Source organism: Microbacterium sp. Root180 (genome assembly GCF_001428485.1).
In the GTDB taxonomy this organism is placed as follows: domain Bacteria; phylum Actinomycetota; class Actinomycetes; order Actinomycetales; family Microbacteriaceae; genus Microbacterium.
Genome location: NZ_LMHS01000002.1, coordinates 1 through 55,055, shown reverse-complemented (window position 1 = coordinate 55,055; position 55,055 = coordinate 1). Strand labels below are relative to the sequence as shown.

Annotated in this window: 59 protein-coding genes, 1 tRNA gene and 1 rRNA gene; 19 read left to right on the top strand and 42 right to left on the bottom strand. The window is 69.2% G+C overall.

Going from position 1 to position 55,055, the window contains the following annotated elements:
• Positions 1–25 precede the first annotated feature (25 nt).
• Positions 26–835, top strand: a complete 810-nt coding sequence (locus ASD93_RS04555; protein ID WP_056119365.1) for a ParA family protein — start codon at positions 26–28, stop codon at positions 833–835.
• Between the two features lie 9 nt (positions 836–844).
• On the opposite strand, the gene ASD93_RS04550 is transcribed toward ASD93_RS04555, so the two are convergent.
• Positions 845–1,342 (bottom strand): Lrp/AsnC family transcriptional regulator, encoded by a 498-nt coding sequence (locus ASD93_RS04550; protein WP_056119361.1) that lies wholly within the window; start codon positions 1,340–1,342, stop codon positions 845–847.
• A 102-nt stretch (positions 1,343–1,444) separates the two neighbouring features.
• On the opposite strand from ASD93_RS04550, the gene ASD93_RS04545 reads away from it, so the two are divergent.
• Positions 1,445–2,659, top strand: coding sequence for a trans-sulfuration enzyme family protein (locus tag ASD93_RS04545; protein ID WP_056119359.1), 1,215 nt, complete (start codon positions 1,445–1,447; stop codon positions 2,657–2,659).
• 70 nt (positions 2,660–2,729) lie between these two features.
• Here ASD93_RS04545 and ASD93_RS04540 read toward each other — a convergent pair whose 3' ends face one another.
• The 3 genes from ASD93_RS04540 to ASD93_RS04530 form a co-directional block, all read right to left on the bottom strand.
• The gene (locus tag ASD93_RS04540) at positions 2,730–3,275 is read right to left on the bottom strand and encodes a MerR family transcriptional regulator (RefSeq protein ID WP_056119357.1); all 546 of its coding nucleotides are present in this window, start codon (positions 3,273–3,275) and stop codon (positions 2,730–2,732) included.
• A 109-nt stretch (positions 3,276–3,384) separates the two neighbouring features.
• Positions 3,385–4,077 carry a MerR family transcriptional regulator gene (locus tag ASD93_RS04535; RefSeq protein WP_056119356.1) on the bottom strand — a complete coding sequence of 231 codons (693 nt, stop codon included), beginning with the start codon at positions 4,075–4,077 and terminating at the stop codon, positions 3,385–3,387.
• Positions 4,077–4,586 (bottom strand): FHA domain-containing protein, encoded by a 510-nt coding sequence (locus tag ASD93_RS04530; RefSeq protein ID WP_056119354.1) that lies wholly within the window; start codon positions 4,584–4,586, stop codon positions 4,077–4,079. The genes ASD93_RS04535 and ASD93_RS04530 overlap by 1 nt, the downstream gene beginning before the upstream one ends.
• 168 nt (positions 4,587–4,754) lie before the next feature.
• On the opposite strand from ASD93_RS04530, the gene ASD93_RS04525 reads away from it, so the two are divergent.
• Positions 4,755–5,105 carry a hypothetical protein gene (locus tag ASD93_RS04525; protein WP_056119352.1) on the top strand — a complete coding sequence of 117 codons (351 nt, stop codon included), beginning with the start codon at positions 4,755–4,757 and terminating at the stop codon, positions 5,103–5,105.
• A gap of 21 nt (positions 5,106–5,126) precedes the next feature.
• On the opposite strand, the gene ASD93_RS04520 is transcribed toward ASD93_RS04525, so the two are convergent.
• Positions 5,127–5,528: a hypothetical protein gene (locus ASD93_RS04520; RefSeq protein WP_056119350.1), complete on the bottom strand. Its 402-nt coding sequence runs from the start codon at positions 5,526–5,528 to the stop codon at positions 5,127–5,129.
• Positions 5,529–5,637: 109 nt separating this feature from the next.
• Between ASD93_RS04520 and ASD93_RS16245 the strand changes: the two genes are divergently transcribed.
• A complete protein-coding gene (locus tag ASD93_RS16245) occupies positions 5,638–6,315 on the top strand; it encodes a copper resistance protein CopC (protein WP_056120871.1) in 678 nt (225 codons plus the stop codon).
• Positions 6,316–6,324: 9 nt separating this feature from the next.
• Entirely contained in the window at positions 6,325–7,722 is a 1,398-nt protein-coding gene (gene lpdA, locus ASD93_RS04510; protein ID WP_056119349.1) for a dihydrolipoyl dehydrogenase, read from the top strand.
• Between the two features lie 57 nt (positions 7,723–7,779).
• Here the strand turns inward: lpdA and ASD93_RS04505 are convergent, their stop codons facing one another.
• Together ASD93_RS04505 and ASD93_RS04500 are read right to left on the bottom strand one after the other, a co-directional pair.
• Positions 7,780–8,421, bottom strand: coding sequence for a CYTH domain-containing protein (locus ASD93_RS04505; RefSeq protein WP_056119346.1), 642 nt, complete (start codon positions 8,419–8,421; stop codon positions 7,780–7,782).
• Complete coding sequence (locus ASD93_RS04500; RefSeq protein WP_056119344.1) at positions 8,408–8,641, bottom strand: hypothetical protein; 234 nt, start codon at positions 8,639–8,641, stop codon at positions 8,408–8,410. Before ASD93_RS04500 ends, ASD93_RS04505 begins: the two co-directional genes overlap by 14 nt.
• Before the next feature lie 145 nt (positions 8,642–8,786).
• On the opposite strand from ASD93_RS04500, the gene glgP reads away from it, so the two are divergent.
• Both glgP and ASD93_RS04490 read left to right on the top strand, forming a co-directional pair.
• On the top strand, positions 8,787–11,345 hold the full coding sequence (gene glgP / locus ASD93_RS04495) for an alpha-glucan family phosphorylase (RefSeq protein ID WP_056119342.1): 2,559 nt from the start codon (positions 8,787–8,789) through the stop codon (positions 11,343–11,345).
• A 46-nt stretch (positions 11,346–11,391) separates the two neighbouring features.
• Entirely contained in the window at positions 11,392–12,123 is a 732-nt protein-coding gene (locus ASD93_RS04490) for a glutamine amidotransferase (protein WP_056119339.1), read from the top strand.
• Between the two features lie 10 nt (positions 12,124–12,133).
• On the opposite strand, the gene ASD93_RS04485 is transcribed toward ASD93_RS04490, so the two are convergent.
• Entirely contained in the window at positions 12,134–13,141 is a 1,008-nt protein-coding gene (locus ASD93_RS04485) for a YihY/virulence factor BrkB family protein (RefSeq protein ID WP_056119335.1), read from the bottom strand.
• A 79-nt stretch (positions 13,142–13,220) separates the two neighbouring features.
• Here ASD93_RS04485 and ASD93_RS04480 point away from each other — a divergent pair, with 79 nt between their 5' ends.
• The gene (locus tag ASD93_RS04480; RefSeq protein ID WP_056119334.1) at positions 13,221–14,933 is read left to right on the top strand and encodes a GspE/PulE family protein; all 1,713 of its coding nucleotides are present in this window, start codon (positions 13,221–13,223) and stop codon (positions 14,931–14,933) included.
• Between the two features lie 21 nt (positions 14,934–14,954).
• On the opposite strand, the gene ASD93_RS04475 is transcribed toward ASD93_RS04480, so the two are convergent.
• The 10 genes from ASD93_RS04475 to ASD93_RS16240 all read right to left on the bottom strand — a co-directional run bounded on the left by ASD93_RS04475 (position 14,955) and on the right by ASD93_RS16240 (position 23,759).
• Entirely contained in the window at positions 14,955–16,199 is a 1,245-nt protein-coding gene (locus ASD93_RS04475; RefSeq protein ID WP_056119332.1) for a type II secretion system F family protein, read from the bottom strand.
• Positions 16,199–17,341: a type IV pilus twitching motility protein PilT gene (locus tag ASD93_RS04470; RefSeq protein ID WP_082569180.1), complete on the bottom strand. Its 1,143-nt coding sequence runs from the start codon at positions 17,339–17,341 to the stop codon at positions 16,199–16,201. Before ASD93_RS04470 ends, ASD93_RS04475 begins: the two co-directional genes overlap by 1 nt.
• A gap of 1 nt (position 17,342) precedes the next feature.
• Positions 17,343–18,023, bottom strand: a complete 681-nt coding sequence (locus tag ASD93_RS04465; protein ID WP_056119330.1) for a hypothetical protein — start codon at positions 18,021–18,023, stop codon at positions 17,343–17,345.
• Positions 18,020–18,664, bottom strand: coding sequence for a hypothetical protein (locus ASD93_RS04460; RefSeq protein ID WP_235566882.1), 645 nt, complete (start codon positions 18,662–18,664; stop codon positions 18,020–18,022). The genes ASD93_RS04465 and ASD93_RS04460 overlap by 4 nt, the downstream gene beginning before the upstream one ends.
• Entirely contained in the window at positions 18,661–19,716 is a 1,056-nt protein-coding gene (gene pilM, locus ASD93_RS04455; RefSeq protein ID WP_056119327.1) for a pilus assembly protein PilM, read from the bottom strand. The genes ASD93_RS04460 and pilM overlap by 4 nt, the downstream gene beginning before the upstream one ends.
• Before the next feature lie 26 nt (positions 19,717–19,742).
• Positions 19,743–20,570: a prepilin peptidase gene (locus tag ASD93_RS16125; protein ID WP_235566881.1), complete on the bottom strand. Its 828-nt coding sequence runs from the start codon at positions 20,568–20,570 to the stop codon at positions 19,743–19,745.
• Positions 20,567–22,123: a hypothetical protein gene (locus ASD93_RS16120; RefSeq protein ID WP_235566880.1), complete on the bottom strand. Its 1,557-nt coding sequence runs from the start codon at positions 22,121–22,123 to the stop codon at positions 20,567–20,569. The genes ASD93_RS16125 and ASD93_RS16120 overlap by 4 nt, the downstream gene beginning before the upstream one ends.
• Before the next feature lie 2 nt (positions 22,124–22,125).
• A complete protein-coding gene (locus ASD93_RS04440; protein WP_056119322.1) occupies positions 22,126–22,743 on the bottom strand; it encodes a hypothetical protein in 618 nt (205 codons plus the stop codon).
• Positions 22,740–23,153: a prepilin-type N-terminal cleavage/methylation domain-containing protein gene (locus ASD93_RS04435; RefSeq protein WP_056119320.1), complete on the bottom strand. Its 414-nt coding sequence runs from the start codon at positions 23,151–23,153 to the stop codon at positions 22,740–22,742. The genes ASD93_RS04440 and ASD93_RS04435 overlap by 4 nt, the downstream gene beginning before the upstream one ends.
• 234 nt (positions 23,154–23,387) lie before the next feature.
• Complete coding sequence (locus ASD93_RS16240) at positions 23,388–23,759, bottom strand: type IV pilin protein (protein ID WP_056119317.1); 372 nt, start codon at positions 23,757–23,759, stop codon at positions 23,388–23,390.
• A 304-nt stretch (positions 23,760–24,063) separates the two neighbouring features.
• Between ASD93_RS16240 and ASD93_RS04425 the strand changes: the two genes are divergently transcribed.
• Complete coding sequence (locus ASD93_RS04425; protein WP_056119313.1) at positions 24,064–24,924, top strand: DUF3800 domain-containing protein; 861 nt, start codon at positions 24,064–24,066, stop codon at positions 24,922–24,924.
• 3 nt (positions 24,925–24,927) lie between these two features.
• Here the strand turns inward: ASD93_RS04425 and ASD93_RS04420 are convergent, their stop codons facing one another.
• Genes ASD93_RS04420 through ASD93_RS04410 form a run of 3 tightly spaced genes read right to left on the bottom strand, consistent with a single transcriptional unit; the run spans position 24,928 to position 26,557 of the window.
• Entirely contained in the window at positions 24,928–25,221 is a 294-nt protein-coding gene (locus ASD93_RS04420) for a DUF1905 domain-containing protein (protein WP_056119310.1), read from the bottom strand.
• Positions 25,222–25,268: 47 nt separating this feature from the next.
• A complete protein-coding gene (locus tag ASD93_RS04415) occupies positions 25,269–25,694 on the bottom strand; it encodes an SRPBCC family protein (RefSeq protein ID WP_056119308.1) in 426 nt (141 codons plus the stop codon).
• A 56-nt stretch (positions 25,695–25,750) separates the two neighbouring features.
• Positions 25,751–26,557, bottom strand: a complete 807-nt coding sequence (locus ASD93_RS04410) for a glycosyltransferase (RefSeq protein WP_056119306.1) — start codon at positions 26,555–26,557, stop codon at positions 25,751–25,753.
• 82 nt (positions 26,558–26,639) lie between these two features.
• Between ASD93_RS04410 and ASD93_RS04405 the strand changes: the two genes are divergently transcribed.
• The 4 genes from ASD93_RS04405 to ASD93_RS04390 all read left to right on the top strand — a co-directional run bounded on the left by ASD93_RS04405 (position 26,640) and on the right by ASD93_RS04390 (position 30,429).
• Positions 26,640–27,242: a GNAT family N-acetyltransferase gene (locus ASD93_RS04405; protein WP_056119302.1), complete on the top strand. Its 603-nt coding sequence runs from the start codon at positions 26,640–26,642 to the stop codon at positions 27,240–27,242.
• A 105-nt stretch (positions 27,243–27,347) separates the two neighbouring features.
• Entirely contained in the window at positions 27,348–27,749 is a 402-nt protein-coding gene (locus ASD93_RS04400) for a hypothetical protein (RefSeq protein ID WP_056119298.1), read from the top strand.
• 227 nt (positions 27,750–27,976) lie between these two features.
• Positions 27,977–29,851, top strand: coding sequence for a hypothetical protein (locus ASD93_RS04395; protein WP_056119295.1), 1,875 nt, complete (start codon positions 27,977–27,979; stop codon positions 29,849–29,851).
• A 98-nt stretch (positions 29,852–29,949) separates the two neighbouring features.
• Positions 29,950–30,429: a DUF1294 domain-containing protein gene (locus tag ASD93_RS04390; RefSeq protein WP_056119291.1), complete on the top strand. Its 480-nt coding sequence runs from the start codon at positions 29,950–29,952 to the stop codon at positions 30,427–30,429.
• A 48-nt stretch (positions 30,430–30,477) separates the two neighbouring features.
• Here the strand turns inward: ASD93_RS04390 and ASD93_RS04385 are convergent, their stop codons facing one another.
• Complete coding sequence (locus ASD93_RS04385) at positions 30,478–31,470, bottom strand: aldo/keto reductase (RefSeq protein WP_056119288.1); 993 nt, start codon at positions 31,468–31,470, stop codon at positions 30,478–30,480.
• Between the two features lie 697 nt (positions 31,471–32,167).
• Between ASD93_RS04385 and ASD93_RS04380 the strand changes: the two genes are divergently transcribed.
• From ASD93_RS04380 to ASD93_RS04375, 3 genes are all read left to right on the top strand, one after another.
• Entirely contained in the window at positions 32,168–33,046 is an 879-nt protein-coding gene (locus ASD93_RS04380; protein WP_157536871.1) for a hypothetical protein, read from the top strand.
• 67 nt (positions 33,047–33,113) lie between these two features.
• Entirely contained in the window at positions 33,114–33,701 is a 588-nt protein-coding gene (locus ASD93_RS15865) for a hypothetical protein (RefSeq protein ID WP_157536870.1), read from the top strand.
• A gap of 160 nt (positions 33,702–33,861) precedes the next feature.
• On the top strand, positions 33,862–34,257 hold the full coding sequence (locus ASD93_RS04375; protein WP_056119284.1) for a tautomerase family protein: 396 nt from the start codon (positions 33,862–33,864) through the stop codon (positions 34,255–34,257).
• Between the two features lie 16 nt (positions 34,258–34,273).
• On the opposite strand, the gene ASD93_RS04370 is transcribed toward ASD93_RS04375, so the two are convergent.
• Complete coding sequence (locus ASD93_RS04370) at positions 34,274–34,945, bottom strand: GAP family protein (protein ID WP_056120868.1); 672 nt, start codon at positions 34,943–34,945, stop codon at positions 34,274–34,276.
• A 79-nt stretch (positions 34,946–35,024) separates the two neighbouring features.
• Positions 35,025–35,098: transfer RNA gene (locus ASD93_RS04365), tRNA-Pro, on the bottom strand.
• 110 nt (positions 35,099–35,208) lie between these two features.
• On the opposite strand from ASD93_RS04365, the gene ASD93_RS04360 reads away from it, so the two are divergent.
• The 3 genes from ASD93_RS04360 to ASD93_RS04350 all read left to right on the top strand — a co-directional run bounded on the left by ASD93_RS04360 (position 35,209) and on the right by ASD93_RS04350 (position 36,993).
• Complete coding sequence (locus ASD93_RS04360) at positions 35,209–35,793, top strand: GNAT family N-acetyltransferase (RefSeq protein WP_056119282.1); 585 nt, start codon at positions 35,209–35,211, stop codon at positions 35,791–35,793.
• Positions 35,794–35,878: 85 nt separating this feature from the next.
• A complete protein-coding gene (locus ASD93_RS04355; protein ID WP_056119280.1) occupies positions 35,879–36,568 on the top strand; it encodes a lysoplasmalogenase in 690 nt (229 codons plus the stop codon).
• 56 nt (positions 36,569–36,624) lie between these two features.
• On the top strand, positions 36,625–36,993 hold the full coding sequence (locus ASD93_RS04350; RefSeq protein WP_056119278.1) for an RNA-binding S4 domain-containing protein: 369 nt from the start codon (positions 36,625–36,627) through the stop codon (positions 36,991–36,993).
• Positions 36,994–37,025: 32 nt separating this feature from the next.
• Here the strand turns inward: ASD93_RS04350 and ASD93_RS04345 are convergent, their stop codons facing one another.
• The 18 genes from ASD93_RS04345 to rrf all read right to left on the bottom strand — a co-directional run.
• Positions 37,026–37,925, bottom strand: a complete 900-nt coding sequence (locus tag ASD93_RS04345; protein WP_056119273.1) for an NUDIX domain-containing protein — start codon at positions 37,923–37,925, stop codon at positions 37,026–37,028.
• 86 nt (positions 37,926–38,011) lie between these two features.
• Positions 38,012–39,556 carry a ribosome biogenesis GTPase Der gene (der, locus tag ASD93_RS04340; protein ID WP_056119270.1) on the bottom strand — a complete coding sequence of 515 codons (1,545 nt, stop codon included), beginning with the start codon at positions 39,554–39,556 and terminating at the stop codon, positions 38,012–38,014.
• Positions 39,546–40,265: a (d)CMP kinase gene (gene cmk, locus ASD93_RS04335; RefSeq protein WP_056119268.1), complete on the bottom strand. Its 720-nt coding sequence runs from the start codon at positions 40,263–40,265 to the stop codon at positions 39,546–39,548. The genes der and cmk overlap by 11 nt, the downstream gene beginning before the upstream one ends.
• Entirely contained in the window at positions 40,258–41,382 is a 1,125-nt protein-coding gene (locus ASD93_RS04330) for a prephenate dehydrogenase (protein WP_056119265.1), read from the bottom strand. Before ASD93_RS04330 ends, cmk begins: the two co-directional genes overlap by 8 nt.
• The gene (locus ASD93_RS04325; protein WP_056119262.1) at positions 41,379–42,200 is read right to left on the bottom strand and encodes a pseudouridine synthase; all 822 of its coding nucleotides are present in this window, start codon (positions 42,198–42,200) and stop codon (positions 41,379–41,381) included. The genes ASD93_RS04330 and ASD93_RS04325 overlap by 4 nt, the downstream gene beginning before the upstream one ends.
• Positions 42,197–42,817, bottom strand: a complete 621-nt coding sequence (gene scpB, locus ASD93_RS04320) for an SMC-Scp complex subunit ScpB (protein ID WP_056119259.1) — start codon at positions 42,815–42,817, stop codon at positions 42,197–42,199. Before scpB ends, ASD93_RS04325 begins: the two co-directional genes overlap by 4 nt.
• Entirely contained in the window at positions 42,807–43,634 is an 828-nt protein-coding gene (locus tag ASD93_RS04315) for a segregation and condensation protein A (protein WP_056119257.1), read from the bottom strand. The genes scpB and ASD93_RS04315 overlap by 11 nt, the downstream gene beginning before the upstream one ends.
• Positions 43,618–44,523 (bottom strand): ParA family protein, encoded by a 906-nt coding sequence (locus tag ASD93_RS04310; RefSeq protein ID WP_200950588.1) that lies wholly within the window; start codon positions 44,521–44,523, stop codon positions 43,618–43,620. The genes ASD93_RS04315 and ASD93_RS04310 overlap by 17 nt, the downstream gene beginning before the upstream one ends.
• Positions 44,524–44,570: 47 nt before the next feature.
• On the bottom strand, positions 44,571–45,515 hold the full coding sequence (gene xerD / locus ASD93_RS04305) for a site-specific tyrosine recombinase XerD (RefSeq protein WP_056119251.1): 945 nt from the start codon (positions 45,513–45,515) through the stop codon (positions 44,571–44,573).
• A gap of 1 nt (position 45,516) precedes the next feature.
• Positions 45,517–46,134 (bottom strand): NUDIX domain-containing protein, encoded by a 618-nt coding sequence (locus ASD93_RS04300; protein ID WP_056119248.1) that lies wholly within the window; start codon positions 46,132–46,134, stop codon positions 45,517–45,519.
• On the bottom strand, positions 46,127–47,824 hold the full coding sequence (locus ASD93_RS04295; protein ID WP_056120867.1) for a CTP synthase: 1,698 nt from the start codon (positions 47,822–47,824) through the stop codon (positions 46,127–46,129). The genes ASD93_RS04300 and ASD93_RS04295 overlap by 8 nt, the downstream gene beginning before the upstream one ends.
• A 95-nt stretch (positions 47,825–47,919) precedes the next feature.
• Positions 47,920–49,608, bottom strand: coding sequence for a DNA repair protein RecN (gene recN, locus ASD93_RS04290; RefSeq protein ID WP_056119246.1), 1,689 nt, complete (start codon positions 49,606–49,608; stop codon positions 47,920–47,922).
• Complete coding sequence (locus tag ASD93_RS04285) at positions 49,605–50,549, bottom strand: NAD kinase (RefSeq protein ID WP_056119244.1); 945 nt, start codon at positions 50,547–50,549, stop codon at positions 49,605–49,607. The genes recN and ASD93_RS04285 overlap by 4 nt, the downstream gene beginning before the upstream one ends.
• Entirely contained in the window at positions 50,549–51,346 is a 798-nt protein-coding gene (locus ASD93_RS04280) for a TlyA family RNA methyltransferase (RefSeq protein WP_056119241.1), read from the bottom strand. The genes ASD93_RS04285 and ASD93_RS04280 overlap by 1 nt, the downstream gene beginning before the upstream one ends.
• Positions 51,343–51,519, bottom strand: a complete 177-nt coding sequence (locus ASD93_RS16025) for a hypothetical protein (RefSeq protein WP_200950587.1) — start codon at positions 51,517–51,519, stop codon at positions 51,343–51,345. The genes ASD93_RS04280 and ASD93_RS16025 overlap by 4 nt, the downstream gene beginning before the upstream one ends.
• A gap of 40 nt (positions 51,520–51,559) precedes the next feature.
• Positions 51,560–52,597, bottom strand: coding sequence for an HAD-IIA family hydrolase (locus tag ASD93_RS04275; RefSeq protein ID WP_056119238.1), 1,038 nt, complete (start codon positions 52,595–52,597; stop codon positions 51,560–51,562).
• Complete coding sequence (locus tag ASD93_RS16110) at positions 52,597–54,852, bottom strand: primosomal protein (RefSeq protein WP_235566878.1); 2,256 nt, start codon at positions 54,850–54,852, stop codon at positions 52,597–52,599. Before ASD93_RS16110 ends, ASD93_RS04275 begins: the two co-directional genes overlap by 1 nt.
• A gap of 89 nt (positions 54,853–54,941) precedes the next feature.
• Positions 54,942–55,055, bottom strand: a 5S ribosomal RNA gene (gene rrf / locus ASD93_RS04265); the annotation flags it as partial.

Below are 55,055 nucleotides of genomic sequence, written 5' to 3'. Positions count from 1 at the left end.
CTAGGGGACGGTAACGTGGTGAATTGTGCACGTGCTTTCCGTCAGCTCGCTCAAGGGTGGTGTCGGCAAGACGACCGTGACTCTCGGACTCGCTTCCGCGGCTTTCGCCCGCGGTGTCCGCACGCTCGTCGTCGACCTCGACCCGCAGTCCGACGTCTCGACGGGCATGGACATTCAGGTGGCCGGCCGCCTGAATGTCGCAGATGTCCTCGCGAACCCCAAGGAGAAGACGGTCCGCCAGGCCATCACCTCCAGCGGCTGGGCGAAGGTGCACCCCGGCACCATCGACGTCATGATCGGCAGCCCTTCGGCGATCAACTTCGACGGACCCCACCCGAGCGTGCGCGATGTGTGGAAGCTCGAAGAAGCTCTTGCAACGATCGAGGCCGACTACGACCTCGTCCTCATCGACTGCGCTCCCTCCCTCAACGCCCTCACCCGCACGGCGTGGGCCGCGAGCGACCGCGTCATCGTCATCACCGAGCCGGGCCTCTTCTCCGTCGCCGCGGCCGACCGCGCTCTCCGCGCGATCGAGGAGATCCGTCGCGGTCTCTCGCCGCGACTTCAGCCGCTCGGCATCGTCGTCAACCGCGTGCGACCGCAGTCCATCGAGCACCAGTTCCGCATCAAGGAGCTCCGGGACATGTTCGGCCCGCTCGTCCTCTCCCCGCAGCTCCCCGAGCGCACATCGCTCCAGCAGGCGCAGGGTGCCGCGAAGCCGCTCCACATCTGGCCGGGAGACTCGGCTCAGGAGCTCGCGGCGGATTTCGACTCGCTGCTCGATCGCGTCATGCGCACCGGTCGCATCCCGGTTCCCGGCGAAGCGCGCGCCTGACCCACGGGCTCACAGGGGTCCGAGCACGCCGCGCCCGCGTCGAGCCTCGAAGATCAGCTGCGTCTCCGTCTTCGTGACGGCCGGGTGACTCGTGATGTGCTCGAGGATGAGGTCGCGCAGCCGCTCGGGACTGGCGACCGCGACGTGCACGTGGAAGTCGTTGTCGCCCGAGACGTGAACGACCGACAGTGCCCCGGGAATTGCGGCGAGCCGATCGAAGAGCGCGTCGATGTGGGTGCGACTGTGGCTCGCGAGCTGCACCTGGATCACGGCCTGGATCGGTCGTCCGACGGCGGCGAGATCCACCCGCGCCGTGATGTCGGTGATGACCCCCGACTCGCGCAGCGCGCGGACGCGATAAGCGCAGGTCGACTCCGCGAGTCCGACGCGGGCTGCCAGCGCCGCGTTCGTCATCCGTCCGTCGTCCATGAGGGCCGCGAGGAGGGCGCGGTCGGTCGCATCGAGAGCCGTCGACACGACCTGCGGATTCTTCGGCGGGTGCGGCATCCGAGCTCCTCTGTTTGTGGAATCTGCAATACATGCTGTGTACTCACGACGGGTTCGTCAAGTCCGCTTGCCGATTCCTGCGCAATCACCGACGATCTCGATATGGCACCGAAGACGCTGCATCCTGACAGCCTTGCCGTCCACGCCGGCCGCGACGACCTCGCCGAGCTCGGTGTGCACGCTCTCCCCCTCGACCTCTCCTCCACGAATCCCCTCCCCGGGATCGATGTCGGCGGGCTCTCCTACGAAGTCCTCGCGACCGGCGGGCACCCGTTCGAGGGCGGCTCCCACGTGTACGCGCGGCTGTGGAATCCCACGGTCGCCCGGTTCGAAGACGCGCTGGCCCGCCTCGAGCATGCCGAGGAGGCCGTCGCCTTCTCCTCCGGCATGGCCGCCGTCACCGCCGTGCTCCTCGCGCTCTCGCACGAGAACGGCAAGCGCCACGTGGTGGCCGTGCGGCCGCTCTACGGCGGCACCGACCATCTGCTCGCGTCGGGACTGCTGGGCATCGAGGCCACCTACTGCACTCCGGCCGACGTCGCAGCCTCGATCCGCACCGACACCGCGCTCGTGATCCTGGAGTCGCCCGCGAACCCGACGCTCGAGCTGGTCGACATCCGCGCGGTCGTCGCGGCGGCCGGCGATGTGCCGGTCCTCGTGGACAACACCTTCGCGACGCCGGTGCTCCAGCATCCGCTCGACCTTGGCGCCGCCATCTCACTCCACAGCGCCACCAAGTACCTCGGCGGCCACGGCGACGTGGTCGGCGGAGTCGTCGCGTGCGATGCCGCCACCGCTGCTGCGCTGCGCCGCACACGGGCGATCACCGGCGCCATCATGCATCCGCTCGCCGCCTACCTGCTGCACCGGGGCCTCGCGACTCTCCCGGTGCGGGTGCGGGCGCAGCAGGACGGTGCGCGCGCCGTCGCACGCTGGCTCACGACGCGCCCCGAAGTGGCGCGGGTGCACTTCCCCGAGTTCGCGGAGTGCGATCCGCATGGTCTGATCGGCACGCAGCAGCACGGGCCCGGCGCGATGATCGCGATCGAGCTCTCCGGCGGGTTCGATGCCGCAGGGGCGCTGACCTCGTCGGTCGAGCTCTTCACCCACGCGGTCTCGCTGGGCAGCGTCGACTCCCTCATTCAGCACCCGGCCGCACTGACGCACCGTCCGGTGCAGAGCGAGGCGAAGCCGTCGGATGCGCTCGTCCGGCTCTCCATCGGTCTCGAGGATCCGCAGGACCTCATCGCCGATCTGGCACAGGCGCTGACCGCGGCTTCCACTGTCCGTCAGCCCGAGGCAGTCGCTGCGCGCTGACCCGACCGGAGACGCGGGCATACGGCCTCGGTGAGCACACCCCGCCTGGGGCGGTCCAGGATGCCGACGGTCAGGCGGTGCGGGCGGCGCGGCGAAGTGCGAGCTCGTCCATGGTTTCCGGCGCCTGGGCGTCGAGCTCGACGAGCTCGGACTCGACCTCGCGCAGGACCTTGCCGACGGCGATGCCGAAGACTCCCTGACCACGGCTGACCAGGTCGATGACCTCATCGTTCGACGTGCACAGGTAGACCGATGCGCCGTCGCTCATGAGCGTGGTGCCGGCGAGGTCGCGAATGCCCGAGGCGCGCAGCTGTTCGACCGCCGTGCGGATCTGCTGCAGCGAGATGCCGGTGTCGAGGAGTCGCTTGACGAGCTTGAGGACGAGGATGTCGCGGAAGCCGTAGAGACGCTGGGAGCCGGAGCCGCTGGCACCGCGCACCGTCGGCTCGACGAGCTCGGTGCGCGCCCAGTAGTCGAGTTGGCGGTAGGTGATGCCCGCCGCGCGAGCCGCCACCGCACCGCGGTAGCCGACCTCGTCGTCCATGGCCGGGAGTCCGTCGGTGAAGAGGAGCTCAGCGACGAACGGCTCGCCTTCGGCCGCTTCTCGAGCAGTCATGCTCGACCCCCCTCCGGATCGGATACTTCCACGCTAGATGAGGCACCCCGCTCGGGCAACGACATCGGCTGTAACGCCTCGGCGTGTCGCGCGATGCCGACGGTGCCGGTCAGGAGAGAAGCCGCTCGAGCGCGCCGCGCACGAAGATCGACCGCACCTCGTCCAGACGCTTGGCCAGCTCGGGTGCGAGTTCGCCCGCCCGACCTCGCGACGCGGAGTCGGTGCGCCTCAGCAGCGGGGCGAGCGCCTGCTCGACCAGGGCGACGTCGCGTTCGGCGTTCTGGCGCAGCGCTCGAACGTGGCGCGGCTCGATGCCGTGCCGGTCGAGCGCGACCAGCGCGCGCAGCAGGGCGACCTCCTGCTCCGAGTAGCCGTCGGATCCCGTGATCACTCCGGTGCTGATGGCGTCGTTGAGCAGCTGCGGCGCGGCCCCCGCCGCCGCGAGCAGTTCGTCACGGCGATACCGGCGCGGCGCCGGCACGATCGACGGCGGAGGGACGGCGGTGGGCGTGGCGGGCTGGCGGCCGGCATCGACGTCTTCGAGGTACTCGCGGATCACGACGAGGGGCAGATAGTGGTCGCGCTGGAGCGTGAGCGCGAGTCGCAGTCGTTCGAGGTCGGTGGGCGAGAACTTGCGGTAGCCCGACTCGGTGCGCAACGGCGTGACGATGCCCTGCACCTCGAGGAAACGGAGCTTGCTGGAGGTCAGCGACGGGAATTCGGGCGAGAGGCGTGCGAGCACCTGCCCGATGCTCAGAAGACCCGCGGACGATGATCGTTCGCGGGCGGATGCGGCCGGCATCACCCTTCCGGGGCCTGGGCGAGGTCTGCGGGAGAGACGAAGAAGTTCAGGCGGAACTTGCCGACGCGCACCTCTGCGCCGTTGTCCAGCACCGACCGGTCGACGCGCTCGCCGTTGACGTACGTGCCGTTGAGCGAGCGCTGGTCGACGAGCTCGAACGACGAGCCGGTCCGGGTGATCTCGGCGTGACGGCGCGAGACGGTGACGTCGTCGAAGAAGATGTCCGCCTCAGGGTGACGTCCGACGGTGGTCACATCGGTGTCGAGGAGGTACCGGGCGCCCGCCGTCGGTCCGGAGCGGACCAGCAACAGTGCGGCACCGGTCGGCAGCGCTTCGATGGCCTCGAGCTCGGCATCGGCCAGCTCGCTCCCGAACGGAACGAAGGAGAGATCCGAGTCGTGACCGAAGGTCTGGGTGGTGTCGGTTCCGCGGTCGGTGTCACCCGATTCGGCGCCCGCGCCGGAAGCCCGGCGGATGTCGCCCTCGTCGGGTCGGCGGTGTTCCTCCACGGTCGTCCTCCTCTGCTGCAAGCCTATCCGATCACCCGTGCCGCGAAAGAGGCGGAATCGGCACGACGCGACGTTCCGCTTTGTTTCGTCCCGTGTCGGTCGAGGTGTCCGGGGGCGGCGCCCGACCTAACGTGGGTGAAGAACGAAACTACGAGAAGGAGCCCCGCCGTGTCGAGCCAGCAGCGCCAGATCCCGCCCCTTGAGGTGCGCGAGAGTGCGACGTGCATGTGCGACCGCGGCGACGCCTGCTCCTCCTTCGCGCCGGGGCACGCGCTGCACCTGATCCAGTCGCGGCTGGCCGCGGCGACGCCGTCGGACTGGTCCGACGCGATCGTCGAGCACGCCGACGCTGCGTCGGGTGTGATCCTGCTGCGCACCCTCGCCGACGCCGAGCCGGTGGCCGTGTGGAGCGCTGCCGGCGCCGCCCTCGTGCTCACTCCGGGCGCGCCGGTCTCGGTGCACGGGCGGTACCACGTGCTCGCGGTCGGTCGCGAGCGCTTCAACGTCCTGCGTCGCTGATCGCGGTCGAGCTGCTGCGGCTCAGGCCGCCTTCATCATCATGTTCTTGACGGCCATGCAGGCGTCCATGCACGCCTTGCATGACTGAGCGCACATCTTGCAGACCTCGCTGTGGTCGGCATGCTCCATGCACTCGTCCATGCATGTCTGGCACATCGCGATGCAGGCGTCGAGCATCGCCATCATCGAAGCGGGCGTCATCCCCTGCATGCGCATCATGGCCCGCATCATCGTGTTGCACATGTCCGCGCAGTTCATGCACGCGGGCGCGCACGACATCATCTGCGTGGAGCACACCGTGCACGCCTGCTCGCAGGCCGAGCAGGCGTCCATACAGGCCTGCAGCACCGCCATGTCCATCGTGTCCATGCCCGGCATCGACATCATGTCCTTCGACATGGCGTCCATCATCATGGCGTCCATCCGCCACCGTCCTTCCGCTCTGCGGCCGGCGGGGCAGGTGCTCCCGCCTGGCGCCATGCTAGACCTCGCGGACGCGGGATCGAAGGGGGTCGATAGGCTCGATCGGGTGATGTCACAAGGAATTCACACGCGTTCATCCGCTCGCCCCCTCGCCCTCGCCGCGGCGTTCCTCCTGGCGTTCGCGGTGCTCCTGTTCGCGGGAGCGCCCGCTCAGGCCCACGACGAGCTTCTCGGCAGCGACCCCGCCGCGGACTCCACCGTCGATGCGCTCCCCGCGCAGATCTCGTTCACCTTCAGCGGCATCATCGCGACCGATGCGGGCGCGTCGGAGGTGTCGGTGACGGATGCTGCGGGCACCGAACTCGCCGACGGTGCGCCCACTGCGCAGGACAACGTGCTGACGCAGCCGCTGGCGGGCGCAGCATCCGGCCCCCTCACCGTCCTGTGGAAGACCGTATCCAGTGACGGTCACCCGATCTCGGGCGAGTTCGCCTTCACCGTCTCCGGCACACCGACGCCGACTCCGACGCAGACCACGACCCCCGAGCCGACGGCGACGTCCGATCCGACGCCGACTCCGACGCCGTCCGCGAGCGCTCCCCCCGCCGCGTCGGGATCTTCGTCGTGGCCGTGGATCGTCGTGGGCGTCGTGCTGATCGCCATCGCCGGCGCCGTGCTCTACCTGCTGGTGTCGCGCGCGCGCCGCGAGAAGGCGCTCGCCGAGAACCGCGAGCGGGCGCTCGGCGGCGACCCCGGGTCCGGCTCAGCGCCTCCCGCCGCGCAGTAGGCTGGAAGCATGCCTCACTACGACGTCGTCATCCTCGGCGCGGGCCCCGGCGGGTATGTCGCGGCCGTCCGCAGCGCTCAGCTCGGCCTCTCCGTCGCGATCATCGAAGAGAAGTACTGGGGTGGTGTGTGCCTCAACGTGGGGTGCATCCCCTCCAAGGCTCTGCTGCGCAACGCCGATCTCGCGCACATCTTCCACGACCAGGCCGAGCTGTTCGGCATCTCGGGCGAGGTGTCCTTCGACTTCGGCGTCGCGTGGGACCGCAGTCGCAAGGTGTCCGAGACGCACGTCAAGGGCATCCACTACCTGATGAAGAAGAACAAGGTCACCGAGTACGAGGGCCGCGGAACCTTCACGGGCCCGAACGCGATCACCGTGGCCAAGGCCGATGGCGCCACCGAGGAGGTCACGTTCGACAACGCGATCATCGCGACCGGCTCGAAGGTGCGCCTGCTGCCCGGCGTGACGCTCAGCGAGAACGTCGTCACGTACGAAGAGCAGATCATGTCGCGCGGCCTGCCCGAGTCGATCGTCATCGTCGGGGCCGGTGCGATCGGCATGGAGTTCGGCTTCGTCATGACCCACTACGGCGTCAAGGTCACGATCATCGAGTTCCTCGACCGCGCCCTCCCCAACGAGGACGCAGACGTGTCGAAGGAGATCGCCCGCCACTACAAGAAGTACGGCGTCGACATCCTCACCTCGACCAAGGTCGAGACGGTCGTCGACTCGGGCGACAAGGTCACCGTCACCTACACCGCCAAAGACGGCTCGCAGGGATCGATCGAAGCCGACAAGGTGCTCATGTCGATCGGCTTCGCCGCCAACGTCGAAGGCTTCGGCCTCGAGGCGACGGGCGTGAAGCTCACCGACCGCGGCGCCATCGACATCGACGACCACATGCGCACGAACGTGCCGCACATCTACGCGATCGGCGACGTGACGGCCAAGCTGCAGCTCGCCCACGTGGCAGAGGCGCAGGGCGTGGTCGCCGCCGAGACGATCGGCAAGGCCGAGACGATGACCCTCGGCGACTACCGCATGATGCCGCGCGCCACGTTCTGCTCGCCGCAGGTGGCCTCGTTCGGCCTCACCGAGCAGCAGGCGCGCGATGCCGGCTACGACGTCAAGGTCGCGAAGTTCCCGTTCTCGGCCAACGGCAAGGCGAACGGCCTCGGCGAGCCGATCGGCTTCGTCAAGCTCATCGCCGACGGCGAGCACCTCGAACTCCTCGGCGGGCACCTGATCGGACCCGACGTATCCGAGCTCCTGCCCGAACTGACCCTCGCGCAGAAGTGGGACCTCACCGCCCTCGAGACCGCCCGCAACGTCCACACCCACCCGACGCTGTCCGAGGCCGTGCAGGAGGCCTTCCACGGCCTCGCAGGCCACATGATCAACCTCTGACGGTTCACACGTGAGAAGGCCCCGGGTGCAGTCCGGGGCCTTCGTCGTTCGTCCGGGTCAGTGGCCGAGCGCTCTTGCGAGCTTGGAATCGGATGCCGCGGCCCGGCCGCCTGCGGCCAGCGCGGCCGTCTCGACGGCCGCGAAGAACGACGCGCGCCACTGCGGGTCCGCGGGGGCCGCGGGGCCGAGTTCGATCTCCCACTCGTGCCACTCGCGATCGATGCCGTTGCGCTCGTCGCGCGTGCGGACGTGATCGTCGGCGAACTCCGCGATCACACCGCCGTCCTGCCCGGCGAGCGCGTACGCGACGCGCTCGTTGCGGATGCGCGCGAGCGGCGTCAGCTCGGCGTCACCCAGGACGCCGGACAGCTCGGTTCGCGCTGCCGCCGGGACGACGCCCTCCGCCCCGAGCGGCCAGTGCAGTTCGACGCGCCCGCCATCGGCTCCGCGCGGCCCCTTGATGTGCCAGCCGGCGTCGGGCCCGCCGGTGCGGCGACGCAGGGCGAAGCCGCGGCGGGCGAGCGCGCCATCGGCCGTGTCGAGGTAGATCGCATCCAGCGAGCGCTCCTCGCCGGCACTCACCGTCACGACGCCGGGAAGCTCCGACCAATCCGGCACGGCAGCCCCGGCGTCGACGTCGAACTTCAGCTCGATCTCGACGGACCGCGCCGGAGGGTCGCCGCGATCAGCGCCGGTCACTCGCCGAGTCGCTGTAGGGGTCGATCTCGTCCTGCGACTCGACGAACCAGAACTCGGCTTCGGTAGGGCCGTCGCCCTCGCCGGTCTTCTCGAGCGAGCCCTTGCGCTCGTACACGACCTGGGTTTCGCTGTACGGGACGATCAGACGTTCGAGCTGCGGGTCTTCGAGGGGCAGGAGCTGCCCGTCGAGCGGGCCTCCGTGGAGTCGTGCGATGGCCATGAGGCCAGCGTAGACCCGGCTCCCGACGACGCACGCGACCGTCGCCGCTCGCGTGTCCGGCGAGCCACCCCGCGCATCGCCGGTCCGCTGTGCGCCAGGAAGCGGAGTGCAAGCGTTTTCATCCAATGCCCCTAGAATCGCTCGCGTGAAGGCCATCCGAACGTTCACCGTCCGCCCCGTCCTCGCCGAGGCCCTCGCACCCCTCGACCGACTCGCCGCCAACTGGCGGTGGTCGTGGAGCCGTGCGACTCATGCCCTCTTCGCGTCGATGGATCCCACGCTGTGGGAGTCGATCGGCGAGAACCCGGCGCGCATGCTGGGCGCACTCGGACAGGATCGCCTCGACGAGCTCGCTCGCGACGAGGATTTCGTGCGTCGCGTGCGCGAGGAGGACGAACGCCTCACCGCCTATCTCGACGGGGACCGCTGGTTCCAGCGTCTCGAAGGCGACAAGCCGGTGCACATCGCCTACTTCTCCCCGGAGTTCGGTGTGGACGGTTCGCTCCCCCAGTACTCGGGCGGACTCGGCATCCTCGCGGGCGACCACCTCAAGAGCGCATCCGATCTCGGTGTCCCGCTGACCGGAGTCGGCCTCTTCTACCGCGCCGGCTACTTCCGCCAGTCGATCGGCGACGACGGCTGGCAGCGCGAGAGCTACCCGCTGCTCGACCCCTACGGTCTCGGGCTGACGCTGCTGCGCGACCGCGAGGGCGCGCCCGTCGAGATCGGGCTGGAGCTTCCGGGCGACCGCGTGCTGCATGCGCGCGTGTGGGTCGCCGACATCGGGCGCATCCCGCTGCTGCTGCTCGACTCCGAGACGCCGTCCAACTCGGACGAGCTGCGCAAGGTCACGGACCGTCTCTACGGGGGCGGCGGTGAGCACCGGCTGCTGCAGGAGCTGCTCCTCGGTGTGGGCGGCGTGCGCGCCGTGCGCGTGTGGTCCGAGCTCACAGGCCGACCGGCGCCGGACGTCTACCACACCAATGAGGGGCACGCCGGCTTCCAGGGGCTCGAGCGGATGTCGGAGCTCATCACCCACGACGGGCTGGACTTCGACACCGCGCTGGCGCAGGTACGGGCGGGGACGGTCTTCACGACCCACACCCCGGTTCCCGCAGGGATCGACCGGTTCCCGCGCGACCTCATCGCCGATTACCTCGCGACCGGACTCTTCGCGAACCTCGACGCCGGGCGCGCAATCTCGCTCGGACTCGAGACGTGGGAGGGCGGCGACCAGGGCGTCTTCAACATGGCCGTCCTCGGCCTGCACCTCGGGCAGCACGCCAACGGCGTCTCCGTGCTCCACGGCGAGGTCAGCCGCGGCATGTTCGGGATGCTGTGGCCCCGCGTCGACGTGGACGAGGTGCCGATCACCTCGATCACCAACGGCGTGCACGCGCCCACGTGGGTCCATCCGGCACTCAAGGCCCTCAGCGAGCGAGCGTGGGGCGACGCGCTCACCGACACGCACGATTGGAACGACCGCGGTGCCGTCAGCGACGCCGAGCTGTGGGGCGTGCGTCAGCAGATGAAGGGCGAGCTCGTCGCCGAGGCGCGACACCGGGTCGCGGCATCCCTCGCCACCGGCTCGGGGATCGTGCCCGGATGGCTCGAGGATCTGCTCGACCCCGAGGTCCTGACGATCGGGTTCGCCCGCCGCGTGCCGACCTACAAGCGCTTGACGCTCATGCTGCGCGACCCCGAGCGCCTCACCGCGCTGCTGACCGATCCCGAGCGCCCGGTGCAGATCGTCATCGGCGGCAAGTCGCACCCCGCCGACGACTCGGGCAAGATCCTGATCCAGCAGCTCGTGCGGTTCAGCCGCGACCCCAAGGTGCGCGGGCGCATCGTGTTCCTGCCGGACTACGACATCGGCCTCGCCAAGGACCTCTACCCCGGCTGCGACGTGTGGCTCAACAATCCGCTGCGTCCGCTCGAGGCGTGCGGCACGAGCGGGATGAAGGCAGCACTCAACGGCGCGCTGAACCTGTCGATCCTCGACGGCTGGTGGGACGAGTGGTACGACGGCCGCAACGGCTGGGCGATCCCGACCGCCGACACCGCATCGAGCGACGAGGAGCGCGATGACGCCGAGGCGGCGGCGCTGTACGACCTCATCGAGCACCAGCTCGTCCCGAAGTTCTACGAGCGCGAGGGCGGGGTGCCGGTGGCCTGGCTCGACATGGTGCGCCACACCATGACCGATCTCGGGCAGAAGGCGACGAGCGACCGCATGGTGCGCGACTACGTGCAGCGGCTGTACGTCCCCTCGGCGGCGCACGACGTCGCGCTGCGTGCCGACGGCTTCGCCGAGGCGCGGGCGGTTGCCGCCTTCGTCGCACGGGTGACGGAGGCCTGGCCCCGCGTCGTCATCGCGGGCGTCGACTCGTCCGGCATCCCGTCCCAGGCGCAGGCCGGTGACGCGCTCGAGGTGAGCGCCGCGGTCCGGCTCGACGGGCTCTCGCCGGAGGATGTGGCCGTCGAGCTCGCGTACGGGCGCACCGACGAGGACGACGCCCTCTCCCGCGATCACTCCGTGCAGCGCCTGCAGCCGGCCGGGCCCGCCGTGGACGGCCTCACGACGTTCACGGGAACGCTGCCGCTGGCAGTGACGGGAACGTTCGGCTACACGGTGAGGGTCGTGCCGGCGCATCCGCAGCTCGTCTCCCCCGTCGAGCTCGGCCTCGTCGCGTACCCGTCGTGATCCCCGTCGGGCTCGGATGGCCCGGCGGAGCGAATATCGTGGATCCGTGAAGCCGTTCGTCCTCCTCGCCACACGGGCCGAAGACGTGCCCGCCGACGAGGAGTACGCGCTGTTCCTGCGCTACACCGGGCTCGACGAGCGCGATCTGATGCGAGTCCGGCTCGAGGCCGACCCGATGCCCCGGTTCGATCTGGACCGCATCTCGGGAATCTTCGTGGGCGGCGGACCCTTCAACGCGTCCGACGCCGACGAGACGAAATCGGCGGTGCAGCACCGGGTCGAGGCGGAGTTCGAGGCGCTGCTGGACGAGGTGGTCGCGCGCGACTTCCCGTTCCTCGGTGCCTGCTACGGCATCGGCACGCTCGGCGCGCACCAGGGCGCCCTCATCGATCGCACCTACCCCGAGCCCATCAGCGTCGTGCCCGTGACGCTCACCGAAGACGGAGCATCCGATCCGCTCCTCGAGGATCTGCCGCGAGAGTTCGACGCCTTCGTCGGACACAAGGAGGCGATCACGGTGCTGCCTTCGTCGGCGACGCTGCTCGCCTCGTCGCCGAACTGCCCGGTGCAGATGTTCAAGGTGCGCCGCAACGTCTACGCGACGCAGTTCCATCCCGAGCTCGACGTCGACGGAATCACGACACGCATCCACGCCTACGCCGGTTACGGATACTTCGCCGCCGACGAGCTCGAACTCACGCTGGCCGCCGTGCGTCGAGCCTCGGTCTCGCATCCGAGCCGGATGCTGCGGACCTTCGTCGAGCGCTACGCCCGCTAGAGAGGCCGCGTCACTCGTCCTTCGGATCGGACTTCCGACGAGCCTTCGCGGCGGCGGCCTGCGCGAGCTGCAGCTCGTCGGACGCGACGCGCAGGGCATCCTCTGCGCGCTTGACCCGACGCGCCTCGAACGTGGGCGTGCCGTACTTCTCACGTACGCGGTCCTCGTCCTGCGCGACGGTCACGATGATCCACGTGGAGGCGAGCAGGATCACCTGCGCCGACAGATTGAACCACAGCAGCAGGGCGATGAGCGCGGCGAAGGAGGCGAGGAGCGGATTGGCTCCGGCGCCGCGGACGAACAGGCCCGACAGCTGCTGCAGCACCGTGAGGGCGACGCCTCCGATCAGAGATCCCGCGATGAGGGTGGCCGGACGGGCCTTGACGCCGCTCAGCACGACGAACGCGAGGGCGACGATCGCCGCATCGAGCAGGAACACCGCGCCGATGGCGAGCACCTGGGTCGCGACGTCACCCACCCACGAGTCGGCGCCGAACCAGTCCCCCACGACGCCGATGAAGGTCGTGCCGTAGAAGGTCACCGCGGCGGACAGGACGAATCCCCCGCCGATGGCGAGGGCGAGCAGCAGGTTGCGGACGATCACCCAGATCCAGAACACGTCGTCGTGGATCTCGTCGGCGAGCGTCCGCAGCGCGGCCCGCAGCGACCCGATCGCGCCGATCGCCGCACCCACCAGGGCGACCGCGGACAGGATGCCGGCGAAGGTGAATCCCAGCGGCTCGATCTGGTCGACCTTGATGAGGCCGTCTTCCCCGATGAGACCCGGGATCGCGGCATCCACCGTGTTCACGAGCGCCTGCCACGCCGCCGGATTCCCGTCCAGCCAGAGGGCGGCGAAGGAGAAACCCAGCAGCACGGCCGCGAAGACGGAGAACAGGGCCCGGTACGTGATGCTGTCCGACAGCATCGGCCCGCGCCGTTCCAGGTAGTGGAACCACACGCGCACCACCCGGAGAGACAGCGCCCAGGCGGTCAGCTTCGCGATCAAGTCGGCCATGTCGTCAGGCTATCCGGGCCTCGGCCGCGAGAGCTCGGGGTTGACGAGGCATTCCCCTCGTGGTCCTCGGGGCCATATCATGGCGGCGGGGCGTCATGTGACGAAAGTTGGGGAAGGGACGCAAGTGAATGGGCTGGCGCAGACTCTGGTGACCACGGGCGTCGTCGACGCCGGTGCGATCTCCGCTGTGCTCGCCGACGTCGCCGACGACGCGGAGCTGCGGCAGCGCCTCGTCGCAGCACAGCTCGCGACCGAGACGCAGATCGCCGAGGCCGTCGCCGCGCACACCGGATACCCGTTCGTCGACCTGAGCGCCGACACGCTCGACCCGGCGGTCGTCGCCGCCGTCGCCCCGACTCTCTGTCGCCGCTATCACCTCATCCCGCTCTCGCGAGGACGGCGCCAGCTGGTCATCGGAATGATCGATCCGACCGACCTCATCGCTCTGGACGATGTCGCCACTGCGACGGATCTCAACATCATTCCCGTCGTCGTGGCCGCCGACGCACTGTCGGCCGCGTTCGCACGATTCCTGCGGTCCGACGAGGAGCTCAGCGATCTCTCAGAGCAGATCGGCGAGATCGCCGCGGCCGACGGCGCCGGCTCGACCGAATCGCTCGATGAACAGGTCGACGACGCGCCGATCGTGCGATTCGTGAACCTCCTCATCACGCAGGCCATCAACGACCGCGCGAGCGACATCCATATCGAGCCGGGCGAACGCCAGCTGACGGTCAGGTATCGCATCGACGGGGTGCTGCACGAGATGCAGAAGGCCGACCGCTCGATCCAGGACGGCGTGATCTCGAGACTCAAGATCATGGCGTCGATCGACATCGCCGAACGCCGCAAGCCGCAGGACGGCCGCCTCTCCGTGCTTCACGACGGCCGCCAGGTCGACCTGCGCCTGGCGACGCTGCCCACGGTGTGGGGCGAGAAGATCGTCATGCGCATCCTCGACAACTCCGGCACCGCCCTGGAGATGTCGGACCTCCTCTTCTCCGCCATCAACGAGCAGCGCTTCCGCACCGCCATCACACGGCCGCACGGCATGGTGCTCGTCACCGGACCGACGGGATCGGGAAAGTCGACCACCCTCTACACGGCTCTGCACACAGTGGCGAACTCCCGCATCAACGTGATCACGGTGGAGGATCCGGTCGAGTACCGCATCGCAGGCATCAACCAGGTGCAGGTGAATCAACGCGCCGGCATGACGTTCCAGGCGGCGCTCCGGTCCATCCTGCGCTCCGACCCCGACGTCGTGCTCGTGGGCGAGATCCGCGACCAGGAGACGGCGACGATCTCGATCGAGGCGGCCCTGACCGGACACCTCGTGCTCTCGACACTGCACACGAACGACGCGCCGAGCGCCCTCACACGGCTCATCGAGATCGGCTGCGAGCCGTATCTCGTGGGCACGGCGCTCTCCGCCGTCGTCGCCCAGCGCCTCGCTCGCCGCCTGTGCATGAAGTGCCGGGAACCGCACGTCGAGACCCGCGAAGCGCTCGCAGCGGCAGGGTTCCCCCACGATCCGAACGACCTGCCCCAGCTCTATCGCGCCGTCGGGTGTGGCGCGTGCTCCAACACGGGCTTCCGCGGCCGAGTCGCTCTGCACGAGGTGATGACCCTCAGCGAAGGGCTCGAGCACCTGGCCGTCTCGCGGGCGACAGGCACCGCGATGCGCCAGCTCGCGCTGGAGGAGGGCATGGTGTCGCTGCGCGAGGACGGGTTCTCGAAGGTCGCGCTGGGCATCACGACCATCGACGAGGTCCTCCGCGTCGCCGTGTGATCCCGGCTCCGCGGCGTCCCGCTACGCGTTGCCCTGCTGGCCGAGTTCGCCGTAGATCGAGAAGATCGGCATGTAGAGCGAGACGACCATGCCGCCGATGATGATGCCGATTCCGACGATCAGGATCGGCTCGATCGAGGCGGTGAGCTGGTCCGTGGCGGTCTCGACCTCGTTCTCGTAGAAGTCGGCGATGCTTGCGAGCATGTCGGCCAGCGTGCCCGACTCCTCGCCGACCGCGATCATCTGGGCGACCATCGGCGGGAACACCTCGGCCTTCGCCAGCGGGGCCGAGAACGAGCGGCCCTGCTTGACGGACTCCTGGATGTCGCGCACGGCCTGCTCGATCTTCCAGTTGTTCGACGCGGAGCCCACGATAGACAGGGCCTGCACGAGCGGCACCCCGGCGTTGAGCATCATCGACAGGCTGCGCGTGAACCGCGCGACAGCGATCTTCGTGGCGAGCGGACCGAACACGGGGAGCTTGAGCTTCCAGGGGTCGACGACCTTGCGAACCTTCTCCTCGCGACGATTGCGCACCCACCAGAGCCACGCCGCGATCCCGAGCACGATGGCGACGGGAAGGATCCACACCATGTTGTTCGAGAGCGTGACGAGGATCTGCGTCGGGATGGGCAGCTGCGAGCCCATGTTCTTGAACATCCCCTCGAAGATGGGGACGACGAAGGTCACCATCGCCACGACGCCGAGAATGGCGATGACGAACACGATGATCGGGTAGGTCGTGGCGGACTTGATCTTCCCCTGCAGCTCGGCCTCGCCCTGATACGTCTCTGCGATCGTCGTCAGGGACTGCCCGAGGAAACCGCCGGTCTCCCCGACCCGCACCATGCTGATCATGAGCGGCGGGAACACGTCGGGATACACCGCGAGCGCCTGCGAGAACGACAGGCCCGACTCGACGGAGGCGTACACGCCCGTCAGGGCGTGCTGCAGCTTCTTGTCCTCGGCCTGCTCGATGAGGATCGACAGGGTGCGCATCAAGGGCAGACCGGCGTTGATGAGTCCCGCCATCTGCTTCGCGAAGACCGCCAGGGTGCCGACCTTGACCCGCTTCTCGAACCCCGGGATCGAGATGTCCTGATTGAGCCCCGTCTTCGAGGTCAAACTCACCTCGAGGGGCGTGAGGCCCTGCGCGCGGAGCTTGGAAGTGACCGCGTTCTCGCCGGCCGCCTCGAGCGTGCCCTTGACGATCGCCCCGCCGTTCATGTCGACGGCGCGGTACGTGTACTCCTCGAGCAGTGCCATCAGAATCCCCACCCGGCCGGTTGACGGTCGGACGAATGCTGCGACCACGCCTCGGCGTCGAGATCCCTCGGCCTCACCCGGGCGTCGTCGAGCGACGACGGATCCATCGCGTAGGCCTTCGCCATCGACATGGCGATGCTGCCCGCCTCGACGTGGCGGCGCAGATCCTGGTCGAGCGTGTGCATACCGAGGCTGCCGCCGGCCTGGAGCATCGAGTAGATCTGGCTGACCTGTCCCTCACGGATGAGGTTCGCGATGGCGGGCGTGTTGATCAGGACCTCGGTGGCGATCACTCGACCGTCGCTCTGCGCCATCGGCAGCAGGGTCTGGCTGATGATGCCCTGGAGCGTGTCACCGAGCTGTGTCCGCACCTGGGTCTGCTGGTCGGGCGGGAAGGCATCGACGATGCGGTTGATCGACTTCGCCGCGCTCTGGGTGTGCAGGGTCGACAGCACGAGGTGACCGGTCTCGGCTGCGGACAGCGCGGTCGAGATGGATGCCGGGTCCCGGAGCTCGCCGATGAGGATGACGTCAGGGTCCTGTCGCAGGACCCGACGCAGGGCTTCCGCGAAGGACACCGTGTCGCTCCCGATCTCGCGCTGGTGGATCAACGACCTGCGGCTCGTGTGCTGGAACTCGACGGGGTCCTCGACCGTGACGATGTGCGCCGGCAGAGTGCGGTTGACGATGTCGATCATCGCGCTCAGAGTCGTGGACTTGCCCGAGCCGGTCGGACCGGTGACGAGCACGAGACCGCGGGGCTTGAGCACCAGGTCCTTCGCCACCGCGGGCACCCCGAGCTGCTCGAGGGAGAAGGCCTTGTCGGGGATGAATCGCATCGCGACAGCGACATCCCCGAGCTGACGGAAGACGTTGACACGGAACCGCGCGACGTCGGGTACCGAATAGGACAGGTCCACCTCGCCGTGCTGACTGAACTCCGCGATCTGTTCGGAGGTCATCAGCGAGCCGACGGCCTGTTCGAGCCAGTGCGTGCCGGTGGGCTCGATGAAGCCGGGGATCTCGACCAGGTCGCCGTCCACGCGCATCAGCGGCGGGTGGTTGGCGGTGAGGTGAACGTCGGATGCGCCGGCCCTGCCCGCGGTTCCGAGCATCTCGGCAAGTGATTCGGCGTGGTACATGTCATTCTCCCGTTCGGAGGAAGGCGAGCGCCGTGACCGTGAGGACACCGTCCTCGAGCGTGCCGTCGATGGGTGCGATGAGACGCGGCCCGCGGGCGAGCCCATCCATGAAGGCCGCGGCGGCGGCGGCACTCGGGACGACCACCTTGATCGTGACCGGAATCTGCTTCTGAGGAGAGTCCTCGGCGGTCGCCGGGGCTTCTGCGGGAGCCTCGGCGCCGTCAGCAGCATCCGTCGTCCCGTCGGACTCCGCATTCGCCGACGTGTCCTCGGCTTCACCCTCATCCGTGGGGGCCGCCTCGTCTTCCACGTCCGAATCCAGTCCGGTGCGCGGTGTCCAAGGCTCGATCTCCGCGACCGTGAAGCTCTCGATCGTGCCGCCGACGGTGTCGGCGGCCGCGACGGCGAGTTCGATCACATCGTCCATGCGGGTGGTCGCCGTGATCTGGCTCTGAAGTGCGGTCACATCGGTGACGATCTCGTCGATGGTCTCGTTCGCCGCGGCCAACTCGGTCACCTGGATCTGGTAGATCTGGTTGGTCTGCGCGACCGTCTTCGTGCTCGCGTCCGTCGTCTGGGCCGAGCTGAACAGCGGCACCCCGGCGAGGGTCACGCCGGCCACGAGCACGGCGACCACGAGGACGATGCCGAGCAGATTGATCATCTGACGGGGGATGCTCATTCGGAATCCTCCTTGTAGGCGCCCGTGTACACGGTCTGATCGAACGCGATGCGGATCTGATAGACGTATCCGGCATCTTCGGCCGTGACCTCCCAGCCGTCGGCATCGATCACCCCGGGCAGCGGTCGCACCGCGCGCACGAGGTCCACGATGTCGCGCGGGGCCTGGCTGACCAGCTCGACGGTGCCCGCGGCGCCGATCTCCTCCTCGGGGACGTCCCCCTGTGGCATGCCCGCAGGCGCAAGGCTGTAGCCGGTGATCACGACGCCCTCCGGAAGCCCACCCGCCACCGTCGCGATGAGACCGCTCCACCGGAGGTCGGTCGCCATCGCATCGCGCCGGAAATCGGTCAGCTCGGACTGCAGGTCGACCATCGCGCGGACGTCCGACAGGCCATCCAATTGTGCGAGCAGGGTATTCGTCCGCGTCGTCTCGAGGCCGAGCCGCTGCATCGCGCCGATGTTGACCCAGAGTCCGGCTGCGGCCACACCGACCACCACGAGCACCGCGAGCACGAGGGCACCCACCCAACGCCGCATCAGCCGCGACTTCTCGCGGCGATCGGTCTCGGCTCGCGGCATGAGGTTGACGCGGGGAGCCGCACCGAACGCGTACGCGGGCGGGTTCGCAATCGCCATCATCGCGCGTCTCCCAGCGCCAGGCCCACCGTCGTCAGGAGGTTGAGGCCGACGTCTCCCGTGGGCACGCCCTTCTTTCCGTCGATGATCTCGGCCGCACCCGCGTACGAGACCGGAAGGGGGAGGCTCGCTGCCAGAGCGTCGGCGATGCCGGGCGCGGCGGCGCCGGCACCTGAGAGGAGGACCCGCGTGACCGGCTCATCCCCCGAGCGCCCGGCGTAGAACGCGAGCGTGCTGTGCAGTCGCCCGACGAGATCGCTCAGAGCGGAGTCCGACATTCCAGCCGGGCGCACCGCACGCCCTCCCGTCCGCAGTCGCCGCACCGGGGACTCGGTCGACGGCGGAACGGTCTCGAGGATCTCCTCGGGCACGGCGACCGGTTCTGCGCTCTCCGTCGCGGCGATCTGCTCCCGCTCGCGGACGGCTTCGGTGACGATCTCGATGGGCAGGATGCGGACGAACTTCGGGATCCCGTCGCGCACCACCACGACGTAGCTGGTGTGGTCGCCGAGGTGCAGAGCGGCGACGGACTCACCCGGCGCAGCCAGGCGGCTCGCCGCCCGTGCCAGTCCGAACGGCGCGAGATCGACCACATCGACCGTGATCTTGGCCTTCGCGATGGTGCTGATGAGCTGCTCGACCGTCTCGGACACCGCCGCGACCAGGAGTCCCGTGATCTGGTCTCCCTGCTGCGTGGCGGGGTAGAAGTCGAGGACAGCCTGATCGGCCGGGACAGGCAGCAGATCCTGCACCTGGAAAGGCAGTGCCTGGCGGAGGAGGTCGGGGCGCAGTGCCTGCGTCGTGTACTCCCGCACCAGGATCCGTCTGCTGCCGATGCCGAGGACGACTCGGCGGCTGGTGAACCCCGCGCGCGACCACAGCTGACGGAGGGCGAGCGCGACGGCATCGACGTCGAAGACCTCGGAGTCCTTCGCCGCGCCCGGAGGCAGGGGAACCGAGGCACACGTGACGAGCGCCGGAGAACGCCCGATGGTCACCTCCGCCGCTCGGACCGCCTCTTCGGTGATCTCGAGGCCGATCGTCGTCTTTCCCATGACCTCTCCCCTCTCTCGTTGATCGCCTACGCGATCGCCAGAATTCCCAGATACCAAGCCGCGAGCGCCTGCCCCGCGAAAATCCCCACCCATGCGCCGACGAGCATCCATGGGCCGAACGGGATCGCCGTCTTGCGTCCCGCGCGGCGTGCGAGCAGGAGCGCGCCGCCGAAGATCCCGCCCAGCAGGAATGCGGCGAATCCGCCGACGATCAGCGCGCCCCATCCCAGCCAGCCCAGATAGATCCCGATCACGCCCGCGAGCTTCACATCGCCGCCGCCCATGCCCCCGGGCCGCACGAGCCGGAGGACGAAGTAGAACGCGAAGAGGGCTGCGCCGCCGACCGCCGCGCTGAGCAGCGACGACCATGAGCCGCCGAGCGCGGCGGCGAGTACGAAGAGGATGCCGGCGACGACGTAGCTCGGCAGGACGATCCCGTTCGGCAGCCGGTGGGTCTCGAGGTCGATGAGGCTCAGTGCGATCGAGATCGCTGCGAAGTAGAGGTAGGCGACGAGCACCACCACATCCGCGCCGCGCATCGGCAGTGCGGCTTCGATGAATGCCCATGCGACGAGGACGAACGCCGCTCCGGTCGCGAGCTCGACGAGGGGATAGCGGGCCGAGATCGGCTCCCCGCAGTCGGCGCATCCCCCGCGCAGCATCAGCCAGGAGAGGACGGGCACGTTGTGCTGCGGCCGGACGGGCGAGTCGCATCGCGGGCAGCGGCTCTCACGCGTGAGCGGAAGGCCTGCGGGCACCCGGTAGACCACGACGTTGAGGAATGAGCCGATCACCAGCCCGAAGGCGGCCGCGAAGACCAGGATCGTCGCGATGGCGGCGGATGAGAGGATCACGGGATCTCCTGCGGTGCGATGTCGCGCTGTGAGACCAGGCTTCCGAGGGTGCCCGTTGCGGAACCGCTGCTGCTGCTGCTGGACATCCCGGGGACGCCGATCGGGTCGGCGGTGAATTCGATCCCGCCCCCGTAGTTCCAGCCACCGCCGTAGAACGCTCCGTTCCACTTGTCGCTGATGCCCGACGCGCCACCTGAGACCGAGATCGCACAAGGCGAGTAGGCCATCGCGGTGATGCTCGTCGCCATCACGGTCCCATTGATGCCGATCGGCCCATAGCCGGATCCGCAGGTGGGCTTTGCGTCCGTCGCATTGATGTCTTCCGTGATGAACCACACCTTGGGCTTGGATGCCAGGCCGGTCGCCGCCTTCATCGTGAGCGCGGTGAGATCGTACTTCTTGGCCAGGAACACGATGTTGGTCTTCACCGGGATCACCGGGATCGCGCCCATGTTCGAACTGAGGACCGAGCATGCGCGGGCATCGATCACGGTCGGGACGGTGTACGCGCCGATCGAGGTTGTCCACCCCGTTCCCGGCGAGGAGTTGAAGTAGTTGCAGGTGCCCGGTCCGCTGCCGGAGTTCACGAGGGTCAGGGTGTTGTACCCCGGGAAGTCGGTCGTCTTGTACTTGTACTCGAACCACGCGGGCAGCGTGGGAGCCGTCGGGCCGGGCACACTGGCAAGACGGACGACGCCGCCCGTGACCGTACCGCTCTGCGGGGTGTACGTGCGGGCGGTCGGCATGGTGAGCGAGCCGTCGATCCGCACATTGCCCAGCTTCACGTTGCCGCTGGTGGTCACGGCCCCGCCCACGCGCTTGCCCTCCCATCCGAACTCCAGCGTGCCGTTCGCGTGCAGATCGCCGAGCACGGTCCCGCGGACGGTGCCGCTCCCGGTACCCGAGGTCGACAGGTCTCCCTCGATCGTGTCGCTGCCGCAGCACATGTCCACGGTGCCGGTGGCGTTGACGTCGCCCTTGATCGTGCAGCCGCCGTTCGCCGCGATGTTCCCGCCCACGGTGATGTTGCCCGGGATCAGTGCCTGACAGGTGAATGTCGCCTGCGGTACGACGATCTTGAGAAGCCGGCCGGGCGCCGAAGTCCTCACTTCGTAGCTGAACTTGACCTCGCTCGTCCCGAAGAAGACCATGTCGCCGTCGCTCGACGGCGTCTCGGTGTAGCGGTAGACGGCCTGGGTCGTGGTCATCCCGTTCGCGGCCTCGCCCGTGGCAGTGACCGTCGCGAGCCCCGCGCCGCATACGACGCGATAGCTGTAGGTCGGCGATGTCGCCACGGCCGAATCGACCGGGACATCGCGCTCCACTCCGCCGCATGCCAGGGTGCCGCGCCGCAGCCCCCCGACCGCGTCCGCCAGGCCGGCATCCGCCGATGCGCGGGACTGCGTCGTACTGCGGCTGTCCACGAGGGTCATCGTGGTGTTCGTCACGATCGCCGCGAGGGCCATGCCGGCGATGCTCAGGACGAGCATGATGACCAGGACCGAGACGAGGGCGGAACCCCCTTCATCGGCGCTGCGGAGTCGGCGATTCATGTTCACCAGCATGCCGTTGTACTCGTTCCGTCCGTGGTGGCCTGTGCAGTGACGCCGTTCGATACCGGGACATCGGCGTCGCCGAGCGTGATCTGGAGGCCGATGGATAGCGTCTGCCCGGTGCGCGAGAAGGCGTCGGTGAGCCCGTCGCCGTCGGCGTCGATGGGGGTGAACTTCGGAGATCCGTCGAGGTGATTGCCGTCACGCCGGGCGAGGGAGGCCGTCGCGCCGCTCCCTGTCGCCGGGTCGCCGTCGACGAGGAGCGCCCACCCTGTCGTGGATCCGGTGGAGATGGCGGACGAAGAGGTCGTGTAGCGCACGTCGCCGCCCGTGGTGAGCACCCACGCCCGGCATTCGAATCCGCCCCCCGCCGTCGACACCTTCGCGATCAGCGCACGATTGGCGCCGACGATCGTGAAGGCGCTCGCGTTGCGGATGGACGTCAGGATGGAGTCGCTCACCGCGCTGGCGCGGCCGGTGGCGGTGTCGCGATCGGTCGTCTGCGCCTGCGCCTGGATGCCGTTGACGAACATGAGAGCGAGCAGGCCGAGGAACAGCGCGGAGACGGCGGCGTAGACGAGGAGCTCGACGAGCGAGAGGCCGGAGTCGTCGTTGTTCATGCTGCCGACACCAGGATGCGGGTGGGGAGCCTGACAAGGGTCTGACCGGGATCGGCGGCGTCCTCGACCAGGACTGTCACGAGGACGATGCCCGGATAGGTCGCGGGGCACGCGCCGACGGTGATGTCGGCGATGAGTCCGGTTCCGGCCGGGTCGGGCACGTCGGTCACGGCCTGCGACCGGAGGGCCGCGCAGCTCGTCGGGGTGGCAGGGTCGTTCGGGAAGGCCGCCTTGATCGGCGCGAGCTGCCCGTTGGCGAAAGTGTTGGCGCCGGCGAGGTCGCGATTCGCGACACTCACCCGGGTCGCGCCGACCATCAGCGGCAGCACCGCGAGGGCGAGCACCATGAGGAGGAACATCGCGATGATGACCTCGACGAGGCTGAACCCGTCATCTTCACTGCGAAACATGTCCCACCTCCTCATGCGGTTTTTGCCAGGGCGACCTCCTGGGGAGAGGTCGCCCTGGCCTTGGAGAGATGCAGTCCTTGCGCTGGGGACGCGTGGACTGCGCCTCGGTCTTCGGGCTCACAGGCCTCGGGGGTGCGCTGGGGACGCAAAGCCCTGGTCTGGATCAGTCCCTTAGACGGTCTGTCGGTCCGGAGCCGGCTGATCGGGTGTAGCCGGCTCCGGACAGGTCGGTTATCAGCAGCCGGGACCGGACGTCGAATCGGCTGCGCCGGGACCGGAGACGCTGATGCAGAAATCGTCGAGGTCTGCACCGCTGGTGGTGATCGTGTAGTCGTCGCCCTCGAGCGTCGTGAAGTCGACGTCGGCGAGCGCCGTGTCCTGTGCCAGCTCGGAGGCAGCCTGGCTCGCCGCGTTGCCGGCGACGGCGTCCTGCGCGGTCTGCTCGGCCTGAGCCTGCAGGCCGAGGAATACGGGGATCGCGACCGCGGCGAGGATGCCGAGGATCACGACGACGACGATGAGCTCGATGAGGGAGAAGCCGGCGTCGCCGTTCTCCTCGCGACGGGCCTTCTCGGCCTCGAGGTAGTTCTTGATGAAGGTGCGCATGGCGGACAGCTTTCTGATCGGATGAATTTGACAAAACATCCCTGATCGGACCGCGTTTTCGCCCAGTCTGCCAGCCGGCTCAGGTTTCTCACTTCGGATTCATGCCCTGGCATGTATCCCTTCCCCGCTACTGACATTAGGGACTTCTCATGGAAGGACAAAAGGGGTTTTCCCCCAAGATTCCGCAAGCAGCTTCCTGAGGTTTTGCTGAGGAAGAGCGGCGAGCCGCCTGAATATATGCGACTCCACTGATATATCAATCGGGTTGCGTGACGCTCCGCAAAGGTGCGAGAGACTGTTCGCGATGCTCATCTTCTACGTCGACGAGACCGGAACCGCGTCGCTCGCCACGGTCCCCGGAATCGATCCGCCCGAGCTCGTGCCCGGGACCGCGGCCTTCTTCACGCTGGCAGCGATCGGCATCCGTGACAGCGCCCGCAAGCCGCTCGCGGAGTATCTGCTGCGCGTGAAGGCCGAGCACCTCGGGGCCGCCGCGGGAGCTTCGTGGGACGACACCGAGATCAAGGGCCGTTACCTGCTGCACGTCGCCAAGTCCCTGCGCACCGGGCGGAAGCACTCCGCACCGCCCGGGTACTCGGCCATCGCCGACCAGGCTGCGATGGATGCGTTCCTCCACGCACTCGGGCTCGCGATGTCGGTGTTTCGGCCGCTGATCCTCGCCAACGTCGTCGACAAGTACAAGATGATCGCCCGCGGAATCGGCACCAATCCCATCGGCATCGCCTACAGCTACCTGCAGCGCAACATCGCACTGACGCTCGAGCATCAGCTCTCCGGCGAGTCGGCCATCATCGTCGCGGACCAGCAGACGCAGCACGAAGCGCTCTTCAAGAGCGGCGGCATCCACGAGATCCGGTCGCAGCTCGAGAAGGATCTCACCCGCGTCCCCAACTACAACCTGGTGCTCGACAAGCCCCTGTGGCTGGACACGGACCTCAGCATGTGGGACCGGGAGATCCTGCAGCTCGCCGACATCGCGTCGTTCCTCGTGACGAAGGTCATCGACGACGGCGAGCCGCCGGCTGAGCTCGCCCGGCTGTGGCAGGCGATGCTCCCCCAGTTCGCCCTGCACCACAAATCGGGCAAGGTGCTCGGCCGCGGCATCGCCATGTATCCGCCGCGATCGAGCCGGCTCAGCTTCTGACGCTCACCCGTCGAGCACGTCGAGACGCACAAGGACCGGACCGCCTTCGACGAGGGACTCGGCATCGCGCACCGCCTTCTTCAACGGCAGCACATACGCGTCATCGGACGGGAAGATCGAGGTCGACCACTCCGTGCCACCGATGCGCGCGCGAACGCGCACGGCGCCGAAGCCTCGATAGGGGCGCGGGATCTCGCGGATGTCCTCACTCAGCTCGGCGGGCACGGCCGTGAAGAACCACGCCGAGTCCTCTCGCGCGTCCCAGCGGAAGACGTCGCCCTCGAACTCGATGATCATGTGTCGAGGCTAGCGACTGGCTCCGACCGTCGCCGCGGCCCGTGCGTCTACCCGAACGACGCGACCCCGCCGTGCCGATCGACCAGACGCTGCAGGCAGTTCGACCACCCCTCGATGTGACTGTCGCGCTCCTCGGCCGAGAGGAACCCGGCATGCCGAACGGTGACGCGGGTCGCCGCATCCGCGGCGCCGTCGAGCGTCAGTTCGGCGTCGGTGGCGTGTTCCTCGCCCTCCCACCGCCATTCGAGGCGCAGGCGCGTAGGAGCGTCGATGTCGACCACCCGGCCGAGCACGGCGAGATCGGCGACCGACGAGCGCACCTCCCACCGCCCGAGCGCGGCCGGCTCCACGACCGCCGTGGTCTCGAACCGCGGCGGCCAGATCCACTCGGCCAGTCGTGGGGCGTCGGTCAGATCACTCCAGACGGTGTCGGCGGATGCCGCGACGAGCGCACTCTCGGTCATCTCGAACATGCCCGCCACGGTAGCCGGTGCCCCGGACATGCGCACCGGTCCGGCGCTTTCGGAGCTCAGCGACCGTACTCAGGCGTCCAGTCGTCGGCGTCGGAGGTCCATTGGGCGGCGGGCGCGGCATCCGCCACCCACCGGTCGTCCTCGCGACGGCGCCAGGCCGCACCCTCGGGCCAGCTCGCGGCGAACGTCGTGGCGACCTTGTACACCCGGCGCGAGAGTCCGCCGACGGTCTGCAGCGGGCGGGCCGACACGGGCATCCGCAGCTGCGGGTCGTAGCGCACGCCATCGGCTCGGCGCAGACGGATGGTGAGATCGAGATCGTCGTGGATCCGCGCGTTGTCTCGGTCCACGAGGTCGCGCACGCGCTCCCACACCCGCGCGCGCATGGCAAAGTTCGAGCCGAACACCAACGGGATGCCCAGCCACTTCTTCACCCAGTAGTGCCCGCCGCCGACGTACCATCGCTCGCCGAGGTAGTTGGTGAGCGGGCTGCCGCCGTAGAACTCCGCTCCTCCGGTGAGCACGCCCAGCTCCGGGTCCGAGACGAAGCCTCGCACGAGGCGTGCGATCCAGTCCGGGTGCGGGCGTGAGTCCGCATCGAGTCGCGCGATGATGTCGGCACCATCGAGGGCCTCGTCGTAGCCGCGCGCCGCCGCCGGCCAGATGCCGATGCGCGCCTCCTCGACGACGTCGGCACCGTAGCGGCGCGCGACGTCGGCGGAGGCATCCGTGCTCGCGTTGTCGACCACCACGATGCGGTCGGGCGGATGCTGCTGCCCCGCCAATGCCGCCAGGCAGGCGTCGAGGAATTCCGCATCATCGCGGCACGGGATCACGACCGTGACACGAGGGGCGAGGGGCACACGCACACCCTACTCCCCGATCTCCGACGCCCTGGGTGAGCCACTCGCGAACGTCGGAGATGAGCGGGCGTACCCTCGGACCATGGATGCCCCCGCCGCGCTGGAGTTGCGGATCGTCCCGGCCAACGAGGCCACGTGGGACGACCTGCAGACCATCCTCACCGGCACCGCCGGCAACTGCCAGTGCCAGCGCCAGCGTCTCGGTGACCGTGACTGGTGGCACATGCCCCCGAGCGAACGCGGGGCCATCCTGCGCGAGGAGACCCACTGCGACGATCCGCGCGCCGCCGAGACCATCGGCCTCGTCGCCTACGACGGCGATGAACCTGTCGCGTGGTGCGCCGTCGACCGTCGCAGCGTGTTCGGCCGGCTCCGCGGCTCCCCCGTTCCCTGGGCGGGACGCGACGAGGACAAGGACGACGACACCGTCTGGGCAATCGCCTGCATGATCGTCCGAAAGGGCCACCGCGGACGCGGCCACACCTATCCGCTCGTCGCCGCCGCCGTCGAACATGCCCGAGCCCGTGGCGCCGCCGCCATCGAGGGCTACCCCCTCCTCACCGCCGGCTCGCAGGTCATCTGGGACGAACTCAACGTCGGAGCACTCGGCCCGTTCACGGCTGCAGGGTTCGCGGAGATCACCCATCCCACCAAGCGCCGCCTGGTGATGCGCCTTGACCTCTGACCTTTCACCCCAACTGGGTGACGCAAGTGCACGCCAACCGCAGAACGATGGACACGCCACGGGTCGCACCCCCTCGCCGCGACCCGACTCGGGAAAGGGAAACACATGTCGGACACGCAGGAGCGCACCGGCTGGGCCGGATGGGGCGTCTTCGCCGGAATCGTCCTGATCATCGCCGGTGCCTTCGACGCACTGCTCGGCCTCACCGCGATCCTCGCCCCGGCCGAGAAGTTCATCGCCGCCGGTGACGCCTACCTCCTCCTCTTCAATGTCGCCGGATGGGGCTGGTGGCACCTGATCATCGGCCTGGCGCTGGTGCTCGTGGGCATCTTCGTCCTGCGCGGCGCAACCTGGGCCCGGGTGATCGCGATCATCCTGGTCGCCATCAACGCCATCAGCCAGCTCGCCCTCCTCGGTGTGCAGCCCTGGTGGTCCCTCGCCGTCCTCGCACTCGACGTCGTCGTCATCTACGCGCTGACGGTCCACGGCAAGGAGCTCAAGAGCTGACTCCCGCCGTCCCGTAACGTGAAGGGCGCCGTACCAAGCCAGGGGTACGGTGCCCTTCACTTTTCTTTCGCCACCCTCATCTGCGTCGCGGGCCGCGGATGAGGGTTTCGTCATGGAGCGACTCAGGTGGCCGCAAGGTCTTGCAACCGCTCCCAATTTGGTTACTGTCCTGTAAGTAGGCGGCATACCTGCCGCGCGAATCCCTCGACGAAGAGAGGACTACTCGCATGACCACCCCCATCCCCCGCAGCCGGAGGACACGGATCGCCGCCGTCGTCACCGGCGCAGCACTCATCGCCGGAGCATTGGCGGCGAGCCCCGCCAGCGCCGCCCCACCCCGGGCCGTCGATCCGTTCAACCCCGACTTCGGACCCAACGTCACCGTCTACTCCCCCGACACCCCCGTCGACGAGATCGAAGCCGAGCTCGACGCGCTCGCCGACCAGCAGCGCGACGCCGAGATGAGCGGCGTGCGCAGAGCCGTGCTCTTCCAGCCGGGCCAGTACGGAACAGCCGACAACCCCCTGCAGTTCGATGTCGGCTACTACACCGAGGTCGCGGGTCTCGGCGCATCCCCCACGGATGTCGGCATCAACGGCTCGGTCGAGGTGTACAACCGCTGCCTCACCGCGGACAACTGCATCGCGCTGGTCAACTTCTGGCGCACGATCTCGAACCTCTCGATCCAGGTCAACAGCCTCGGAGACGACGGATGCCGCGGGAGCGCCAACTTCTGGGCGGTGTCGCAGGCCGTCTCGATGCGCCGCCTCGACATCTCGGGAGCGAACCTCTCCCTCATGGACTACTGCACCGCGGGGCCGCAGTTCGCCAGCGGCGGCTTCATCGCCGACTCGCGCCTGCCCTTCGTCGTGAGCGGATCCCAGCAGCAATGGCTGACCCGCAACACCGAGGTGGCCGGCTGGTCCAACGGCGTGTGGAACCAGGTCTTCTCGGGCGTCGTCGGCGCTCCGAGCGACGCCAACTTCCCGACCGAGCCCTACACGACGATCGACGAGACGCCTCTCAGCCGCGAGAAGCCGTTCCTGTACATCGACGACGCCGGCCGCTACAACGTGCGGGTGCCGGCCGTCCAGCACGACTCTCGCGGGGTGAGCTGGGCCGACGGTCTCACGCCGGGGCGCAGCATCCCGATCACCGAATTCTTCATTGCGAAGCCCGGCGATTCGGTGAAGGACATCAACAACGCCCTCGCTCGCGGCCAGCACCTGCTCCTCACGCCCGGCGTGTACGACATCGCGCAGACGATCGACGTCAAGCGAGCGGGCACGGTCGTGCTCGGAATCGGCCACGCGACGCTCACCGCCGTGGGAGGCGCGGTGCCGATGGAGGTGAAGGATGCCGCAGGCATCGTCGTCGCCGGCGTCACGATCGACGCCGGCACCGAACTGTCGCCCGTGCTTCTGCGGGTCGGCAAGGCGAAGGGCGGCAAGCCGCTCGGCGCGGCGGACCCGATCACGCTGAGCGACGTGTACTTCCGCGTCGGAGGCCCGCACGTCGGCAAGACCACGACAGCACTCGAGGTGAACGCCGACAACGTGCTGATCGACCACACCTGGGTGTGGCGAGCCGATCACGGCGTCGAGGGCTTCACGGGCGGCGTGAACGGCGACACCCAGCGGTGGGCCACCAACACGGGCACGAACGGAGTCATCGTCAACGGCGACAACGTCACCGCCACCGGGCTGTTCGTCGAGCACTTCCAGAAGTACAACACGCTCTGGAAGGGCGAGAACGGGCGCGTCATCCTGTACCAGAACGAACTCCCCTACGATCCGCCGACCCAGGCGGATTGGACGCAGCCCGACGGCACGCTCGGCTACCCGGGCTACGTGGTCGACAAGAAGGTGAAGACGCATCGCCTGGACGGCGCGGGCGTCTACGTCTTCAACCAGAACAACCCGTCGATCATCACGGCGAACGGCTTCTCCGTGCCGCAGAAGCCCGGGGTGCAGCTTCACCACATCATGACGGTGAACCTCAGCGCGGGCACGATCCAGCACGTGGTCAACGGCGTCGGCGGCCAGGCCGACAACAGCAACACGGGCACCCCGCAGTACGTGGCGGACTACCCCGCACCGTAAGCGCCGGATTCGGATGCCGCGCCCCGGCAGACCTCGCCGGGGCGCGGCATCCGTTCACAAGAGCGGTTGACCCTCTGCAGGGCTCTAGGATCGAGCGCATGTCTCTCGCGCCCGGCCGACGCCCTCTTCCCGCTGCGTCGGAGCGCCCGCGCGATCTCTCGGCACCCCTGCCCGCTTCGCTCAGCTGGGGTGTCCTCATCGCCTTCACGGCCGCCTTCGCGCTGGCGTACCTGATCCTCGGCCTGCCGTGGTGGCTGCCTGCGCTCTACGGGGCGGTGAGCATCCTCACGTTCGCCGTCTACGGGTCCGACAAGCGTGCTGCCCGGCGCAGCACGCGACGCGTGCCGGAGGACAACCTCCTGACGCTCGGGCTGATCGGCGGATGGCCCGGCGCCGTCGTTGCCCAGCAGGTCTTCCGCCACAAGACGCGCAAGCGCTCCTTCCGCCGCGCATTCTGGGGAACGGTCGTCGCCAATGTCCTCGTGCTGGCGGCGTTTCTCGCGGCCGCGACCCTGCTCGGCTGGGACCTCGAGCCAGAGTGGCTCGCGAACCTCCCCGAACTGCTCTCACAGATCTGACCGCGCGGCGCGAGCAGTCATCGACCGATCAGCACCGGACCGGCTCGATCACCAGAGCGGGTGGATGGCCTCGCGCAGTCGGCGGTCGTAGACGTCGCGCACGACGCGATCGAACGCGGCGACGTCGAATCCGCCATCCAGCAGTGTGCCGGCGTCGGCGTTCGCGTCCGCCTGGCGAACGTTGCGCGCGCCGGGGATGACGCTCGTCACGCCCGGCTGCGCGGCGATCCATGCCAGCGTCGCCGCGGGCAGCGAGACGCCTTCCGGCAACGCTCCGGCGAGGTCGGCGGCGGCATCCAGTCCCGTCTGGAAGTCCACGCCCGAGAACGTCTCGCCGCGATCGAACGCCTCGCCGTGCCTGTTGTACGTGCGGTGGTCGTTCTCGGCGAACGTCGTCGAGGCCGTGTACCGCCCTGAGAGCAGTCCGGAGGCCAGCGGCACCCGCGCGAAGAGCGCGACGCCTGCCTCCTGGGCGGCGGGGAGCACCTCGTCGAGCGGCTTGAGCCGGAAGGGGTTGAAGATGATCTGGACGTTCGTCACGTTCGGCCGGGCGATCGCGGCGAGAGCCTGTGCGGTCGTCTCGACCGACACCCCGTACGCGGCGATGGTGCCGGCGGTCACCAGGGCGTCGAGGGCGTCGTACGTCGCGCCGTCGTCGATAACGGCGGACGGCGGGCAGTGCAGCTGCACGAGGTCGAGCGTGTCGACGCCGAGGTTGGCGCGCGAGCGATCGGTCCACCCACGGAAATTCTCGGGCGTGTAGTTCTCGGGCTCCTGCGCGAGGCGCCGGCCCATCTTGGTCGCCACGGTGATCCCGTGGTCGGCACGTCCCGCGAGGAAGCGTCCGATGATCGACTCGCTGCGCCCGTCGCCGTAGACGTCCGCGGTGTCGAACAGGGTCACGCCGTGATCAGCGGATGCCGCGAGCACCGCCGTCGCGTCGTCCTCGCTGACCGCGCCCCAGTCGGCGCCGAGCTGCCAGGTGCCGAGACCGATCGCCGAGACGGAGCGGCCGGTCCGGCCGAGGGGACGGTGCTGCATGGGAATCCTTCCATCGTGCCGCGCCCCTGGAGGGCGACACGATCCAGCATGCCACGGGGCTGCGACGCGCAATCGCCCGGGGAATGCGAAGGGGCCGGCCTTTCGTAGCGGACGGCGGCGATCGTTTCGCGCAGTCCGGGCCTGGCCCGGCTCGTGCGGTCAGTCCGTGATCGACATAGACGTTCGAATCGAGGACTCCCCGTCGCAGTCGGGTGTCTCGCTGCGAGGTGAGATCTTGATCCGCCGCGGAGACCCTGGCATAGCCAATCTGTATTCCGTTCGTGCCGCCGGCGGTCCCACCGTCCGGGCGAAAGCGCATCCGGGATGGATCGCGGTGGGCAACCTCGTGCTCGACTCGTTTGCCCTTCCCACCCACACTCCCGACAACCTGCTCAGCTTGGCGGCGTAGCGACAGCCATTGCCAAAGCCCGCTGGGCTGGCTAGATTCGCTATCCCGAGGGAAGGACACAGACTATGAGCCGCGATAGCTGAGATACCTAAACGAGCCCCCGCACGACCTTGTCGCGCGGGGGCTTCGTCGTTTCTATGGGCCATCCCTGGGGCGAAACTCATCGCGCGCTTCGCCCGCACGTGACCAGCGCCATCCGGGCAACGTGTCGACGACGCCCGCAACGGTATCCTCTGCCGCGTTCGTGTTGGTTGCGCGATTGTTTCAGCGTTGAACGAAGATGTTCGAGTGAGCGGAACCATTGCTACCGGGGGACCGGCGAGAAAGCGCGGCTTGCGGTGGTGGGCATGGACGCTGATCGTGTTCGGCTCGTTGACGGTCCTCGCCGTTCCGGTCGTCGCGGTCGTGGGCTTTCTCGCCTATGTCGGGCACAGCCTCAGCGAGACCGCTCCCGACCAGGCGTTCCTCACTGGTCCGCCGCAGCACCCGGACGCGATGACGCCACTCGCCTGCCCCGAACGCTGCTTCGGGCTGGACGCCGCGGACTCGATGGCGGTATCGGCGCAAGACGCGTCCCAGTTGTCCATCGGCGATGAGCGCTACGGCGTCGGCGAGTTCGAGCCGGGCACCGTGGCCGCCGTTGCGCCCAAGGTCGGCGAGCAGTGGCAGGAAGTTGGTGGTGACGAAGAGTGTGCGTTCCTCCCAGGCAATGCGCCGTACTTCGCCGACGGCGCTCACGCCACCTCCGAGGATCCAATCAGTTGGGTGCAGACGTGGCAGGCGGGCGACGAGATGATGGATATCGCGGCCCGCGTCTTCGCGACCACTGAAGAGGCGAGCAGGTTCATGCGTGATCTTCACGATCGGGTAGCGGCCTGCCCATGGCAAGACCTAGACGTGCCGGCAGCGGGCGGGCTTGATACGAGTTTGATCCAGATCACGGCGCAAGCGGCCATCGACGTTCCGGACGAGGTTGCTGCAGTCGGTTGGGTGCGTGAGGGGACCCCTGGCGCGCGGTGGCGGTCGTACGTCTGGGACCTGCAGCGCGGCAATCTCGTTGTTCAGGTGCGCGTCCTCACGGACGGTCGCATCCTCGAACAAGACGTCGCGGCCTTCGCGGAACTCCAGGCCGACAAGCTTAGCGAGCTGGAGCCAGCGACGCCTTGACGCCGAGGTATTCGCCGAACCATCGGTAGGGGTCGTCCCTCGAGTTCCACTTCAGCATGCCCGCATTATGGTCGGCACCGGGCATCGGCTTATCGCGTCAAGGATCATCGAGGAGTATCGTCGAACCCTTGCCTTCGGCGGGGCCAACGGAGGACAGATGGTACGGCGACGCGAATTGCGGGGCGTGGCGGACGCCCTCGCAGCGATGTTCTGCAGCCGGAACAGCGACTACCAAGGCGCATGGCTCCCCGGCGTGCTCTGCCATCGCATGCTGACAGCTGGCCGCCGCTCGATCACGATCGATCTGCTCGACGCGTCATCTGACGAGATCGAATCGGTCGTTGGTGTGCGGGCGCGCGACCACATCGCGCGTCACTGCGAACGGATTGGGTTGGCGCCGGCGACGGTGCGGTCTGCTGTGATTCGGGTAAACCTGGAAGAGCGCGAACCCAGCAGGTCGCGGTCGGACGGGCCGGTCGCGGTGACACCGCTTGACCGTGCCACGTGGTGGTTTACCGCGACGGTCACCATCGTCGACGACTCAAACCGTCCTCACACTTCAGCGCATCGCGGATGGTGCTGGCCAGATTCTCGAAAGCTGCCCATTGACGGCAGGTCGATTTGGGGACCGCTCGGGGAAATTGTCCGGGTGTAGGCGAATAGTCAGCGCGTACGCAGCGGGGTCCGCTTGCGCGCGTTGAAGTGGACGTTGCGTAGAGGTGGCGCGGGAGGCAGATTCTTGAGCGCCCCCCACAATGAGCCGATGAGTCCGGGTCCACCCGTCACGTGGCCGAACGCGTCGAGATAATGGTGCGATGCCCGCCGTCATCATCGAAGTCCGCCGTAAGTACGCAGCCGACCAAGAGCTTGCCATCATGAACGCCGTCCACGCAGCGCTCGTTCGCGCGTTCGAGATCCCGGCCGAGGACCGCAACGTGCGTCTGGTCGTCCATGAACCACGGCGATTCATGTGCGCGCCAGACCTCGCACATCCGGAGTACCGGACGATCATCTCGATCGACTGCTTCGCTGGTCGAAGCCTGACCGCCAAGCGGCGACTCTATCGAGCGATCGTCGAGGGTTTGGAGCCGCTGGGCATCCCCCGAGATCATGTGTCGACCATCCTTCACGAGATCACTCTCGAAAACTGGGGCGTCGGTGGCGGGCACGCCGCTAGCGACGTCGACCTCGGCTTCACCGTGAACGTCTGATCTCTCCGATTCCGCGCTAGAAGCTGCCGACTCCCTTGCCGATCAGCGCGACGCCGATCACAAGCAGCAGCACCGCCATGATCACCGCGTTCTCCTTCTCAAGCCAGCCGCGCAGTCCATCGAGCGGGCCACGGAGCCTGTCGGCTGCGAACAGGTAGCCGACCACAGGGACAAGAACAGTGGATGCCGCGATCACCGTGAAGACGGCGATCGCGACCACGACCGCACCGCCGGCGAGACCCGAGGCCCCGATCGTGACGCCCGCGCTGGCCGACAACAGCAAGTTCTTGGGATTGACGGCCGACAACAGGAACCCGAGCCCCAGAGCCTTCGGGAACGTGATCGAGTCGATCGCCTGCATCCACTTCGGCATTGCCGGTTCCGCCCCCGCCCGCGGCCGGCCCCGCCACTGCCGTGCCGCGAGCAGAAGGAGCAACGCGCCCAACACGAGCTGGATGACGCCCGTGATCGGCTGCGAGGCGTCCGCATCGTCCGTCGGGAGAATCGATGACAGCAACGTGAAAGCTGTCACGGCGACGACGATGCCGAGTACCCAGCCGAGCAGAAACCCCGTGCCCGTCACGCGCGCCCTGGGCGACAGGAGCATCAGGATGGCGGCGATGATCGGGATCGGGCTGATCGCGACACCGAGTGCGGGCGTGAGGATATCTCCGATGACACTGCCCATGAACTGACTCCCCACCACGCGGTCGCATCTCACCAACGAAGAAGTCCCGGGAACCCTGAGGTTCCCGGGACTTTCTCTGTCGGGATGACAGGATTTGAACCTGCGACCCCTTGACCCCCAGTCAAGTGCGCTACCAAGCTGCGCCACATCCCGATGCCCGAGCCGGAGCGCGGACAACTCCCCCATCCTACCCGGTCGCCACAGCGCTCGCGAACGCACGCGGCCCCCTCGCGCGTGTCCGACCCGCGCAGTAGCGTCTGGGCATGTCGCAGATCTCGATCGAGCCGGCCACGCCCGCCCGTTTCGCCGACGTGCAGCTCACGTGGGCGGGCGGCGGCGACGGGCGCAGCTGCCAATGCCAGTGGTGGACCATCACGAACACCGAGTGGCAGAGCACGTCGCAGCTCGAGCGCGAGCAGCTGTTCCGTGACGAGCTCGATGCCGGCCCCGTGCCCGGACTCATCGCCTATGTCGGAGGCGAACCTGCCGGGTGGGTGCGAGTCGGACCGCGCACTCGGCAGCGACGCCTGGCGCGCACGAAGAACTTCGCGCAATCGCGAGAGCCGTGGGACGACGACTCGGTGTGGGCGGTCAGCTGCTTCGTGGTGCGCAGGGAACATCGAGGTGAGGGACTCAACGATCGCCTGCTCGAGGCCGCCGTCGACTTCGCACGACAGGGCGGCGCCCGCCTGATCGAGGCCTATCCGCTCGATCCCGCCGAAGGATCGAAGAAGGGATCGAGCTCGCTGTTCCACGGCGTTGTGTCCACGTTCGTGAAGGCCGGTTTCGAAGAAGTAGCGCGTCCGCGCCCAGACCTCGCTATCGTGGCACTCGACCTGCGCTCGTGAGCGCGCCCTGGATCGTGACCGCGCACCGGGGTTCTATCTTCCCTGGACGACGACGTCTCCTGTCATGCACCGCCTGAGGAGTACCATGTCGCGCCTGTGGATCGCTTTCACCCCGTTCATCTTCGCTGCGCTCGTGCACGTCTGGGCGCTCGCCGTCGGCGCGCACGACGCAGCGAGCCCGACGAAGCTCATGCTGATGCCGTTCCTCGCCCTCGCCGTGGTGTGGGCGGGCCATCGCCACTGGACGAGCGCGCACACGATCCTCGTGATCGCGATCGGACTGTCGTGGCTGGGCGACGGTGCCGGCCCGCTCTTCCCCGGCGTCGATACCGTCCCGATGATGCTCCTCTTCTTCGCACTGGCCCACCTCTGCTACATCTGGCTGTTCTGGCGCATGCTCGCCGTCCGGCGTCTGCCCCTGTGGTCCGCCGTCTACGCGGTCTGGTACGTCGGCCTTCTCGTGGTGCTGTGGCCGCACCTCGGCGCACTCCTCATTCCGGTCGCGCTGTACGGCATCGTCCTCGGCGCAACAGCCATGGGCGCGGCTCGCTGCCATCCGCTGATCGCGTGGGGCGGAGCATTCTTCCTTGCCGCGGACTCGATCCTCGCGTTCCGGCTCTTCGTTCCGGATGCACTCCCCGCATGGTCGAGCCCGCTCATCATGGCGCTCTACTGCCTGGGCCAGGGCCTCCTCGCCGCGGGAGTGCTCGTGACGACGCGGGAGCGCCAAGAAGCCCCCGCTGTCGCCACGCCCGTGGTGAAGGCCGCGGTGTGACTGCGAAGATCGGCACATGACCCGCACGTCCGCCGGATGACACCTGAGGCCACGGAATGAAGGATGCCTCCGCACGCGTCGACGCGTGGCTCTGGGCGATCCGCGTCTACAAGACGCGCTCCGCTGCCACCACGGCGTGCCGCGCGGGCCACGTGAGAGTCAACGGGGAGCGCGCCAAGGCCGCTCAGCCGGTCCGTCCCGGCGACGAGCTGCGGGTGCGGATCGCCGGGTTCGACCGCATCCTGGTCGTGAAGCAGCCGATCACGAAGCGCGTCGGTGCGACCGTCGCCGCTGAAGCGGTCGAGGACCGCACTCCTCCCCCGCCGCCGCGCGAGCTGACCGCTTTCGTCCCGGTGCGCGACCGGGGAGCCGGACGACCGACGAAGCGCGAACGCCGCGACATCGACCGCCTGCGCGATCGCTGACCCTCGCGGGCGCACGCTCACGCGCTCGGGGTTCAGCCGGTGAGCTCCTGCAGCCAGCGCGGACCGCGGACGTCGACCGCGGCATCCGTCACCCTCTCGCGCAGCTCGCGATCGCTGGTCACGACCGTCACGCGCCTGCCTGCTGCGACGAGGCGTTCGGCTTCCGCGACGATCGCATCGTCTCCGGATGCCTCGGCCCGCACGACGTCGACGCCCGAGACATCATCGGCGCCGCGCGCCTGGCCTTCGAGCACGACGGTCCACTCGGGGAACCACGTGTGCTCCGGAAGTTCGAGCGCCGACGCGGGTACGCCTGACACGGCGGTCGCCGCCACGCGCGAGAGCAGCCCGGCCGCTGCGCCCGGCCGGTCGCGCCACCAGCCGTTCGGCACAGAGCCCACCACGTTCGCCGCGTCGACGACGATCGCCGGCCGCACGCTCAGCAGGCCCCGCAGGCGCTCCCACGAGGCAGCGAAGGCGGGATGGAGCGGATGCTGCGCCACCTCGTCGACCGGCACCCAGGCGAGTTCCCTGCTCTCCGGGTCGCTGATGGTCGGTTCGAACGGGACGGCGACGTCTCCGATGAGCGTCGTATAGCTCCAGATGCCGAGATCGAGGACCGACAGCACGCGCGCGCGGATCGCGTCATCGGGAACGCCGGCTTCCTCCGCCGCTTCACGCAGGGCCGCGTCGGACGCTGATTCGCCCTCGTGGCGGGCGCCGCCGGGGAGGGCCCAGGTGTCGCCGAAGTGGCTCCACGAGACGCGATGCTGCAGCAGCACTCCGCGGTCCGCATCGAGGGCGAGAAGTCCCGCCGCACCGAATCGCCCCCAGTATCGCTCCCCCGTCGGCGCGACGACCCACGCGTCTCCGGGGTCGCGCGGCCCGGACGGGCGGCGCGGCTCACCGGGAACGGGGGGCTCGATCGTCACTCCGCCAGCCTGTCACACCGGCCGTCGCGCGCCGACGTCGTGTCGGCGCGTGACCGGAGCCGGCGACGGCGGCCCACTCCCGTCGCTCAGCGCTGGCGGCGCTCGCGCACGCGCATGTTGATGACGATCGGCGACCCCTCGAAGCCATAGATCTCACGCAGGCGGCGCTGGATGAATCGGCGGTAGCCCGGATCGAGGAAGCCGGTCGTGAACAGCACGAATGTCGGCGGCCGGCTCGCCGCCTGCGTGCCGAACAGGATGCGCGGCTGCTTGCCGCCCCGCAGCGGGTGCGGGTGCTCGTTGACCAGTTCGGTGAGGAAGGCGTTGAACTTGCCGGTGGGGATGCGCTGGTCCCACGACTCGAGCGCGGTCTCGAGCGCCGGCACGAGCTTGTCGAGATGGCGTCCGGTACGGGCGGAGATGTTGACGCGCGGCGCCCACGCGACGTGCGCGAGGTCCTGCTCGATCTCGCGCTCGAGGTAGCGTCGGCGGTCCTGGCCGTCCATGTCGTCGTCGTTGAGGCGATCCCACTTGTTGTAGGCGATGACGAGCGCGCGGCCGGACTCGAGCACGAGGTCGATGATGTTCAGGTCCTGCACACTGACCGGCTGAGTGACGTCGATCACCACGATGGCGACCTCCGCCTTCTCGAGCGCGGTCGAGGTGCGCAGCGACGCGTAGAAGTCGGCGCCCTGCTGCAGGTGCACGCGACGACGGATGCCGGCCGTGTCGACGAAACGCCACAGCTTCCCGCCGAGCTCCACGACCTCGTCCACGGGGTCGCGCGTCGTGCCGGCGAGCTCGTTCACGACGACGCGCTCTTCGCCGGCCGCCTTGTTGAGGAGGGAGGACTTGCCGACGTTGGGGCGTCCGAGGATCGCCACGCGCCGAGGGCCGCCGATCTCGGCCTTGGCGACGGCCGAGACATCGGGGAGCACCTTCACGACCTCGTCGAGGAGGTCGGCGACGCCACGGCCGTGGATGGCCGAGACGGGGTGCGGCTCACCGAGTCCGAGATTCCACAGCGCGGCGGCCTCGGGCTCGTGTCGCGCATCGTCGATCTTGTTCGCGACGAGGAAGACCGGCTTGCCGCTCTTGCGCAGGAGGCGCACGACGTGCTCGTCGGTGGACGTTGCGCCGACCATGGCGTCGACGACGAACATCACGACATCGCAGAGGTCGATCGCGACCTCTGCCTGAGCGGCAACCGAGCGGTCGATGCCTCGCGCGTCGGGCTCCCATCCGCCGGTGTCGACGAGCGAGAACCGGCGCTCCATCCATTCGGCCTTGTAGGTGACCCGGTCGCGGGTGACGCCCGGGGTGTCCTCGACGACGGCCTCGCGGCGGCCGAGGATGCGGTTGACGAGCGCCGACTTGCCGACATTCGGGCGGCCGACGATCGCCACGACGGGCAAGGCCGGCAGGTACTCGATGCCGTCCTCGCCGCGCAGCACGCCTTCGAGGAGCACGGCGTCCTCGTCGTCGAGCTCGTAGTCGGCGAGCCCCGCCCGCAGGGAGGCGGCCCGCTGTTCGACGAGCTCCTCGTCGAGGTCGGCGAGGTTCTCGGCGAGCTGGTCCTCGCCCGCTTCGAATTCGTCGAAGTCTTCTGCGTCGCGGCTGTCAGCGGCCATCGTTCGCTCCCGTCTGTACAGGCTCTTTGGTGCGGATCACGCCGATCACGGCGTCCACGGTCTGGTCGAAGTCGAGGTGGGTGGAGTCGACGACCTCGACGCCCGGAGCGGCGCTGAGGAAGTCGACGACGGCCGAGTCGGACGCGTCGCGCTTGTGCAGCGCGGCGGCGACGGCCGCGGCATCCTGTCCTGTCAACTCGGCGCTGCGTCTGGCGGCACGCACCTCGGGGGCGGCCGTGAGCAGGATGCGGACGGGGGCATCGGGCGCGACGACGGTCGTGATGTCGCGACCCTCGATGACGACCCCCGAGCGACCGGATGCCGCCACCAGCGCCCGGAAGAGGGTGTTGACGGACTGTCTCACGGCGGGCACGCGTGCCACGCCGCTCACGGCGTCGGAGACGCGCGGCTCACGGATCGCATCGGTCACGTCGACTGCCCCGACCCGCACCCAGAACCTGTCGGGATCGAGCGAGATCGCGTAGTCGAAGTCGCCCATCACCTCGAGGACGGCGGTCGAGTCCGAGGTGTCGGTGCCGTGCTCCAGCGCGTGCCACGCGAGCGCGCGGTACGCGGCGCCGGTGTCGAGGAACCCGTAGCCGAGCCGTCGCGCGACCTGCTTCGAGACGCTCGATTTGCCGCTCCCCGCGGGGCCGTCGATGGCGACGACGAAGGGCGTCGCGGCGGATCCGGTCGAGGGATCAGTCATTGGTGGTGCTCGCAATCTTCCAGCCGCGGGCTTCGAGGCCCTCTACGGCGCGTCGTACGGCGCTGGGCACGACGCTGATCTCGGCCAGGCCGAATTGGGCGCCGGGCGAGTGCTCCAGGCGCAGGTCCTCGACGTTCACCTCGAGCTCGCCGAGCTCGCCGAACAGGCGTCCGAGCTGACCGGAGGTGTCGTCGACCATCACCACGACCTGCTCGAAGCGGCGGTTCTGGCCGTGCTTGCCGGGGAGGCGCTCGACGCCCTCGTTGCCGCGGCGGATCGTGTCGGCCACCGCCCGGCGTGCGCCGGGAGCGTCGGGGCTGCGCAGCGCGTCGGCGACCGACGAGAGGTCGGCTGCCAGCGCATCGAGGACATCGACCACCGGAGTCGCGTTGGCGCCGAGGATCTGCACCCAGAGCTCCGGGGCGGATGCCGCGATCCGCGTCGTGTCGCGCACGCCCTGGCCCGCCAGGCCGAGGGATCCGTCGGGGGCGTCCACGAAGCGTCCGGCGAGAAGGCTCGCGACGAGCTGCGGAACGTGCGACACGAGCGCGACGGCGCGGTCGTGCTCTTCCGGACCCATCTCGATGGGCATCGCGCCGAGATCCAGCGCGAGGGCCTCGACGACGGCGAGATCGCTCGCCGGCGTCTCGCCGTCGCGGCACACGACCCACGGACGGCCGACGAAGATGTCGGCGCGCGCCGAGATGGCTCCGCCGCGCTCGCGTCCGGCGAGCGGGTGCGAGCCGATGTAGTGAGTCAGGTCGACGCCGCGGTCGCGCAGCGCGCGCAGCGGCTCGAGCTTGACGCTGGCGACGTCGGTGACGACCGCCTTCGGGTGGCGTGCGAGCTCGCGTGCGATGACGTCGGCGGTGACATCCGGCGGCACCGCCACGACGACGAGGGTGGGTTCGTCCTCCGCTGCCGCCCGCCGGCCAGCGCCGTAATCGACGGCGAGGCGCAGCTGCGCGGGCGATGTGTCATCGAGCGCGACATCCACCCCGAGAGCCGTCAACGCGTGGCCGATGCTCGCTCCGAGCAGACCGGCGCCGACGATGCGCACGGTGCCCTGCACCCGCGCGGCGCGCGCGCCGGCGGACGTCGGCGTGGACTCGGTCACTCGTTCTCCTGATCGCTCCGCGGTTCGGAGTCGTCGCGGGACTCGGGCGCATCGCCCGCCGCGCGACGCGCGAGAGTCAGCAGAGCGCCCCGCTCCACCTTAGTCAACTCGCGTGCACGCCCGGCTGGCAGCGTTCCCAGGTGAAGCGGACCGAACTGGCGCCGCACGAGTTCGACGACCGGATGCCCCACCTCGGCCATCATGCGCCGCACGATGCGGTTGCGCCCCGAGTGCAGCGTGAGCTCGACGAGCGATCCCCCGCCTTCGGCGGACGACGACAGAAGGCGCGCCTTGTCGGCGGCGATCCGCCCGTCCTCGAGCTCCACGCCCTTGAGGAGCCGCTGGACGGTCTGCGGCGTCACCCTCCCCTCCACCTTCGCGATGTAGACCTTCGTCACGCCGAACGACGGGTGCGCCAGCACGTGGGCGAGCTCGCCGTCGTTGGTGAGCACGAGGAGGCCGCTCGTCTCGGCATCCAGCCGGCCCACGTTGTACAGGCGCTCCTCCCAGTCCTTCGTGAAGAGCCGCAGATCGGGGCGTCCGCGCTCGTCCTTCATCGAGCTGACCACGCCGGTCGGCTTGTTGAGCATGACGTAGCGCTTGGACTGATCGAGCTGTACAGCGCTGCCGTCCACGTCGACGAGGTCGTTCTCGGGATCGATGCGGGAGCCGAGCTCCGTCACGACCTGGCCGTTGACGCGCACCCTGCCCTCGACGATGAGCTGCTCGGCCACGCGGCGCGAGGCCACCCCGGCGTTCGCGAGCACTTTCTGGAGGCGCACGCCCTCGGGCGTGCCGAACGGATCGCGGTCGCTCATCGGCGGGCCTCCTCGTCGAATCCGCCGGTCCCGTCGTCGAGGAGCGGCGAGATGTGCGGCAGCTCGTCGAGCGAGTTGATGCCGAGGTTCACCAGCAGAGCGTCGGTGGTGCCGTAGTTGATGGCGCCGGTCTCGGCATCCGTGAACACCTCGGTGATGAGCCCGCGCGAGAGCAGCGTGCGCACGACCGAGTCGACGTTCACCGCCCGGATCGACGCCACCTGCCCTCGCGTGACGGGCTGCTTGTACGCGATCACCGCGAGAGTCTCGAGCGCGGCCTGAGACAGCCGCGACGGCGCCTGCGCGTTGACGAACTCGCTCACCAGGTCGTCGTGCTCCTCGCGGACGTACAGGCGCCACCCGCCGCCCACTTCGCGCAGCTCGAAGCCGCGCACGGGTCCGCCGGTCTCACCGTCGTAGTCGGCGACGAGTCCCTCGACCGCCTGCCGCACGGCCGGGACGGGCGAGCCGACCGCGGCCGCGAGGCTCACGAGGCTCTGGGGCTCCTCGACGATCAGCAGGATCGCCTCGAGGCGACGCGCGACGTCGGCAGTCACAACGGGGGCAGGCGGGACCTCCGCCTGCGGATCATCGGTCGTGGTCGGCTCATCGGTCATAGTCGGCTCCCAGAGTGGCGAGGTTCTCGTCGGACCAGCGCCGCGCACTCCAGCGCAGCGTGAGCTCGCCGAGCGGCTCGAGCTGTTCGAAGGACAGGGCGGCGTGGCGGTACAGCTCCAGCACCGAGAGGAAACGGGCGACCACGACACCGGGCTGCGTGACGCCGGCGACGAGCTCGCGGAAGTTGAGGGTTCCGGCGGCCCGCAGCAGCGTCACCACGACCGCGGCCTGCTCGCGGATGCTCACGAGCGGCGCGTGCAGATGGTCGAGACCGACGTGCGGGATCTCCTTGGGCGTCATCGCGAGCAGGGCGAGTGCCGCGAAGTCGTCGGCGCTGAGGGTCCAGACCAGCTCGGGCACCGCGTTTCGGTACTTCTCGTCCAGCCGCACCGAGCGGGCGTGGCGACGATCCTCCCGCTGCAGGCAGCGCTCGAACCACACCGAGACCTCCTTGAACGCCCGGTACTGGAGCAGTCGGGCGAACAGCAGATCGCGGGCCTCGAGGAGGGCGACCGACTCGGCGTCCACGAGCTCGCCCTGCGGCAGGAGCCCCGCGACCTTCATATCGAGCAGGGTCGCGGCGACGACGAGGAACTCGGATGCCTCCTCCAGCTCCTCCTCGGGCCCGAGTTCGCGCAGGTACGCGATGAACTCGTTCGTGACGGCCGAGAGCGAGACCTCGGTGATGTCGAGCTCGTGCTTCGAGATGAGCGTGAGCAGCAGGTCGAAGGGCCCGTCGAAGCCCGCGAGCGAGACGCGGAAGCCCTCGACGGGCGGCTCGCTGGCGAGGGCTTCCTCGTCAGGCGACGGCGCCACGGGCGACCAGCTCCCGCGCCAGTCGCAGGTAGGCCTGCGCGGCGGCGTGCTCGGGCGCGAACTCGGTGATGGGCATGCCGGAGACCGAGGCGTCCGGGAACTTCACGGTCCGGCCGATGACGGTCTCGAGGACATCGTCTCCGAACGCGTCGACGACCCGCTCGAGCACCTCCCGCGAATGGAGCGTGCGGGCGTCGTACATCGTCGCGAGCACGCCGTCGAGCGTGATCGTGGGGTTCAGCCGGTCGCGCACCTTGTCGATCGTCTCGATGAGCATCGCGACGCCGCGCAGGGCGAAGAACTCGCACTCGAGCGGGATGATCACGCCGTGGCTGGCCGTGAGCGCGTTCACCGTGAGCAGGCCGAGCGAGGGCTGGCAGTCGATGAGGATGACGTCGTAGTGCGGCGCGAGCCTGCGCAAGGCGCGCGAGAGGGTCTGCTCGCGCGCGACCTCGTTCACCAGGTGCACTTCGGCGGCCGACAGATCGATGTTCGCCGGGATCACGTCGAGGTTCTCGACGCCGCTCTTCACCACGACTTCGAGCGGATCGCGCTTGCCGTCGACGAGCAGGTCGTAGATCGTCGGGATGTCGTGGGTCTGGATGCCGAGACCGGCCGACAGCGCGCCCTGCGGGTCGAAGTCCACCGCCAGCACCTTGCGGCCGTAGCTGGCGAGGGCGGCCGCGAGGTTGATGGTCGTCGTCGTCTTGCCGACGCCGCCCTTCTGGTTGCACAGCGAGATGATGCGCGCGGGACCCGTGCCGTCGAGTGTCGGCGGGGTCGGGAAGCCGTGGTACGGACGCCCCGTGGGACCGATCGGCGTCTCGTCGCCTGAGGCCTTCGTCGCGCCCCGCTTGCTGCCCGCCACAGACTCTCCTGACTTTTCCATGCCGTGCACCGATTCTAGTCACGGCGAGGCCCCAGCCCCGGGAAGGGTCAGCGGGCGCGCGGGTGGGAAGTGACGTAGACGTCCCGCAGCGCGTCGACGGACACATGAGTGTAGATCTSSGTGGTCGCCACGGAGGCATGGCCGAGCAGCTCCTGGACCACCCGCACGTCGGCTCCGCCCTGCAGCAGATGGGTCGCGAACGAGTGCCGGAGCGTGTGCGGCGACACATGCGCGGTGAGCTGCGCGCGCTCGGCCGCGTCATGGATGACCAGCCACGCACTCTGGCGCGACAGCGGCGCGCCGCGTGCGCCCAGGAACAGCTTCGGCGTCGCCCTCCCCCGGCGGGAGAGCTCGGGCCGCGCCCGCGTCAGATAGGCGTCCACCGCGGCGCGCGCGTACGAGCCGACCGGAACGATCCGCTCCTTCGAGCCCTTTCCGCGCACCCGGATCACGTCACCGTGGGCAAGGTCGTCGACGTCGAGCTGCACGACCTCGGACACCCGTGCGCCCGTGGCGTAGAGCAGTTCGAGCAGGGCGCGGTCGCGCAGTCCCACGAGATCGCCGGGGGCAGCGCCGAGCGCGGCATCCGCTCCTGTGGCGGGAGCAGGACCCGACGCATCCAGCAGCGCCTCGACCTGGTCGATGGTGAGCGCCTTCGGAAGTCGCTGCGGCTGCTTCGGCGGCCGCAGGCGTGAGGACGGGTCTGCGGGCTCGATGCCCTCGCGGGCCAGGAAGCGATGCAGTCCGCGCACCGACGACTGCAGCCGCGCGAGTGAGGATGCCGCGACCGGCGGCTGCGCGGCGGCGCGCTCTGCGGCGAATTCGGCGACGATGGCCGCCGAGACATCCGAGGAGTCGTTGATGCCCCGCGCGGCGAGCCATGCGACGTATCCGGCGAGGTCTCGGCGGTACGCGGCGACGGTGTTGTCGGACAGCCCGCGTTCGATCGTGATGTGCCGCAGGTAGGCGTCCACCGCCCGGTCGAACCGCATGTCAGGCCCCGGGTGCGCCGTCCGGGCGCTCCGCCGTCGCTGAACGCAGCCGCTCGGCGGCCGCCAGCGCACCGACGGCGAGGATGCCGTTGCGCAGACGCCCCGCGAGGACGCCCGCGATGACCTCCGCCAGCGGCACCCACTCGATACGGATGTCGGCCTCTTCGTCTTCCCGGGGATGGATCTCACGGGCAGCGGACAGCGCCCGTGCGAGGAAGAGGTGAACGACCTCGTCGTTGCCGCCGGGGGTCGTGAAGATGCTGACGAGGGGCTCCCACGAGTCTGCGACGAGGTCGGCTTCCTCTGCCAACTCGCGCACCGCGGTCTGCATCGGGGTCTCCCCGGCCACATCGAGCAGCCCGGCGGGGATCTCCCAGTCGCGATGGCGGATCGGATGCCGGTACTGCTGGATCAGCAGTACGCGGTCGGCGTCGTCGATCGCGACGATGGCGGCCGCCCCCGGATGATCGACGTACTGGCGGACGATCTGCTCGCCCGCGTACGCGACGGTGTCGCTGCGGACGTCCCACACGCGCCCCTGATAGACCAGGTCGCTGTCGATCACCTCCAGCGAGACGGGCTCGTCGGCCAGCGGCGAGCCGGCCACCGCGTCAGCCATTCTCGACGTCGAAGAGCTCGCTGGAGCTGTGACGCTCGAGGGCCGCGCCGACGAGACCGCGGAACAGCGGGTTCGCGTCGGTCGGACGAGAACGGAGCTCGGGGTGCGCCTGCGTCGCGACGTAGTACGGGTGCACGTCCCGCGGAAGCTCGACGTACTCGACGAGGTCGAGGTCGGGGTTGATGCCCGAGAACACCAGGCCCGCCTGGGCGATCTGGTCGCGGTAGCGGTTGTTGACCTCGTAGCGGTGACGGTGACGCTCCGAGGCGCGGCTCGCACCGTACACCTCGGCGGCGATCGAGCCCTCGGCGAGCTCTGCCGGGTACAGGCCGAGACGCATCGTGCCGCCCATGTCGCCGCTCTCGAGGATGTCGACCTGCTCCTCCATCGTCGCGATGACGGGGTGCACGGTGTCGGGGTCGAACTCGCTCGAGGAGGCGCCCTCGATGCCGGCGACATGTCGCGCGTACTCGATGACGATGCACTGCAGTCCGAGGCAGATGCCGAGCGTCGGGATGCCCTGTTCGCGGGCGAACTTGAGAGCGCCGATCTTGCCCTCGATGCCGCGGATGCCGAAGCCGCCGGGGATGACGATGCCGTCGAGCGGGCCGAGGGCCTTGGCAGCGCCCTCGGGCGTCTCGCACTCGTCGGAAGGGATCCAGCGGATGTTGACGTGGGTCTCGTGGGCGAACCCGCCCGCCTTGAGCGCCTCGGTGACAGACAGGTAGGCGTCGGGCAGGTCGATGTACTTGCCGACGAGGCCGATCGTGACGTCGTGCTTCGGGTTGTGCACGGCTTGGAGCACGCGCTCCCAGCGCGACCAGTCCACCTCGGTCGCCTTCGCCAGGCCGAGCGTGCGAACGATGTACTCGTCGAGCCCCTGCTCGTTCAGCATCGAGGGGATGTCGTAGATGCTCGGCACATCCACCGCGTTGACGACCGCGCCTTCGTCGACGTCGCACATGAGCGCGATCTTGCGCTTGTTCGCCTCGGTGACGGGGCGGTCGCTGCGCAGCACGAGTGCGTCGGGCTGGATGCCGATCGACCGGAGCGTCGCCACGGAGTGCTGCGTCGGCTTGGTCTTCTGCTCGCCCGAGGCGCCCATGAACGGCACGAGGGAGACGTGCACGAAGAACACGTTCTGTCGCCCGAGCTCGTGGCGGATCTGACGCGCCGACTCGATGAACGGCTGCGACTCGATGTCGCCGACCGTGCCGCCGATCTCCGTGATGATGACGTCGGGGCGGGGCTCCTCGGTCGCCTGCAGACGCATGCGGCGCTTGATCTCGTCGGTGATGTGCGGGATCACCTGCACGGTGTCGCCGAGGTACTCGCCGCGGCGCTCGCGCGCGATCACCTGCGAGTAGATCTGCCCGGTCGTCACGTTCGCGGCCTGGCTCAGCTCGATGTCGAGGAAGCGCTCGTAGTGCCCGATGTCGAGGTCGGTCTCGGCGCCGTCGTCGGTCACGAAGACCTCGCCGTGCTGGAACGGATTCATCGTGCCCGGATCGACGTTCAGGTACGGATCGAGCTTCTGCATGACGACGTGGAGTCCGCGCGCCGTGAGCAGGTTTCCCAGGCTGGCGGCGGTGAGGCCCTTGCCGAGAGAGGAAACGACACCACCGGTCACGAAGATGTGCTTGGTGGTGTCGTTCGAAGAGTCGCCGCGGGAAGAACCAGAAGTCTGCATCACGGGCTTTTATCCTATCTCACGTCTGGGGGTCGAGCCTGAGCGAAAGCGGCGTGGCTCGGGCGATCGTGCTGCGCGGTGGCCGCGCGGGCGTTTCATGCGACCTCGGTCCGCAGCCCGAGGAGCTCGCGCGCGTGGGTGAGCGCGGCATCCGAATCCGGCATTCCCGACAGCAGTCGGGCCATTTCGGCCTCGCGCTCCGCGCCGTCGAGGCGGCGGACGTCGGATGCCGTCACCGAGCCGTCGACCGCCTTCACGACCGTGAGGTGATTGGTGGCGAACGCGGCGACCTGCGCCAGGTGGGTGACGGCGATCACCTGCGACGACTGGGCCAGGCGCGCGAGACGGCGTCCGACCTCGATCGCCGCCGCTCCCCCGATGCCCGCGTCGACCTCGTCGAACACGAACGTCGGCACCGGGTCGGCCGCCGCGATGACGACCTCGATCGCGAGCATCACGCGACTGAGCTCGCCGCCGGATGCGCCCCTCGACACCGGTCGTGGATCGGCGCCCGGGTGGGGAGCGAGCAGGATCGCGACATCGTCGCGGCCGGACGCGGACTCCGCGCCCGGCGACACCGCCACGGTCAGGCGCGCGTCGGGCATTGCGAGGGCCCGCAGCTCTGCGGTGACTGCGGTGCCGAGCCTCTCGGCCGCGTCGCTGCGGGCGGCAGTGAGAACCGCGGCTGCGGTGTCGACGGCGGATGCTGCGGCATCCCGTTCGGCGGTCAGCCGATCCACGCGGTCGGTGTCGTCGTCGAGTTCGGCGAGGCGGGCGGAACCCGTGTCGAGAAGCTCGATGGCGGCGTCGAGCGTGCCATGGGCGCGCACGAGCGCCGAGAGCACGGAACGTCGCTCCTCGACCGCGGCGAGCTCGTGCGGACCGGTCTCATCGAGATCGGCGAGGTACGCGGCCAGCGCTGCGGAGACGTCGGCGGTGCGATAGCCGAGATCGGCCACCTGACCGGCGAGCTCTTCGAGCACCGGGTCGACCGCGCGCTCGAGGGCACGGCGAGCCTCGGCCAGGAGGGATGCCGCATCGGGCTCCCCGTCGCCCGAGAGTGCGTCGTGGGCCGTCGCAGCGGCCGTGCGAAGCTCTTCCGCGTTCGCGAGCCGCTCGGCGCGCACGGTGAGCTCGGCGTCCTCTCCGGGCTGCGGAGCGGCCTGCTCGATCTCGGCGACCTGCGCGCGCAGCTCATCGGCCTCGCGGGCCCGGGCCTCGCGGTCGTCGGTGATCGAAGTCAGCTCGCGATCGGCGGCCCGCCAGCGCTCGTACGCGTCACGGTACGTGGCGAGAGCGCCCTGCACGGCGACGCCGCCGAAGCGGTCGAGCGCGTCGCGCTGGGCGACCGCGCTGCGCAGCCGCAGCTGGTCGGACTGGCCGTGCACGACGACCAGCTCGTCCGCGAGGTCTGCGAGCACGCCGGCCGGAGCGGTCCTGCCGCCGACCGAGGCCCTGCCGCGCCCCTCGGTGGAGATGGACCGGCCGACGAAGAGCTCGGCCCGCCCGTCGCCGAGGGGTTCGAGGTCGCCTCCGGCGTCGCGCACGCGATCGGCGACGGATCCCGCCTCGGGGACGATCCACACGCCGTCGACCGTCGCCTGGGTCGCCCCTGAGCGCACGGTACCGGAGTCCGCCCGTTGCCCGAGGAGGAGGCCGAGACCCGTCACGACCATCGTCTTGCCAGCGCCGGTCTCACCCGTGATCGCCGTGAAGCCCGGCCCGATGGCGAGGGTCGCCTCGGCGATCACCCCGAGATCACGCAGCCGCATCTCCTCGATCACGGCGTGGGTCCCGTGATCGCGGTCGGCCCGCGCCAGCCTTCGACGGGCAGCCGGAACTTGCGCACGAGTCGGTCGGTGAACCGCGCCGGGTGCAGCCGGGCGAGTCGCACCGGGTTCTCGGAGCGACGCACGACCACGCGCGCGCCGGGCGGCAGGTCATGGGAGCGACGCCCGTCGCACCAGAGGATGCCGAAGCCGTTGGTGCGCTCGAGCACCTCGATCGCCACAGCGTGCTCCGGGCCGACCACGAGCGGCTTCGCGAAGAGCGCGTGCGCCGACAGCGGCACGACCGAGATCGCCTCGACCGTCGGCCAGATCACCGGGCCGCCGGCGGAGAAGTTGTAGGCCGTCGATCCCGTGGGAGTGGAGATGACGACGCCGTCGCACCCGAACGTGGACAGCGGGCGCCCGTCGACCTCGATCACGACCTCGAGCATGCGCTCACGACTGGCCTTCTCGACCGTGGCCTCGTTGAGTGCCCACGTCTCGTAGATCACGGAGTCCGCGGAATCCTTCACCCGCACGCCCAGCGCGAGACGCTCCTCGACCTCGTAGTCGCGGGCGATGACCCGCCTCACCGCGTCGTCCATGTCGTCGCGCTCGATCTCGGCGAGGAACCCGACATGGCCCATGTTGATGCCGAGAACCGGTGCCGTCCCCTCGCGAACGAGTTCGGCGGCCCTCAGGATCGTGCCGTCGCCGCCGAGGACGATCGCCAGTTCGACGTCGGCCACCGGGACGTCGTCGCCGAGCACGGCGACCTCGCCGAACGAGGGGATCACCGCCGAGAGCTCCGCCCGGTCGTCGGCGGCGAGCACCGGGCGCGCGCCCGCGGCTCGCAGCGCCGCGACGACGCGTTCGGCCGCGAACACGGTGTCATCACGATGGGCGTGCGCGACGACGAGGATGTTGCGCGCGGCGCGTGCGTCGTTGTCGGTCATCAGGCCCCCGCCAGTCGGTTCACGGTGCCCAACCATTCTGTCGGATTGCTCCCGCGTCCCGGCGCGAGGTGGGCGATGTACTCGGAATTGCCGTGCGTCCCCACGATCGGGGAGGAGATGACGCCGCAGGTGCCGAGTCCGGCATCCCACGCCGACCAGAGCACCCCTGCGACCGCATCCGCCCGCAGCGCGGGATTCGTGACCAGGCCGCCCTTCACCGCCGTGCGGCCGACCTCGAACTGCGGCTTCACGAGCAGCACGAGGTCGCCGTCGTCGGCGACCACGGCCCGGGCCGCAGAGAGCACGTGTGCGAGCGAGATGAACGACAGGTCGCCGGTGACGATCGACGGGCGCGCCTCGACACCGCTCTCCTCGGCGAGGGACTGCCGGGTCATGTGCCGGACGTTGTACCCCTCGATCGAGATCACGCCCGGGTCGTCGGCGACGGATGCCGCGAGCTGCCCGTGTCCGACGTCGACCGCGATCACCGGCTCGGCTCCGCGCTCCCGCAGGACCTGGGTGAATCCGCCCGTCGAGGCGCCCATGTCGAGTGCGATGCGCCCGGCGACGTCGATGCCGAAGGCGTCGAGGCCGGCGACGAGCTTGTGCGCGGCGCGGCTGACGTAGTGGTCGGTGCCGGCGACCGCGATCGTTGCCTCGTCGGCGATCGGGGTCGACGCCTTCACGACCGGCCGGCCGTCGACGGTCACGAGCCCGTCGGCGATCAGGGTCGCCGCGTGGGTGCGCGAACGTGCGAGCCCGCGAGCGGCCAGCGCGGCATCGAGCCGCGCCGTCATGAGGCGGACGGTGCAGCGGGCGTGGCCTCGAGGCGCCGCGCCAGCGTGTCGTGGAGTGCGTCGTAGGCGTCGGAGCGCGTCGGCAGTGGCTGCGCCTCGATCACCTCGAGGGTGGACAGCAGGTCGCCGGGGTCGTTGTCGCGGGCGGACGCGTGCTCGTCAGGCTGCACCATGTCCCCAGGATACGGCGAACCAGCCGCGCAGCCCGGCGACTCAGGGGCGGTGGAAAGGATCCGCGTAGAGCGCCTCGGGCACGCGGAACCCGAAGATCGCCCGACCGGTCGACCAGATCGCGGCTGCACCGGCGCGGAGCAGGTCGATCGGCCGCTCCCCTTCGGAGACGATGCGGACGTCCGGACCGTCGATCCGAACCGAGGCACCGCGCACCGTCGCGACGCCGTCGACGACCTTCACCTCGGGATACGGCTCATGCAGCTCACGCAGGTCGCCGAGGATGTAGGTCGGCTGCGAACCCTGGGGGGCCGCGAGCACGTGCTTGGGCCGGTCGATGCCGGTGAGCACCAGCGCCGAGTCGATTCCTGCCCGGTTGGCGCCGAGGATGTCGGTATCGAGACGGTCGCCGAGGAAGAGCGGATGCTTCGCCCCGAACCGCGCGACGGCCTCCTCGAAGATCGGCACCTCGGGCTTGCCGGCGACGGTCGCCAGACGACCGATCGCCGTGTGCACGGCCGACACGAGCGTGCCGTTGCCGGGCGCCACACCGCGCGCCTGCGGAATCGTCCAGTCCGTGTTGGTGGCGATCCAGGGGATGCCACCTTCCTCTTCCGGCACCTTGAGCGCGAACGCGGCCTCGGCGAGCTGCGTCCAGCCGACGTCGGGTGCGAAGCCCTGCACGACGGCCGCGGGGGCGTCGTCGGCGGAGCGCGTCACGACGAACCCGGCCTTCGTGACCTCGTCCACGAGCCCGTCGCCGCCGACGACGAGGATCGTCGATCCCGGCGCGACGCGGTGTGCGAGCAGACGCATCGCGGCCTGCGGACTCGTGACGACCTCGTCCGGGTCGGTCGTGAGACCCAGGTCCGACAGGTGCGCCGCGACCGACGCATCCGTTCGTGACGCGTTGTTCGTGATGTAGCCGAGTCTGCGACCCTCCCGGGCGAGGTTGAGACTCTCGACGGCATGAGGCAGAGCCCCGGCGCCCGCGTAGACGACGCCGTCGAGGTCGGCCAGCACGACATCGACGCCGTCGAGCGGACCGGCCGGCTGCGGCCGGCGACCGAACAGCGGCATCAGCGGTCGGTGCCTTCGCCTGCGGCCTCAGGTGCGTCGTCGACGCCGGCTTCGATGAGGATCTCAGCGACCTCGTCCTCGACGGACACGACGGCGGATGCCTCGTCCTCGACGGGGGCGGAGGACTCTGCCGTTTCGGTGTCAGCCGGATCGCCATCGGTGTCGGCGTCGTCGGACTCGATGTCGGTCGCCGTCTCGTCCGTGACGTCGGCTTCGTCGGCTTCGTCGGCTTCGTCGGCTTCGTCGGCTTCGTCGGTGACGTCCGCTTCGTCCGTCACGTCGGCGACGTCGGCGACGTCGTCGTCATCGGAGGACCCGGTGACCTCGTCATCCGCCACAGCGTCGTCCGCCGACGATGCCAGGGCCTCATCGAGCTCTTCGTCCTCGAGCTCTTCGTCCTCGAGCTCTTCGTCCTCGAGCTCTTCGTCCTCGATCTCGATGATCTCGTCGACGAACACGGTCTCGAGATCACCCGAGCCGAGCGCTGCGTCGATCGCCTCCGCGGCAACCTTCGCGCGGTCCTCCCAGCGCTCCGCCTCGTCCGAACGGCCGAGTTCCTCGAGCACGGTGGCGCGTGCGGAGAAGAGCGCCGGGCTCCACTCGAACGCGCGGTCCGGATCGAGTTCGGGGATGTCGAGCTCCTGCAGCGCGCGCTCAGGCTCACCGAGATCGAGTCGCGCACCGGACATGGCGATCGCGAGCCCGACGCGAACCTCGGTCGGCAATGCGGCGCGGTCGACTCCGCGGCCGACTTCGAGAGCGCGGTCGGGGCGCCCCACGCCGCGCTCGCTGTCGACCATCAGGGCGATCTGGTCGTCCTTGCCCGAGATGCGGCGGTAGGTGCGCAGTTCGCGAAGTGCGAGGGCGTAGTCCTCCGTCGCATAGGCGGTGATCGCCAGCGTCTCGCGGACGATCGCGATGCGACCCGCGCGGCGCGAGGCGGAGAGCGCGTGCTGATGCGCCAGCGCCGGGTCGTCGTCGATCAGCTCGGATGCCATCACGAGATGGCGGGCGACCTGGTCCGCGTTCTCCTTGCTGAGCGTCTTGAGTTCGTTGCGCGCACTCGGATGCAGGTCTTGCGGGGTCACCTCATCGGGGATCAGCGGGTCGTCATGACGGGGACGAACGGACCGGATCTCCTCCGGACGCGTCGCCCTGTCCGGACGATCCGCTCCGCCGCGCGTCGGACGGTCCGGCCGGCCCGAGCGCTGCGGGCCACGATCCCCGTCACGCTTCTCGTACGGGCGTCGATCGCCGTCGCGCTGCGGGTACGACTTCCGGTCGCCATCACGAGGCGGGTACGACTTCCGCTCGCCATCACGAGGCGGGTACGACTTCCGCTCGCCATCACGAGGCGGGTACGACTTCCGCTCGCCGTCACGCGGCGGGTACGACTTCCGCTCGCCATCACGCGGCGGGTACGACTTCCGGTCGCTGTTACGCGCGGCGTAGGGCTTCCGGTCACCATCGCGCGGGGCGTAGGACTTGCGGTCGCCGTCACGGGGCGGGTACGACTTCCGGTCACCATCACGCGAGGCGTAGGGCTTGCGGTCGCCGTCACGCGGTGGATACGACTTCCGGTCGCCATCACGCGGCGGGTACGACTTCCGGTCGCCGTCACGGGGCGGGTACGACTTCCGGTCGCCATCACGCGAGGCGTAGGGCTTGCGGTCGCCGTCACGCGGCGGGTACGACTTCCGCTCACCATCGCGGGGCGGGTACGACTTCCGCTCGCCGTCACGGGGCGGGTACGACTTCCGGTCACCATCGCGCGAGGCGTAGGGCTTCCGCTCGCCGTCACGCGGCGGGTACGACTTACGCTCACCATCACGCGGCGGGTACGACTTACGCTCACCATCACGCGGCGGGTACGACTTACGCTCACCATCACGCGGCGGGTACGACTTACGCTCACCATCGCGGGGCGGGTACGACTTCCGGTCACCATCGCGCGAGGCGTAGGGCTTCCGCTCACCATCACGCGGCGGGTACGACTTCCGCTCACCATCGCGGGGCGGGTACGACTTCCGCTCGCCATCGCGCTTCTCGTAGGGCTTGCGGTCGCCGTCACGCTTCTCGTAAGGCTTGCGATCGCTTCGACCGCGGTCGTCGCGGGCTCCGGAGGCAGCACCATCGCGACCGCGCGCGTGGGAGGGCGCGCCTGAATTGGCGTCGCGGGCTCGAGGGGGCGGGCCGCCCGTGCGTCCGCGCGCCGTGCGGTCTGCTGCGTCGTCGCGCGGCTCCTGCTCGGCCATGTCTCGATTCCTTCCGATGCCCATGTTCAGTGTGTGGGGGTTAACGCGAAATGGCCACCCTGCGTTGGGTGGCCATTTCGGTAATGGAAGTCCGGCGGTGTCCTACTCTCCCACAGGGTCCCCCCTGCAGTACCATCGGCGCTGAGAGGCTTAGCTTCCGGGGTCGGTATGGGACCGGGCGTTTCCCTCTCGCTATGGCCGCC

Excerpts from the sequence above, each read along its gene's own strand:
- ASD93_RS04370 (WP_056120868.1), bottom strand. The coding sequence starts at position 34,945 with ATGGGCAGTGTCATCGGAGATATCCTCACGCCCGCACTCGGTGTCGCG.
- ASD93_RS04550 (WP_056119361.1), bottom strand. The coding sequence starts at position 1,342 with ATGCCGCACCCGCCGAAGAATCCGCAGGTCGTGTCGACGGCTCTCGAT.
- ASD93_RS16120 (WP_235566880.1), bottom strand. The coding sequence starts at position 22,123 with ATGAATCGCCGACTCCGCAGCGCCGATGAAGGGGGTTCCGCCCTCGTC.
- ASD93_RS04310 (WP_200950588.1), bottom strand. The coding sequence starts at position 44,523 with ATGGAAAAGTCAGGAGAGTCTGTGGCGGGCAGCAAGCGGGGCGCGACG.
- ASD93_RS15865 (WP_157536870.1), top strand. The coding sequence starts at position 33,114 with ATGGTCGGCACCGGGCATCGGCTTATCGCGTCAAGGATCATCGAGGAG.
- ASD93_RS04435 (WP_056119320.1), bottom strand. The coding sequence starts at position 23,153 with ATGTTTCGCAGTGAAGATGACGGGTTCAGCCTCGTCGAGGTCATCATC.
- ASD93_RS04460 (WP_235566882.1), bottom strand. The coding sequence starts at position 18,664 with ATGATGGCGATTGCGAACCCGCCCGCGTACGCGTTCGGTGCGGCTCCC.
- ASD93_RS04300 (WP_056119248.1), bottom strand. The coding sequence starts at position 46,134 with ATGGCTGACGCGGTGGCCGGCTCGCCGCTGGCCGACGAGCCCGTCTCG.
- ASD93_RS04405 (WP_056119302.1), top strand. The coding sequence starts at position 26,640 with ATGGATGCCCCCGCCGCGCTGGAGTTGCGGATCGTCCCGGCCAACGAG.
- ASD93_RS04400 (WP_056119298.1), top strand. The coding sequence starts at position 27,348 with ATGTCGGACACGCAGGAGCGCACCGGCTGGGCCGGATGGGGCGTCTTC.
- ASD93_RS04375 (WP_056119284.1), top strand. The coding sequence starts at position 33,862 with ATGCCCGCCGTCATCATCGAAGTCCGCCGTAAGTACGCAGCCGACCAA.
- ASD93_RS04420 (WP_056119310.1), bottom strand. The coding sequence starts at position 25,221 with ATGATCATCGAGTTCGAGGGCGACGTCTTCCGCTGGGACGCGCGAGAG.
- ASD93_RS04295 (WP_056120867.1), bottom strand. The coding sequence starts at position 47,824 with ATGCAGACTTCTGGTTCTTCCCGCGGCGACTCTTCGAACGACACCACC.
- ASD93_RS04540 (WP_056119357.1), bottom strand. The coding sequence starts at position 3,275 with ATGACTGCTCGAGAAGCGGCCGAAGGCGAGCCGTTCGTCGCTGAGCTC.
- ASD93_RS04350 (WP_056119278.1), top strand. The coding sequence starts at position 36,625 with ATGAAGGATGCCTCCGCACGCGTCGACGCGTGGCTCTGGGCGATCCGC.
- ASD93_RS04385 (WP_056119288.1), bottom strand. The coding sequence starts at position 31,470 with ATGCAGCACCGTCCCCTCGGCCGGACCGGCCGCTCCGTCTCGGCGATC.
- ASD93_RS04325 (WP_056119262.1), bottom strand. The coding sequence starts at position 42,200 with ATGAGCGACCGCGATCCGTTCGGCACGCCCGAGGGCGTGCGCCTCCAG.
- scpB (WP_056119259.1), bottom strand. The coding sequence starts at position 42,817 with ATGACCGATGAGCCGACCACGACCGATGATCCGCAGGCGGAGGTCCCG.
- ASD93_RS04545 (WP_056119359.1), top strand. The coding sequence starts at position 1,445 with ATGGCACCGAAGACGCTGCATCCTGACAGCCTTGCCGTCCACGCCGGC.
- ASD93_RS04500 (WP_056119344.1), bottom strand. The coding sequence starts at position 8,641 with ATGGCCATCGCACGACTCCACGGAGGCCCGCTCGACGGGCAGCTCCTG.
- ASD93_RS04285 (WP_056119244.1), bottom strand. The coding sequence starts at position 50,549 with ATGACCGACAACGACGCACGCGCCGCGCGCAACATCCTCGTCGTCGCG.
- ASD93_RS04535 (WP_056119356.1), bottom strand. The coding sequence starts at position 4,077 with ATGCCGGCCGCATCCGCCCGCGAACGATCATCGTCCGCGGGTCTTCTG.
- ASD93_RS04355 (WP_056119280.1), top strand. The coding sequence starts at position 35,879 with ATGTCGCGCCTGTGGATCGCTTTCACCCCGTTCATCTTCGCTGCGCTC.
- lpdA (WP_056119349.1), top strand. The coding sequence starts at position 6,325 with ATGCCTCACTACGACGTCGTCATCCTCGGCGCGGGCCCCGGCGGGTAT.
- ASD93_RS04425 (WP_056119313.1), top strand. The coding sequence starts at position 24,064 with ATGCTCATCTTCTACGTCGACGAGACCGGAACCGCGTCGCTCGCCACG.
- ASD93_RS04470 (WP_082569180.1), bottom strand. The coding sequence starts at position 17,341 with ATGTACCACGCCGAATCACTTGCCGAGATGCTCGGAACCGCGGGCAGG.
- ASD93_RS16110 (WP_235566878.1), bottom strand. The coding sequence starts at position 54,852 with ATGGCCGAGCAGGAGCCGCGCGACGACGCAGCAGACCGCACGGCGCGC.
- der (WP_056119270.1), bottom strand. The coding sequence starts at position 39,556 with ATGGCCGCTGACAGCCGCGACGCAGAAGACTTCGACGAATTCGAAGCG.
- ASD93_RS04475 (WP_056119332.1), bottom strand. The coding sequence starts at position 16,199 with ATGGCACTGCTCGAGGAGTACACGTACCGCGCCGTCGACATGAACGGC.
- ASD93_RS16245 (WP_056120871.1), top strand. The coding sequence starts at position 5,638 with ATGTCACAAGGAATTCACACGCGTTCATCCGCTCGCCCCCTCGCCCTC.
- ASD93_RS04480 (WP_056119334.1), top strand. The coding sequence starts at position 13,221 with ATGGCGGCGGGGCGTCATGTGACGAAAGTTGGGGAAGGGACGCAAGTG.
- ASD93_RS04485 (WP_056119335.1), bottom strand. The coding sequence starts at position 13,141 with ATGGCCGACTTGATCGCGAAGCTGACCGCCTGGGCGCTGTCTCTCCGG.
- ASD93_RS04440 (WP_056119322.1), bottom strand. The coding sequence starts at position 22,743 with ATGAACAACGACGACTCCGGCCTCTCGCTCGTCGAGCTCCTCGTCTAC.
- ASD93_RS04415 (WP_056119308.1), bottom strand. The coding sequence starts at position 25,694 with ATGTTCGAGATGACCGAGAGTGCGCTCGTCGCGGCATCCGCCGACACC.
- ASD93_RS04520 (WP_056119350.1), bottom strand. The coding sequence starts at position 5,528 with ATGGACGCCATGATGATGGACGCCATGTCGAAGGACATGATGTCGATG.
- cmk (WP_056119268.1), bottom strand. The coding sequence starts at position 40,265 with ATGACTGATCCCTCGACCGGATCCGCCGCGACGCCCTTCGTCGTCGCC.
- ASD93_RS04465 (WP_056119330.1), bottom strand. The coding sequence starts at position 18,023 with ATGAGCATCCCCCGTCAGATGATCAATCTGCTCGGCATCGTCCTCGTG.
- ASD93_RS16025 (WP_200950587.1), bottom strand. The coding sequence starts at position 51,519 with ATGGTGCAGCCTGACGAGCACGCGTCCGCCCGCGACAACGACCCCGGC.
- ASD93_RS04280 (WP_056119241.1), bottom strand. The coding sequence starts at position 51,346 with ATGACGGCGCGGCTCGATGCCGCGCTGGCCGCTCGCGGGCTCGCACGT.
- pilM (WP_056119327.1), bottom strand. The coding sequence starts at position 19,716 with ATGGGAAAGACGACGATCGGCCTCGAGATCACCGAAGAGGCGGTCCGA.
- ASD93_RS04390 (WP_056119291.1), top strand. The coding sequence starts at position 29,950 with ATGTCTCTCGCGCCCGGCCGACGCCCTCTTCCCGCTGCGTCGGAGCGC.
- ASD93_RS04275 (WP_056119238.1), bottom strand. The coding sequence starts at position 52,597 with ATGCCGCTGTTCGGTCGCCGGCCGCAGCCGGCCGGTCCGCTCGACGGC.
- ASD93_RS16240 (WP_056119317.1), bottom strand. The coding sequence starts at position 23,759 with ATGCGCACCTTCATCAAGAACTACCTCGAGGCCGAGAAGGCCCGTCGC.
- ASD93_RS04395 (WP_056119295.1), top strand. The coding sequence starts at position 27,977 with ATGACCACCCCCATCCCCCGCAGCCGGAGGACACGGATCGCCGCCGTC.
- ASD93_RS04360 (WP_056119282.1), top strand. The coding sequence starts at position 35,209 with ATGTCGCAGATCTCGATCGAGCCGGCCACGCCCGCCCGTTTCGCCGAC.